Source organism: Janthinobacterium sp. BHSEK, from assembly GCF_056174685.1.
Genome location: NZ_JBWBYV010000010.1, coordinates 112720 through 167163, shown reverse-complemented (window position 1 = coordinate 167163; position 54444 = coordinate 112720). Strand labels below are relative to the sequence as shown.

56 protein-coding genes and 2 tRNA genes (2 of these 58 cut by a window edge) are annotated in these 54444 nt (G+C 63.9%); 24 read left to right on the top strand and 34 right to left on the bottom strand.

What is annotated here, in order from left to right; all coding sequences use genetic code 11:
* On the bottom strand, positions 1–760 hold the 5' portion of the coding sequence (locus AC0V2Y_RS04580) for a M20/M25/M40 family metallo-hydrolase (RefSeq protein ID WP_475413935.1). The gene continues 689 nt to the left of window position 1, outside the view; 760 of the gene's 1449 nt are visible here — the first part of the coding sequence; its start codon is at positions 758–760; the stop codon falls past the left edge of the window.
* A 173-nt stretch (positions 761–933) separates the two neighbouring features.
* Between AC0V2Y_RS04580 and AC0V2Y_RS04575 the strand changes: the two genes are divergently transcribed.
* The 3 genes from AC0V2Y_RS04575 (at position 934) to AC0V2Y_RS04565 (ending at position 3125) form a co-directional block, all read left to right on the top strand.
* Positions 934–1464 carry a GNAT family N-acetyltransferase gene (locus AC0V2Y_RS04575; RefSeq protein WP_475413936.1) on the top strand — a complete coding sequence of 177 codons (531 nt, stop codon included), beginning with the start codon at positions 934–936 and terminating at the stop codon, positions 1462–1464.
* A gap of 168 nt (positions 1465–1632) precedes the next feature.
* Positions 1633–2025 (top strand): glycine zipper 2TM domain-containing protein, encoded by a 393-nt coding sequence (locus AC0V2Y_RS04570; RefSeq protein ID WP_475413937.1) that lies wholly within the window; start codon positions 1633–1635, stop codon positions 2023–2025.
* 149 nt (positions 2026–2174) lie between these two features.
* A complete protein-coding gene (locus tag AC0V2Y_RS04565) occupies positions 2175–3125 on the top strand; it encodes a PP2C family protein-serine/threonine phosphatase (RefSeq protein WP_475413938.1) in 951 nt (316 codons plus the stop codon).
* Here the strand turns inward: AC0V2Y_RS04565 and AC0V2Y_RS04560 are convergent.
* Positions 3106–3525 carry a DUF2177 family protein gene (locus AC0V2Y_RS04560; RefSeq protein WP_475413939.1) on the bottom strand — a complete coding sequence of 140 codons (420 nt, stop codon included), beginning with the start codon at positions 3523–3525 and terminating at the stop codon, positions 3106–3108. The two genes, AC0V2Y_RS04565 and AC0V2Y_RS04560, sit on opposite strands and share 20 nt — an antisense overlap.
* 148 nt (positions 3526–3673) lie before the next feature.
* Between AC0V2Y_RS04560 and AC0V2Y_RS04555 the strand changes: the two genes are divergently transcribed.
* The 6 genes from AC0V2Y_RS04555 to AC0V2Y_RS04530 all read left to right on the top strand — a co-directional run bounded on the left by AC0V2Y_RS04555 (position 3674) and on the right by AC0V2Y_RS04530 (position 11542).
* Complete coding sequence (locus AC0V2Y_RS04555) at positions 3674–4525, top strand: class I SAM-dependent methyltransferase (RefSeq protein ID WP_475413940.1); 852 nt, start codon at positions 3674–3676, stop codon at positions 4523–4525.
* A gap of 226 nt (positions 4526–4751) precedes the next feature.
* Positions 4752–6350 carry an FHA domain-containing protein gene (locus AC0V2Y_RS04550; protein ID WP_475413941.1) on the top strand — a complete coding sequence of 533 codons (1599 nt, stop codon included), beginning with the start codon at positions 4752–4754 and terminating at the stop codon, positions 6348–6350.
* 399 nt (positions 6351–6749) lie between these two features.
* Positions 6750–7343 carry a metal-dependent hydrolase gene (locus AC0V2Y_RS04545; RefSeq protein ID WP_475413942.1) on the top strand — a complete coding sequence of 198 codons (594 nt, stop codon included), beginning with the start codon at positions 6750–6752 and terminating at the stop codon, positions 7341–7343.
* Positions 7344–7458: 115 nt separating this feature from the next.
* Positions 7459–7977, top strand: coding sequence for a sigma-70 family RNA polymerase sigma factor (locus AC0V2Y_RS04540; protein ID WP_475413943.1), 519 nt, complete (start codon positions 7459–7461; stop codon positions 7975–7977).
* Entirely contained in the window at positions 7977–8945 is a 969-nt protein-coding gene (locus AC0V2Y_RS04535; protein ID WP_475413944.1) for a FecR domain-containing protein, read from the top strand. The genes AC0V2Y_RS04540 and AC0V2Y_RS04535 overlap by 1 nt, the downstream gene beginning before the upstream one ends.
* Before the next feature lie 113 nt (positions 8946–9058).
* Positions 9059–11542, top strand: a complete 2484-nt coding sequence (locus tag AC0V2Y_RS04530; protein ID WP_475413945.1) for a TonB-dependent siderophore receptor — start codon at positions 9059–9061, stop codon at positions 11540–11542.
* Positions 11543–11549: 7 nt separating this feature from the next.
* On the opposite strand, the gene AC0V2Y_RS04525 is transcribed toward AC0V2Y_RS04530, so the two are convergent.
* The 4 genes from AC0V2Y_RS04525 to AC0V2Y_RS04510 all read right to left on the bottom strand — a co-directional run bounded on the left by AC0V2Y_RS04525 (position 11550) and on the right by AC0V2Y_RS04510 (position 17576).
* A complete protein-coding gene (locus tag AC0V2Y_RS04525) occupies positions 11550–12437 on the bottom strand; it encodes a pirin family protein (RefSeq protein ID WP_475413946.1) in 888 nt (295 codons plus the stop codon).
* A complete protein-coding gene (locus AC0V2Y_RS04520; protein ID WP_475413947.1) occupies positions 12434–12832 on the bottom strand; it encodes an OsmC family protein in 399 nt (132 codons plus the stop codon). The genes AC0V2Y_RS04525 and AC0V2Y_RS04520 overlap by 4 nt, the downstream gene beginning before the upstream one ends.
* A 78-nt stretch (positions 12833–12910) precedes the next feature.
* Positions 12911–15223: an SUMF1/EgtB/PvdO family nonheme iron enzyme gene (locus AC0V2Y_RS04515; protein WP_475413948.1), complete on the bottom strand. Its 2313-nt coding sequence runs from the start codon at positions 15221–15223 to the stop codon at positions 12911–12913.
* A 19-nt stretch (positions 15224–15242) separates the two neighbouring features.
* Positions 15243–17576: a coiled-coil domain-containing protein gene (locus tag AC0V2Y_RS04510; protein WP_475413949.1), complete on the bottom strand. Its 2334-nt coding sequence runs from the start codon at positions 17574–17576 to the stop codon at positions 15243–15245.
* A gap of 310 nt (positions 17577–17886) precedes the next feature.
* On the opposite strand from AC0V2Y_RS04510, the gene AC0V2Y_RS04505 reads away from it, so the two are divergent.
* From AC0V2Y_RS04505 to AC0V2Y_RS04495, 3 genes are all read left to right on the top strand, one after another.
* Positions 17887–18135, top strand: a complete 249-nt coding sequence (locus AC0V2Y_RS04505) for a hypothetical protein (protein ID WP_475413950.1) — start codon at positions 17887–17889, stop codon at positions 18133–18135.
* A 198-nt stretch (positions 18136–18333) separates the two neighbouring features.
* Positions 18334–19032 carry a YXWGXW repeat-containing protein gene (locus tag AC0V2Y_RS04500; protein ID WP_475413951.1) on the top strand — a complete coding sequence of 233 codons (699 nt, stop codon included), beginning with the start codon at positions 18334–18336 and terminating at the stop codon, positions 19030–19032.
* Between the two features lie 115 nt (positions 19033–19147).
* Positions 19148–20176, top strand: a complete 1029-nt coding sequence (locus AC0V2Y_RS04495) for a transporter (RefSeq protein ID WP_475413952.1) — start codon at positions 19148–19150, stop codon at positions 20174–20176.
* 62 nt (positions 20177–20238) lie between these two features.
* Here AC0V2Y_RS04495 and rnk read toward each other — a convergent pair whose 3' ends face one another.
* Together rnk and AC0V2Y_RS04485 are read right to left on the bottom strand one after the other, a co-directional pair.
* Positions 20239–20646 carry a nucleoside diphosphate kinase regulator gene (gene rnk, locus AC0V2Y_RS04490; protein ID WP_162835757.1) on the bottom strand — a complete coding sequence of 136 codons (408 nt, stop codon included), beginning with the start codon at positions 20644–20646 and terminating at the stop codon, positions 20239–20241.
* Positions 20647–20656: 10 nt separating this feature from the next.
* Positions 20657–20782 carry a hypothetical protein gene (locus AC0V2Y_RS04485; protein WP_326456981.1) on the bottom strand — a complete coding sequence of 42 codons (126 nt, stop codon included), beginning with the start codon at positions 20780–20782 and terminating at the stop codon, positions 20657–20659.
* A 48-nt stretch (positions 20783–20830) separates the two neighbouring features.
* Between AC0V2Y_RS04485 and AC0V2Y_RS04480 the strand changes: the two genes are divergently transcribed.
* Both AC0V2Y_RS04480 and AC0V2Y_RS04475 read left to right on the top strand, forming a co-directional pair.
* Positions 20831–20959 (top strand): hypothetical protein, encoded by a 129-nt coding sequence (locus tag AC0V2Y_RS04480; protein WP_475413953.1) that lies wholly within the window; start codon positions 20831–20833, stop codon positions 20957–20959.
* A gap of 277 nt (positions 20960–21236) precedes the next feature.
* Complete coding sequence (locus AC0V2Y_RS04475; RefSeq protein ID WP_475413954.1) at positions 21237–23129, top strand: putative bifunctional diguanylate cyclase/phosphodiesterase; 1893 nt, start codon at positions 21237–21239, stop codon at positions 23127–23129.
* 117 nt (positions 23130–23246) lie between these two features.
* On the opposite strand, the gene AC0V2Y_RS04470 is transcribed toward AC0V2Y_RS04475, so the two are convergent.
* On the bottom strand, positions 23247–24935 hold the full coding sequence (locus AC0V2Y_RS04470; RefSeq protein ID WP_475413955.1) for a peptide chain release factor 3: 1689 nt from the start codon (positions 24933–24935) through the stop codon (positions 23247–23249).
* 173 nt (positions 24936–25108) lie between these two features.
* Between AC0V2Y_RS04470 and AC0V2Y_RS04465 the strand changes: the two genes are divergently transcribed.
* Together AC0V2Y_RS04465 and AC0V2Y_RS04460 are read left to right on the top strand one after the other, a co-directional pair.
* Positions 25109–27166 (top strand): methyl-accepting chemotaxis protein, encoded by a 2058-nt coding sequence (locus tag AC0V2Y_RS04465; RefSeq protein ID WP_475413956.1) that lies wholly within the window; start codon positions 25109–25111, stop codon positions 27164–27166.
* Positions 27167–27392: 226 nt separating this feature from the next.
* Positions 27393–28202, top strand: a complete 810-nt coding sequence (locus AC0V2Y_RS04460; protein WP_034783188.1) for a Crp/Fnr family transcriptional regulator — start codon at positions 27393–27395, stop codon at positions 28200–28202.
* Between the two features lie 66 nt (positions 28203–28268).
* Here the strand turns inward: AC0V2Y_RS04460 and AC0V2Y_RS04455 are convergent, their stop codons facing one another.
* The 12 genes from AC0V2Y_RS04455 to AC0V2Y_RS04400 all read right to left on the bottom strand — a co-directional run bounded on the left by AC0V2Y_RS04455 (position 28269) and on the right by AC0V2Y_RS04400 (position 39033).
* The gene (locus AC0V2Y_RS04455; RefSeq protein ID WP_475413957.1) at positions 28269–29684 is read right to left on the bottom strand and encodes a sensor histidine kinase; all 1416 of its coding nucleotides are present in this window, start codon (positions 29682–29684) and stop codon (positions 28269–28271) included.
* 151 nt (positions 29685–29835) lie between these two features.
* Positions 29836–30468 carry a response regulator gene (locus AC0V2Y_RS04450; RefSeq protein ID WP_010399201.1) on the bottom strand — a complete coding sequence of 211 codons (633 nt, stop codon included), beginning with the start codon at positions 30466–30468 and terminating at the stop codon, positions 29836–29838.
* Positions 30469–30675: 207 nt separating this feature from the next.
* On the bottom strand, positions 30676–31083 hold the full coding sequence (locus AC0V2Y_RS04445; RefSeq protein WP_475413958.1) for a MerR family transcriptional regulator: 408 nt from the start codon (positions 31081–31083) through the stop codon (positions 30676–30678).
* A gap of 10 nt (positions 31084–31093) precedes the next feature.
* Entirely contained in the window at positions 31094–31441 is a 348-nt protein-coding gene (locus AC0V2Y_RS04440) for an integration host factor subunit alpha (RefSeq protein WP_010399205.1), read from the bottom strand.
* Positions 31442–31612: 171 nt separating this feature from the next.
* Complete coding sequence (pheT, locus tag AC0V2Y_RS04435) at positions 31613–34039, bottom strand: phenylalanine--tRNA ligase subunit beta (protein ID WP_475413959.1); 2427 nt, start codon at positions 34037–34039, stop codon at positions 31613–31615.
* A 78-nt stretch (positions 34040–34117) separates the two neighbouring features.
* A complete protein-coding gene (pheS, locus tag AC0V2Y_RS04430) occupies positions 34118–35134 on the bottom strand; it encodes a phenylalanine--tRNA ligase subunit alpha (RefSeq protein WP_475413960.1) in 1017 nt (338 codons plus the stop codon).
* Positions 35135–35283: 149 nt separating this feature from the next.
* Positions 35284–35643, bottom strand: a complete 360-nt coding sequence (gene rplT, locus AC0V2Y_RS04425) for a 50S ribosomal protein L20 (RefSeq protein ID WP_010399214.1) — start codon at positions 35641–35643, stop codon at positions 35284–35286.
* 26 nt (positions 35644–35669) lie between these two features.
* Positions 35670–35867 carry a 50S ribosomal protein L35 gene (gene rpmI, locus AC0V2Y_RS04420; RefSeq protein ID WP_038493025.1) on the bottom strand — a complete coding sequence of 66 codons (198 nt, stop codon included), beginning with the start codon at positions 35865–35867 and terminating at the stop codon, positions 35670–35672.
* A gap of 227 nt (positions 35868–36094) precedes the next feature.
* Positions 36095–36655 (bottom strand): translation initiation factor IF-3, encoded by a 561-nt coding sequence (infC, locus tag AC0V2Y_RS04415; RefSeq protein ID WP_205711303.1) that lies wholly within the window; start codon positions 36653–36655, stop codon positions 36095–36097.
* A 12-nt stretch (positions 36656–36667) separates the two neighbouring features.
* Positions 36668–38575, bottom strand: coding sequence for a threonine--tRNA ligase (gene thrS, locus AC0V2Y_RS04410; RefSeq protein WP_475413961.1), 1908 nt, complete (start codon positions 38573–38575; stop codon positions 36668–36670).
* A gap of 215 nt (positions 38576–38790) precedes the next feature.
* Positions 38791–38867: transfer RNA gene (locus AC0V2Y_RS04405), tRNA-Val, on the bottom strand.
* Positions 38868–38956: 89 nt separating this feature from the next.
* Positions 38957–39033 (bottom strand) — tRNA-Val (locus AC0V2Y_RS04400).
* A 148-nt stretch (positions 39034–39181) separates the two neighbouring features.
* Here AC0V2Y_RS04400 and AC0V2Y_RS04395 point away from each other — a divergent pair.
* A complete protein-coding gene (locus AC0V2Y_RS04395) occupies positions 39182–39646 on the top strand; it encodes a hypothetical protein (RefSeq protein WP_475413962.1) in 465 nt (154 codons plus the stop codon).
* A gap of 3 nt (positions 39647–39649) precedes the next feature.
* On the opposite strand, the gene AC0V2Y_RS04390 is transcribed toward AC0V2Y_RS04395, so the two are convergent.
* Entirely contained in the window at positions 39650–40762 is a 1113-nt protein-coding gene (locus AC0V2Y_RS04390) for an acyltransferase family protein (RefSeq protein WP_475413963.1), read from the bottom strand.
* Positions 40763–40900: 138 nt separating this feature from the next.
* On the opposite strand from AC0V2Y_RS04390, the gene AC0V2Y_RS04385 reads away from it, so the two are divergent.
* On the top strand, positions 40901–41863 hold the full coding sequence (locus tag AC0V2Y_RS04385) for a M14 family metallopeptidase (RefSeq protein WP_475413964.1): 963 nt from the start codon (positions 40901–40903) through the stop codon (positions 41861–41863).
* Here AC0V2Y_RS04385 and AC0V2Y_RS04380 read toward each other — a convergent pair whose 3' ends face one another.
* Entirely contained in the window at positions 41864–42193 is a 330-nt protein-coding gene (locus AC0V2Y_RS04380) for an SMR family transporter (protein WP_150131135.1), read from the bottom strand.
* A gap of 23 nt (positions 42194–42216) precedes the next feature.
* Positions 42217–42537 carry a quaternary ammonium compound efflux SMR transporter SugE gene (gene sugE, locus AC0V2Y_RS04375; protein WP_070217981.1) on the bottom strand — a complete coding sequence of 107 codons (321 nt, stop codon included), beginning with the start codon at positions 42535–42537 and terminating at the stop codon, positions 42217–42219.
* 196 nt (positions 42538–42733) lie between these two features.
* On the opposite strand from sugE, the gene AC0V2Y_RS04370 reads away from it, so the two are divergent.
* From AC0V2Y_RS04370 to AC0V2Y_RS04350, 5 genes are all read left to right on the top strand, one after another.
* Positions 42734–43093, top strand: coding sequence for a DUF1304 domain-containing protein (locus AC0V2Y_RS04370; RefSeq protein WP_475413965.1), 360 nt, complete (start codon positions 42734–42736; stop codon positions 43091–43093).
* Between the two features lie 164 nt (positions 43094–43257).
* Complete coding sequence (locus AC0V2Y_RS04365) at positions 43258–43833, top strand: hypothetical protein (RefSeq protein WP_475413966.1); 576 nt, start codon at positions 43258–43260, stop codon at positions 43831–43833.
* A gap of 68 nt (positions 43834–43901) precedes the next feature.
* Positions 43902–45074, top strand: a complete 1173-nt coding sequence (locus tag AC0V2Y_RS04360) for a helix-turn-helix transcriptional regulator (protein WP_475413967.1) — start codon at positions 43902–43904, stop codon at positions 45072–45074.
* Between the two features lie 138 nt (positions 45075–45212).
* Entirely contained in the window at positions 45213–45509 is a 297-nt protein-coding gene (locus AC0V2Y_RS04355; RefSeq protein ID WP_475413968.1) for an ArsR/SmtB family transcription factor, read from the top strand.
* A 52-nt stretch (positions 45510–45561) separates the two neighbouring features.
* Complete coding sequence (locus tag AC0V2Y_RS04350) at positions 45562–46626, top strand: alkene reductase (RefSeq protein WP_475413969.1); 1065 nt, start codon at positions 45562–45564, stop codon at positions 46624–46626.
* 113 nt (positions 46627–46739) lie between these two features.
* On the opposite strand, the gene AC0V2Y_RS04345 is transcribed toward AC0V2Y_RS04350, so the two are convergent.
* Complete coding sequence (locus tag AC0V2Y_RS04345; RefSeq protein WP_475413970.1) at positions 46740–46961, bottom strand: hypothetical protein; 222 nt, start codon at positions 46959–46961, stop codon at positions 46740–46742.
* Positions 46962–47211: 250 nt separating this feature from the next.
* Between AC0V2Y_RS04345 and AC0V2Y_RS04340 the strand changes: the two genes are divergently transcribed.
* The gene (locus tag AC0V2Y_RS04340; protein ID WP_475413971.1) at positions 47212–47823 is read left to right on the top strand and encodes a 1-acyl-sn-glycerol-3-phosphate acyltransferase; all 612 of its coding nucleotides are present in this window, start codon (positions 47212–47214) and stop codon (positions 47821–47823) included.
* Here the strand turns inward: AC0V2Y_RS04340 and AC0V2Y_RS04335 are convergent.
* The 9 genes from AC0V2Y_RS04335 to AC0V2Y_RS04295 all read right to left on the bottom strand — a co-directional run.
* Positions 47820–48380, bottom strand: a complete 561-nt coding sequence (locus AC0V2Y_RS04335) for a HupE/UreJ family protein (protein ID WP_475413972.1) — start codon at positions 48378–48380, stop codon at positions 47820–47822. The two genes, AC0V2Y_RS04340 and AC0V2Y_RS04335, sit on opposite strands and share 4 nt — an antisense overlap.
* Positions 48377–49015, bottom strand: coding sequence for an urease accessory protein UreG (ureG, locus tag AC0V2Y_RS04330; protein WP_475413973.1), 639 nt, complete (start codon positions 49013–49015; stop codon positions 48377–48379). The genes AC0V2Y_RS04335 and ureG overlap by 4 nt, the downstream gene beginning before the upstream one ends.
* Positions 49016–49037: 22 nt before the next feature.
* Entirely contained in the window at positions 49038–49718 is a 681-nt protein-coding gene (locus tag AC0V2Y_RS04325; RefSeq protein ID WP_475413974.1) for an urease accessory protein UreF, read from the bottom strand.
* Positions 49718–50242, bottom strand: coding sequence for an urease accessory protein UreE (ureE, locus tag AC0V2Y_RS04320; RefSeq protein WP_475413975.1), 525 nt, complete (start codon positions 50240–50242; stop codon positions 49718–49720). The genes AC0V2Y_RS04325 and ureE overlap by 1 nt, the downstream gene beginning before the upstream one ends.
* A gap of 13 nt (positions 50243–50255) precedes the next feature.
* Positions 50256–51956, bottom strand: coding sequence for an urease subunit alpha (gene ureC, locus AC0V2Y_RS04315; RefSeq protein ID WP_475413976.1), 1701 nt, complete (start codon positions 51954–51956; stop codon positions 50256–50258).
* A 1-nt stretch (position 51957) separates the two neighbouring features.
* Entirely contained in the window at positions 51958–52287 is a 330-nt protein-coding gene (locus tag AC0V2Y_RS04310; RefSeq protein WP_219306870.1) for an urease subunit beta, read from the bottom strand.
* Positions 52288–52310: 23 nt separating this feature from the next.
* Positions 52311–52613: an urease subunit gamma gene (locus tag AC0V2Y_RS04305; RefSeq protein ID WP_034751936.1), complete on the bottom strand. Its 303-nt coding sequence runs from the start codon at positions 52611–52613 to the stop codon at positions 52311–52313.
* 25 nt (positions 52614–52638) lie between these two features.
* Positions 52639–53481, bottom strand: a complete 843-nt coding sequence (locus AC0V2Y_RS04300; RefSeq protein ID WP_475413977.1) for an urease accessory protein UreD — start codon at positions 53479–53481, stop codon at positions 52639–52641.
* A 154-nt stretch (positions 53482–53635) separates the two neighbouring features.
* On the bottom strand, positions 53636–54444 hold the 3' end of the coding sequence (locus AC0V2Y_RS04295; protein WP_475413978.1) for an EAL domain-containing response regulator. It continues 1402 nt past the right edge of the window; only the last 809 of its 2211 coding nucleotides appear in the window; its start codon lies beyond the right edge, outside the window — the gene reads right to left on this strand; its stop codon occupies positions 53636–53638.

Sequence of the window (54444 nt, the reverse complement as noted above, 5' to 3'; positions counted from 1 at the left end):
GGCCGCGCGCGGCCAGGCGGCCGATCAGCAAGGCGTCTTCCACCGTGACGGCGGCGGCCGGAATGCGTTTATTCTCATCGAGGCCGGTGGCGCCCGCATGCGGGATGCGGAAGTTCGCGCCGCCCACCGAGCGCACCAGCGCGGCGGCCGCGCCCAGGTCGGCCGCCGCCTTCGGTCCGAGGAAGCGCGCGCGCGAACCCTCGCCATACGTGACGCCCGCCAGGCCCCGCTCGGCCATCTCCTGGTCGAACGGCGTGTCGATCAGCACGATGGCGCCCTTCACTTCCGGCGCGCGCGCCTTGAGTTCTTCCAGGCTCCTGACGATGATCACGGGCGCCGTCAGGCCGGCGGCCGCAGTGGCGCCGGAGCCGCCCAGGGCCGTGAGCACCACGCGCTGCGACACGCCCTGCGGACGGCCAGCGTAATCGACGATTTCCGCCGTTTCCACGCCGCGCACCCAGTGCGGCACTTTCACGGGCTGCAGGGTGACGGTGGCGCCCAGCTGGCGCATGGTGTCGGCCACCTGCCGCACGGCGGCCGCCGCGCCGGCGGAACCGGACAGGCGCGGGCCGATCAGGTCCGTCATGTCGGCCAGGCGGGCGTAGGCCCAGTCGCTGTGCAGCGCCGTGTCGCGCACCTGCGCCAGCGCTTGCGGCGTATTGCCCGGCGCGGCGGCAAAGGCGCCGGCGCTGGCGACGCAGCCCAGGGCGATGGATAAAACGCAACGGCGCAACGGCGCGCCAGTCAGGATGGTAGGCATGTGTTCAGTTCCAGTCAACGAGGTCGTAGCGGGTACGCCTTGGCCAAGGGGCAAGGCGCGGCGTTCTACGATAGCGTATTTATTCTGTCATTGCAGCAACTTTTGCGGGAGCGATTGCTTCTTTCCCCCGGAGTCGATTACCATCAGGATCGTGATCGCTACCGGATACCGCCATGCTCAAGGGAACACTCTGTACCGTCCGGCATTTGCAGGCCGCCGACCTGAATACCTATATTTCCCTCGTCAACGACCTGCCTTCGCGCGGCGAGTTTTTCTCGATGCAGTTCAAGTCGCCCGAGGCCATGCGGCGCGACTTCCTGCAATCGGGCTTCGTCACCGAGGACAGCGAATTGTTCCTCATCGAGGACAGGGCCCAGCACATCATCGGCACGATCACGCACTTCAAGAGCCGCACGCCCGCCTCGCGCGAGATCGGCTACCGCCTGTTCGACCGGCAGCGGGATGGGCGCGGCTACGTCAGCGAAGCGACGCGCCTGGTGGTCGACTACCTGTTCAATGCCTATCCCTACCACCGGCTGGAGCTGCTGATGGATCCGCTGAACATCGGCTCCGAGCGCATCGCGCAAAAGAACGGCTTTACCCAGGAAGGCTTGATGCGCCAGGCCTTCTTTATCAACGGCGTGATGCGCGATGTCAAAATGTACAGCCTGCTGCGGCCCGAATGGCAGGCGCGCCTGCGCTGACTTGTTACCGCCGGGGCGGGATTGTAATAAGTTGTATTAGACGTGGAACAAGCTTGCGGCAGCAGATATAGTCCAGTCCATGCAGATCATTGTGATCTCGCCGGAATGGAAGGAAATGCCATGTTGAACAAGAAACTCCTGGGTGCGGTAATGGTTGCGGCAGTGGCTGTGTCTTCGGCCGCAGTCGCCGGTGACCGCGACTTCAATACCGTTGCAGGCGCCGTTGTCGGGGCGGCCATTGGCAACAGCACCGGCGGGCGCAATGGCGCGATCGTCGGTGGCGTGCTGGGCGCCGCCGTCGGCAACAGCATCAGCACGAATGACCGCTATTACGACCGTGGCGGCTATCGCGGCGGCTACCGCGAAACCTATTATGCGCCTGCGCCGCAACCGGTGTACTACGCCCCTGCCCCGCAGCCCGTGTATTACGCGCCGCCTCCGCGCTACTATGGCCCGCCGGCGGTCGTCTACGTGCAACCGGGCCGCGGCTACTACCGCGGCCATGGCCGCCACGACTACTATGACCGTGGTCACGGCCACGGCTGGGGCCATCGCCGTTAAGCATCGCCCTGCCCCTGCACCATGCAAAACCTGCGCCAGCCTGCTGCCGCAGGTTTTTTTGCAAGATAGGCAAGGTATCGCCACTGCACATTATCGGCTAAGCTGTGTCCTATGATCAACATTCCTGGCCGCCTGGACCGCACCAACCGATGCATTTAATCAAAGACGCACTCGACTTCGGCCCCTGGCTCGACGCCGCCGCCGGCACCAGCGTGGGTGCCGGCCTCCTGCCACGCCGCGAGAACCAGGACAACTTCCTGCTGATCGATGCCAGCGGCCACGCCGTCTGCCTGTCGCGCCAGGCGCCGTTCCACTGCCAGGTGCCGGGCTGGCCGCGCGGCCACGTGCGCGCCGCCGTGCTCGACGGCATGGGCGGCCACGGCCTTGGGCGTGAAGCGGCGGAAGCGGCAGTGCAAGGCTTGCTGGCCGTACCTGCCTGCCTCGACACGGCCAGCCTGGCAGCCAAACTCGACGAGTTGCACACGCGCTTGCAGGACACCTTCGCCAGGACGGCGCCCGCCCAGGCGCGCCCGCCCGGCACCACCCTGACCTTGCTGGAAGTGCCGCCCGGCGAAGCGCCGCTGCTGTACCACGTGGGCGATTCGCGCCTGTATGAAATTGCCGACGGGAAGGCCAGCATCCTCACCGTCGACCACGTGCCGGCCACCGTGTACGCCATGCGCGGCGCGCTCGACGAGACGCGCTGGCGCGCCGCCGTGCACGGCGAGCACCATCCGCAAATCTCGCAGGCCTTTATTTTAGGCAACGCCATCAGCGACAGCCTGCAGCTCGACAAGCCGCTGCGCGGCCTCGATGCGGCCGCCTTGCCGCCCTTCCTGGCCCACCTGGGCGACCGCCGCGTGCTGCGCGTGCGCCCCGGCGCCCACTATCTGCTGGCCAGCGACGGTTTCTGGGCCTGCGACGATCCGCTGGCCCTCACGGCCCGCTGGCCCGCCTTGTGTGCCGGCAAGACCGCGGCACAGGCCGTCCGCGCCCTGTTCGACGACTTTCTCTCCCACCCGCCAAAAGGCTTGCATAGCGACAACATTACCGTGGTGGCGTTGCGCTTCGATGCGGAGTTCACCGCCGCAGCCGGCTAGCGGCCAGGTAGCCGGCCGTGGCCGACACGGCCGACAAGGCGGCGCCCCAGGCCATGTCGATCGCCGTCAAGGCCAGCGGCCAGCCGCGCAAGGTCGCATAGTTACTCAAATCATAGGTGCCGTAGGCCAGCAGTCCCAGCAGCGCGCCCAGCGCCGCCGCCGTGCGCCCGCGGCGCGCGCGCAATCCCGGCAGGATGGCAAAGACCAGCAGCCCCGCCACGTACAGCAGGTAAAACAGCACGGCCGGCGCCCAGCGGGGCGTGTCCGCCAATAGCGGGCCCAGCGCCGCGGCGTACACGGGGCGCATCAGCACGGCCAGCCACAGGGCGTCGATGGCCAGAAATACGCACAAGGCGGCGCCATAGGCAATGGCAAGCTGGAACGGGCGTTGGACAGGCATGGTCGTCTTTCGGCGTCAGGCAGTTGGGGAACAGTTGCGCCAGCATAATGCAAAACGTCGCCACGCTCACGACGGCCCGCATGAAAGGAACCACCGCCGCGGCGCGCGGTCTGACGAAAGGACCTCGCCAACGTCACAGGAGCATGCCATGAGCAACACCATCGCTACACCGCAGGCCGGCACCGCCGGCGCGCCCGACTATGCCGCCATCAAGCAGCGCCAGCAAGCAGGCTGGGCCAGCGGCGACTTCGCCGTCATCGGCGTGACCCTGCAGCCGGTCGGCGAGTCGCTGGCCGAGGCCGCCGACATCCGCGCCAACGAAGACGTCATCGACATCGCCGCCGGCAACGGCAACGCCACCTTGGCGGCGGCGCGCCGCTTTGCCCGGGTCGTGTCCACCGATTATGTGCCGGCGCTGCTGGACAAGGGCCGCGCGCGCGCCGGGGCGGAAGGGCTGGCCGTGACCTTCCGCGTGGCCGATGCCGAAGCCCTGCCCTTCGCCGATGCCAGCTTCGACGCGGCCCTGTCGACCTTTGGCGTCATGTTCACGCCCGACCACCGGCGCGCGGCCAGCGAAATGCTGCGCGTGCTGCGTCCCGGCGGACGCATCGGCATGGCCAACTGGACCCCGGACGGCTTTATCGGCCAACTCTTCAAGACCATCGGCAAATATGTGCCGCCCCCGGCGGGCGTCGTGTCGCCGGCCCGCTGGGGCGAGGAAGCGTATGTGCGCGACCTGTTCGGCCAGGCGGCAGAGCAGGTGCACAGCCAGCGCAAGGTCTTCAATTTCCGTTATGCCTCCGCTCACCACTGGGTGCAGGTCTTCCGCGATTATTACGGCCCCGTCCACAAGGCCTTTGCCACGCTGGACGCGGGTGGCGCCGAGGCGCTGGAGCAGGATCTGTTCGCCCTGCTCGAACGGCTGAATACGGCGGGCGCCCACTCGCTGGTGGTGCCGGGCGAGTATCTGGAAGTCATCGTCAGCAAACGGCGCAGCTGAACGCAGCGGGACTGGCGATATCAAAATAACATATCCGAAAAGACATAAAATGTGTTTTTGAGCAATAGTTTCCATGGCGTGCATGACAAGGTGTGACCAGGGACATGAATTTGGGCAAAAAGAGCGCATTCGGCGCCGCGAAAGTTGCCAAGCAGCGGCAAAAGCGCGTAAGCTCTCATGTATAACAGAGGGCAAAATGTCCCCGCTCGATTCGAGTCAGAATGTCATGAAAAAATGCAGCAACCCGGAGCACCCGCACTGTACGTTCTGGGTCTTGCCTGGGGAAACAGTCTGCGCGGGCAACCATCCGCAAGCGACGACTGCTCCCAGCAGCTACGACCTGTTGACCGCACTGCGCAGCGCCCGTTCCGAGCCATCGGCAACGGCGCTTCCGCACGCCCGTGCGCATGATGCTGCGATGCGCGACGCGGTGATACGCGATGCCGCTCAAGCGGTGAGCAGCCCTGTGCCAGCCCCGGCCGGCCTGGCGGCATTTCCCCCAGTGCCAGTTGCACAGCCGGCCACTGCGCCGGCCTACCAGCCGATACAGGCCCACCTGCACATCAGCGGCTTCGATCCCCGCGCGGCAGGCGGACGGCAAACCCTGAAAATGGAGTTGCGCGGCATGAGCGCCACCTGCGCGCCGCAGCTGACCTTGCGCCTGCGCTCGGACCTGATCCCGCGCGGCTTTGTCCAGCATGATTTCGTGCGCGCCACGCGCGGCGACTGGCGTCCCGTATTCGTCGAGTTTTCCTCGCGCAACAAGGAACACGGGCAATACCAGATCGAGGTGGAAGTGCACAGCCACGTCGATGGCGCCGTGGCGCAGAAATGGGTGTGCACCTTCGTCATCCTCGTGCCGCGCCGCGACGCCACCCTGACGGAAATCCACCAGATCTTCCTGAGCACGCACAAGAACGTGCGCGTGATGGCCGACGATGCCTCGATCGCCCGCGTGACGGGCGGCGACGGCTGCAACCTCGACGTCACCGCGCGCAATGCCGGCATCGCCCACGTGGATTTGTCAGCCCCGCAAGGCAAGATCGACATGGGTTTTACCACCATCGCCTGGGACGAGGAGCTGATCGAAGTCGACCTGCCCGCCGCCAGCCACTGCCATCCGCACCCGAGCCAGGCCGCTTGCCTCGTCAATGCGGCGCCGGAAGCGGGCGAGCAGCGCCAGATCCGCCTGTTCGCGCTGGAAGAATGCATGCTGGGGCGTTTCGAGCTGGTGGACCCGGAAGCCGATGTGCTGCTCAGCCATTTCAGCCCCGACGGCCAGGACAACAATGGCTTGACGCGCCGCCTGTCGGGCCGCCACGCCATCATCCGGCGCAGCCAGCAAGGCTTTGAAATCGAGGACGTGTCGCGCTACGGCATGCTGCTCGACGGCGTCTGGCCGGGCAAGCACAAACCCGTCGCCCTGCGCCTGGGCATGCGCATTGAATTGTCCGCCAGCATCAAGGGCATCGTCGTGCTCAGCGTCACGGCCATCCTCGCGCATGGCGTGATCCTGCACCGCATCGACCACGGCGCCCGCGCCGAGTGTTTTTACCTGCTGCTGCCCGACACCGAACCCACGCCGGCCAGCCACCTGGCCACGCCGCAGGCCAGCTGCCTTCCCGTGCTGTTCCACCGCAACGGCGGTTTCTGGCACCTGGACGCGGCCAGCGGCAAGGAAACCGCGCTGGCCCCCGCCACCGCCCTCGACAAGCTGAGCGGCTTTGCGCGGCACAACCGCTTCGCCAGCGAACCGTATCCGGAATGCTGGATCATCCGCACCGAAGGCGCGGCCCTTTGCGATAGCACCATGCAAACTGCGTAGTAACACTGTTGTAAATCTGCAGTTATCCGCAAGGCTTTAGCGTGGTATCAGTACGAGAAAAATCATCGACAACCCCAGAATAAACACCGCTTCCAGCGTAAACACGATGGCGGGAATCTGCAATTCGCGCGGGATTTTCATGGCGAGACCTCTTCAAAACGTGGTACTGCTTTCAGCATAGCGCGCCCTGCGCCAAATACATTATCAGCTGCACAACACACTTGGCCGGCCGGCATCAGGCGCCGAGTCCGCCATCACGTCCATTCCGACACACAATTTAACACTTTAATAGCAGATATTGCGCAAATAGCCCCCAGCGATGCCCTTGCGTACTGTATATTCATCCAGTTAATATTTCCCGTACTTCACAAAGCGCCCGCACGGCGTTTTACATTTCCTATGGCTTCCAACAAAGCGCACCATGCGACCGGTTGGGCTGCCGGCGTGATCGCCGCGGCCCTGGTCGCGCACGCTGGCGCCGGCGGCCCCTATCAAGTGCTGAGCATGCTCGCCTTTGTCATGGGGGCGCTGGGCGGCACGGCGCCGGACTGGCTGGAAGTGGCCTGGTGGGCGCGCACGCACCGGCTGTGGATCACGCACCGCACGTGGACCCACTGGGGCCTGGCGTGGATCGCCCTGCTCGTCTACACATATCTGCAATTGCCGCACCACCTGTGGGCGCCGCCCCTGTTCGGCTTTGCCGCGGGCGGCATCATGCATCTGCTGGCCGACTGGCCCAATCCGCTGGGCGTGCCGTGGATTTTCCGCCGCCACTCGCTGCGCTGGTGGAAAAGCGGGCGTCACGACATCATCGTCATCATCGCCGCCTGGCTGGCCGCCACCGTCGTGGCCGACCACGTGTTTTTCGACGGCATCCACTGGCAGCGCAGCGTGCTGGCGTTCGAGGGCCTGCTGCACTGGTCCGCCACGGCCCTGCAGCAAGCCTGGGCGGATCTGCAACAGTGGCAGGAGCGCTGGCGCCTTGGTGGCTGACGCCGATTGACGCCGCCCGCATGGCAATGTGATAATGAGTATCATTCTCAAACAGCCCAGCCAGCCGGCACCCCGCGTTCCGTCAGCCCAGCCCATCCCTTGCCTGGAGAACGCAGTGAGTACCGTCCGTCCCACCCATGCCAGCCACCTGAACACTCTGTACAGCGAACACCACGGCTGGCTGTATGGCTGGCTGCGCGGCAAGCTGGGCAACCGCGCCGAGGCGGCCGACCTGGCGCAGGACACTTTTTTACGCCTGCTGGGCAAGCGCGAGGTGACACCGCTGGCGCCCCTGCGCGAGCCGCGCGGCTACCTGGCGACCATCGCGCGCGGCTTGCTGATCGACCGCTACCGGCGCCAGGCGCTGGAACAGGCCTACCTGGAAGCGCTGGTCCAACAAGCCGAGCCGATATCGATGTGCGCCGAAACGCATGCCATCATCATCGAAACCCTGCTCGCCATCGACCGCCTGCTCGACCGCCTGGGCGCGCGCACGCGGGCCATCTTCCTGCTGGCGCAAATCGAAGAACTGAGCTATGTGGACATCAGCCGGCGCCTGGGCGTGTCCCTGCCCACCGTGAAAAAGCACCTGGTGCGCGCCTACACGGAATGCCTGATGCTGGCGGCCGGCTGATGTTTTCCCCTTTCCCCCCGCAGTCGGCCCCAATCGCCCGCAAGGTGCTGGCCGCCGCCGCCCACTGGCATGTGGAACTCCAGTGCGGCAGCGCCGACCCGGCCGCCCTGCGGGCATGGCGCGACGCCAGCGCCGAGCATGAACGGGCCTGGGAACTGCTGCAGCGCATGGACGGCCAGCTGGCCACGATACCGCCGGCGCTGGCAATTCCCGCCCTGCAGGCGGCGCAGCAGCGCCGGCGCAGCGCCGCGAAAGTGCTGGCCATGCTGCTGGCGGCCGGCGGCGGCATCGTGCTGGGCCAGGCGGGCCTGCAGTCCGCCCCCTGGCAAGCGTGGACGGCGTCCTTGCGCACGGCGCCGGGCCAGCGCCGCCACGTGGCGCTGGCCGATGGCGGGCATATGGAAATGAACACGGACAGCGCCGTCGACGTCGACTACAGCGCCGCGCGCCGCCGCATCCGCCTGCACCATGGCGAAATCATGATCACGACGGCGCCCGATGCGCGCCCCTTCCTCGTCGACACGCCGCACGGCGTGATCCGCGCGCTGGGCACGCGCTTCGGCGTGCGCTGCGATGCGGACGGCAGCGTCGTCAGCGTCTTCGAGCATGCCGTGGAAGTACGCTGCGCGGCGCGCCCGGACGCCGTGCGCCGCCTGGAAGCGGGCCAGCAGCTGCGCTTTGGCGACACTGGCCCGGATGATGCGCAGGCCACGCAAGCGCACCAGGACAGCTGGCTGCGCGGCATGCTGGTGGCCGCCGACTGGCCCCTGCAACGGCTGGTCACGGAACTGGCGCGCTACCGGCGCGGGCGCCTGGCCTGCGACGCCGGCGTGGCGCGGCGCCCCGTCACGGGCACCTACCGGCTCGACGATATCGACGCCGTGCTGGAAAGCCTGTGCGCCTCGCACGGGCTGCAAGTGACCTACTTCACGCGCTACTGGGCCACGGTATCGGCCCGGTCAACGTAATTATTTTCAGTTTTTTTGCCTCAGGGGTTGGTGTTTCGGCGCGCTGCTTCGGCTTGACAGGTAAGTAGCCGATTCATCCACCATTGACCATACCCTGAGCAGAAAGACCGAGCATGCAGCCGACCATCCCCGTCCTCCATCCCGCCGCGCGCGCCATCCGCCTGGCCGTCCTCGCCATGGCGTGCGCCGCCCCCGCCGCCTTCACCGCCGCGCCCGCGCTGGCGCAAGGCCAGGCCGCCGCGGCAAGCGCTGCGCCGCAAGCCTACGCCATCGCGGCCGGCCCGCTGGCCACCGCCCTGAACGACTTCGCCGTCGCCGCCGGCGTCAGCCTGTCGACCGATCCCGCGCAGACGCGCGGCTTGCGCTCGCCCGGCGTGCGCGGCAGCCACAATGTGGCGCAGGGCTTTGTCCAGGTGCTGGCCGGCAGCGGCCTGGAAGCGGTGCAGCTGCCGAACGGCGCCTACGTGCTGCGCCAGGCGGCACCCTCCTCCGCGCCGGCGGCCGGCACGGAAAAGACCATGGCCCCCGTGGTGGTGAACGCCAGCATGGAGCGCGACCCCGTCAGTGAACACAGCAACTCGTATGCGGCGCGCGCCGTCACGGTCGGCAAGGGCGTGCAGACCCTGCGCGAGATTCCGCTATCGGTCAGCGTCGTCACGCGGCAGAAGATGGATGACCAGAACCTCAACACCATCGACGCCGTGCTGGCCAATACCACCGGCATCACCATGTACGACAGCCCCATGGGGGGGCGCTATGTGTATTCGCGCGGCTTCATGGTCGACACTTACCAGTTCGATGGCGTCAACCGCGCCATGTACTACCCGCAGGCGAACAGCTTCACCAGCAATACGGCCATGCTCGATCGCGTGGAGATCGTGCGCGGCGCCACGGGCCTGCTGCAGGGCACGGGCTCGCCCGGCGCCGCCATCAACATGGTGCGCAAGCGCCCGCTGGCGGAAAAGCAGGTGCAGCTGGCGCTCGGCGCGGGCCGCTGGAACGACGTGCGCGGCGAAGTCGACGTCACCGGCCCCTTGAACGAATCGGGCAGCATCCGCGGCCGCGCCGTGGCCGCGATTGAGCAGCGCGATTATTTCTATGACGTGGCCGACAGCCGCACGGACGTGCTGTACGGCGTGCTGGAATTCGACCTGGCGCCGGGCAGCAAGCTGACGACGGGCGCCAGCTACGAGAAGCTGCACTCGACGCCCTTCTTTTCCGGCATGCCCCGCTACCTCGATGGCAGCGACCCGAAACTGCCCCGCGAGACCTTCCTCGGCGCCGACTGGAACCGCTGGGCTAGCCGCCAGACGGCCGTCTTCGCCGAATTCGAGCACCGCTTCGACGCCGACTGGTCGCTGAAAGCCAGCGCCAACTACACGCGCGAGCGGCATGACGTGAAATACATGTTCAGCCAGGGGGCGATCAATCCCGCCACCCTGGCCGGCATGATGATGTACGGCGGCGTGTTCGACTACGGCAGCACCAACAAGGGTATCGACCTGTCGCTCGACGGCAAATTCAACGCCTTTGGCCGCCGCCACGGCTTCAGCGCCGGCATCAGCACCAACCGCCTGGAAAGCGACAGCGATTTCAGCCTGGCGCTGCTGCAGCAAGCAAACAATCCGCTGCAGCCGAATCACGGCGTGGCCGAGCCGAGCGACGCCTGGTTCCGCGAACACAGCTACCGGGGCGATCCCAGCGTAACAAAAATGACGCAGACGGGCGCCTACGGCGTGGCCCGCTTCAGCGTCAGCGATCCGCTCACCGTGGTGGCGGGCGCCCGCGTGTCGAACTACAAATGGAGCAGCGTGTACCGCGACACGGGCGAGGTGTACATCGATCCCTACCGCGAAAACGGCGTCGTCACGCCATATGGCGGCGTGATCTACGCATTCGACAAGCGCTGGTCCGGCTACGCCAGCGTCTCCGACATCTTCCAGCCGCAAAACCAGCGCACGGCCGAAGGCGCCCTGCTCGATCCGCTCAAGGGGCGCAACCTGGAAGTGGGCGTCAAGGGTGAACTGTTCGACGGCAAGGTGAACACCTCGCTGGCGCTGTTCCGCATCGAGCAGCGCAACCGCGCCGAGCTCGACCTGGCCAATACCTGCTCGTCCGGCACGGAGTGCTATTTCTCGACGGGCAAGGTGCGCAGCGAAGGCGTCGATGCGGAAATCAGCGGCGAAGCGGCGCCGGGCTGGCAGCTGTTCGCCGGCTACACGCTGAACAATTTCAAATACCTGGAGCAGACGTCGAACGCGGGCGTGATGTTCGCCAGCACCTACTCGCCGCGCCACATGCTGCGCGCGTGGAGCGACTACCGCCTGCCCGGCGCCTTGCAGCAGTGGAGCGTGGGCGGCGGCGTGAACTTCCAGACGGAGAGCTCGCGCATCACGCGCGACGTGAGCGTGGCGCAGGGCGCGTATGCCTTGTGGAGCGCGCGCGCCGCCTGGCAGATCGACCGCAACTGGACGGCGTCGCTGTCCGTGACGAACTTGCTCGACAAACGCTACTACCAGACGGTGGGCGCGCCGGCCTGGGGCAATTTCTACGGCGAGCCGCGCAAGGCGCAACTGACCTTGCGCGCGCGTTTCTAAGCGGGACTCAGGTCGCCGGGCGCAGGGGCGCCTTCGGCAGCGGGATGAATTCCGTCTCGCCCGGCACCTGCCCCATGCGCTGGGCGCTCCAGTCGTCGGCCGCCTGCGACAGGCGCTCCTTGCTCGACGAGACGAAATTCCAGAACAGGTAGCGGTGGCCGTCCAGCGGCTCGCCGCCGATGACGACGAACTGCACCGGGCCGCCGCCTGCCGATACCACGGGCACGGCACCTGCCTCCAGCAAGGCCATGGTGTGCGGCAGCAGCGCCACGCCGTCGAGCAGCACCTCCCCGCTGACCGGATAGATCGCCGCTTCCGGCGGCAATCCTTCCAGCCGCAGCTCGCGCCCCGCCTGCAGCGCCACGTCCAGGTACAGCGTCTGCATGTAGGTGCGCACGGGCGAGGTCTGGCCGAAGGCCGTGCCGATCAGGACTTTCACGACGGCGCCATCGAGCGTCACGACGGGAATGTCGGCCTGCGGCGTGTGCGTGAAACTCGGCGCATCCTCTTCGTGCGCCTTCGGCAGCGCGGCCCACAGCTGCAAGCCGTGCGTGCGGTGCGGCTGGCCGGCCAGATCCTGCGGCGTGCGTTCCGAATGCACGATGCCGCGCCCGGCCGTCATCCAGTTGATGGCGCCCGGTTCGATGCGCTGGCAGGAACCGATGCTGTCGCGGTGGTCGATCGCGCCCTCGAACAGATAGGTAACGGTGGCCAGGCCGATATGCGGATGGGGGCGCACGTCGTGGTTGGCGTCGGGCGCCACGTCGATGGGGCCGAAATGGTCGAAGAAGATGAAGGGACCGACGGCCTGTTTCTGGCTTGACGGCAGCAGGCGCCGCACGACGAAGCCGCCGCCCAGGTCCTTTTCGTGGCTTTTCAGGATGGCCGCGCTCATGCCAGCACCGTCGTGATTTCCGTGGTGACGGCCGTCATCAGCTTGTGGATCGGGCATTTGCCGGCCACGGCCAGCAATTCCTGGCGCTGCGCATCCGTCAGCTCGCCCGTCAGGTGCAGGGTGGCGGCCAGGCGGTACACGCCCTTGCGCTCCTCGCTGGCATCGCGCTCGGTCGACACTTCCACGTGCTCCAGCGGGATGCCCTTGTGTTTGGCGTACCAGACGACGGTGAGCGCCTTGCAGGCCGACAGGGCCGCGTCGTACAGGTCGTGCGGCGACGGGCCGGCGTCGTCGCCGCCCTCCTCCACCGAGGCGTCGGCGGAAATGATGTGATCGCGCACGTGCACGATGTGGCGCATGGCTTGCGACTGGTCGCGGATGGCTTTGATGGTCATGGCGTTCCTTGATGCGTTTGGAAAGCCACAATTTACACCGTTTGCCCGCTTGGCGCAGCCCGCTCCCTGCCAACTTGCCTAATCGAGCGTGCGCGCCACCCGGAATCCCACGATGTCATTCGACAGCACGGTGGAAAAGCCGTTGCGCAGGGCCGAGCGCAGGTAGCGCGGGTGGTACAGCCAGGAGCCGCCGCGCAGGATGCGCCGGCTGCTGTCGCTGCCCTCTTCCCATGCGCTGCCATCGACGGGCGCGCCCTCGTAATTGTCGTGCACCACGTCCTGCACCCATTCCCACACATTGCCATGCATGTCGAACAGGCCCCAGGAATTCGGCGCGAACGTGCCCAGCGGGCTGGTGCCGCCCCGGTACACGCCGCGCGGGCCGCCGTTGTACACATACAGGCCGTCATAGTTGGCTTGCTCGGTGCTGATCGTGTCGCCCACATTGAACGCCGTGCGCGTGCCGGCGCGGCACGCGTATTCCCATTCCGCTTCGCTGGGCAGGCGGTACTTGCGCCCGGTACGTTCACTGAGCCAGGCCAGGTACAGTTGCGCGTCATTCCAGCTCACGCCCACCACCGGGTGCTGGTCGTTCTGCACGAAGCCGGGATTGTCCCAGTCCGTCTCGGAACCGCCCGCCCAGCCGGTCGCCTTGACGAAGGCGCGCCATTCGCCCACGCTGACAGGGTGGCGCGCCAGCGCGAACGGGCGCTCGATGCCGACCCAGTGCTGCGGCCTCTCGCGCTCGAGCCAGGCCTGTTGCGAGCCGGCCTGGATGGCGGCCTTGTGCTCCGTCTCGTGCGCGCCCATCTGGAAGCGGCCGCTGGGAATGAGCACCAGTTCCGGCCCCTGTCCCGCGCCATCGAGAAAATCGTCGCGCAAGACGCCTTCCGCATTGGCCACCGGTTGCGCATGTTCGGGTTCCGATTCCGATTCCGGCGCCGGCGCGGGGACAGCGGCGGCGGCGGCGCGGCTGGCCTCTTCGCGGCGCGCCCGTTCCTGCTCGGCGCGGTAGGCCGCCTCCGCCTTGGCGACGATGGCCTTGCGCTGCAATTCCTGGTGTTCCTGCAGGGCGGTGGCGGCATCGGCTTCGCGGCGCGCGCGCAGCTGGCCGCGCAGCGCCTCCTTGCGCAGCTTGCGCGCCTCTTCCGCTTCGAAATGGCGCTGCGCCTCCTGCTCGCGGCGCAGTTTGTCCAGTCGCTGCTTTTCCAGCGCGGCGGCCTGGATTTCTGCCTTGCGGCGCTGGTCCAGTTCTTCCTGGCGTATCCGGGCCTGCTTGATCTCTTCCTCGCGGGCCTGTTCGGCGGCCAGCGCCGCCTCCTTTTTCTGCTGCGCCGCGCGCGCCTGCTGCTGGCGCGCCTGCTCCGCCAGTTCTTCGGGCGACGGCCCAGCCGCGCGTTCCAGGTTTTCCAGCAAGGCTTGCACGGATTGCGGACGCAGTTCCGGCGTCAGCGAAAATCCGTTCTGCAGCACTTGCCATTGTTGCGCGTTGAGCGCTTGCGGCGTTGATGGCAGATGGCTGGCGCTGCGCGTGTCGTCGAACGGCATGCGCCCTTCGAGCATCTGATAGATCATCACGGCCACCGCATACACGTCCAGGCGCGGGCTGGGCTGGCGCTGGTTGGCGCCGGCCTCGGGCGCCCGGTAGCCGTGCGTGCCCGCGTTCGGCATGTCCAGCGCCAGGCTGCTGTCCGCATTGCGCACGCGCGTAGCGATGCCGTAATCGAGCAGCTTGACGTCGCCCTTCGCCGTCAGGAAGACGTTGCCCGGCTTGAGATCGCGGTGCACCAGCTTGTGCTTTTCCCACGCATACGACAGGGCCTCGGCCACCGGCTGCAGCAGTTGCTGCACGGTGGACAGGGGCAGCGCGCCCTCGCGCGCCAGATAGTGCTCGAGGTCTTCGCCATCGAGGCATTCCATGATGATGAAATAGCTGGCCGTGGCCGGGTCCTGCGCCCACTCGTAGACGCGCACGATGTTTTCATGCGCGAGCTTGCGCGCCTGGGTCGCTTCCTCGATCAGCAGCTTGGCATGCGTGGCGCTTTGCGTCAGCTGCGGCGGCAAGATCTTCAGCGCCACCATTTCGCTGCTGCCCAGCTCCGCGTGCGTGGCCAGGTCGGTGGCTTGCCACACCTGCCCCATGCCGCCCGTGCCGATCAGCCGTTCGAGCCGGTAGCGGCGGTTTTGCGGACCGATTTCCTGGCCCGTCATGAAGCCCAGCTCCGTGCCCTGGCGCACGGGCAGCGGCGCGGCCACGGGAGCGGTGCCGGGCGGCGCGTACTCGGCGTCGAGGATGGCGTTCTTGCGGCGTTCAAATTCCTGCTCGCTGAGCAGCCCGTCGTCGTGGAGGGCGCGCAGTTCCCGCAGTTTGTCTCGTGCTTTTTGCATCATCTGGGGTGAAACGCTTCCATCAAGGCTGCAGGGCGACGCCGCAGGCGGCGCAGAATTTATCTTCGGGATGGCCCGCGCGCTGCGCATGGCCGTTCTTGCAGCGGGCCGGCGCCGATGCTGGCGCGGCGCAGGCCGAGGCCGCACCCGGCTGCAGCGCCTGCGCCACGGCCACGCCCAGCTGCGCCTGTGCCGACAGGCCGTGCGCATGCGCCGCATTCTGCAGGTTGATCAGGTCCAGCTGCTGGCGCCGTTCGCGCTCCGCCTGGCCTTCCAGGTAGCTGCGTTCCTGCGCCACGCTGTCCTGCGCCATGCGCAGCGCGTCCAGCGGCGCGACGCTGTTTTCGGCCGCCGCCAGCGCCGCCAGCGCGTGGATCTGCTCGGCGCTCATGCCCGCCTGCAGCTGCACCTTGAGCACTTGCGCCAGCGCGGCCGCATTCTGCCCGGCGGCCATGGCCACCTTGCCCGTGTCGCTCAGGGAGCCGATTTTCTCGATGCGGTCGATGTCGATGCGCGCCAGTTCGGCCGCATGCGCCTGCTGCGCCAGCAGGGCTTCATATTCTCCCTTCCAGCGCGCGTAATCGCTTTCGCGCTGCTGCGCCATGGCCAGCAAGTCGCGCTGCCATTGCGCTTCCTGTTCCAGCTGGCGCAGCTGCTGGCGCTGTTCCTCGATGGCCAGCGCGTCGAGCTGCGCCAGCTGCGTTTGCTGCTGCAGCTGGCGCGCGTGCACGCCGTCGGCCTCGATGGTACGCAGCAGCTTTTCCTGCTGCGCGATGGCGTCCTCGCGCGCGCCGCCGCGCCGCAGCGCTGCCACCTTTTCCGCGATTTCCGCCGCCTGCACCTGGGCCGCCTCGTCCTTGTGCGCCTCGGCGCGCAGCAGTTCGCGCTGACGCGCCAGCTGCATCTGGTCTTCCCACTCCTGCACCCGCTCGGCCTCGCGCTTGCGCGCCGCGTTGGCCAGCATCAGGCCCTGCCAGGCCGCCTGGTGCTGCTCCGCCTCCAGCTGCGCCTCGCGCTGGGCCGCATCCGCCTCCGCCTGGCGCAGGCGCGCCAGCTGGGTGCGGCGGCCCGTCTCGTCGTCGATCAGCAGCGCGCTTTCAATCTGCTGCGCGATCGACTGCAAGTGGACTTGATGCGTAAAGCGCTGCTGCGCCAGCTGGATCTGCTCGCGCCCGTGCAGCTGCGACAATTCCAGCTCGCTGCGCATCTTGATGGCGGCCAGCGCCCGCACGTGTTCCCAGTTGGCCGCTTCATCGGCCCGTTGCGCGCCCTTCTGCGCCAGTTCCTGTTCCAGCTCGCCCAGCGCCAGCGCGGCGCCGTGATCGAGCGCCTGGCGCCGCGACTTCGCTTCCAGGATGCGGCCATACAGGTCGATCTGGCGTCCGCGCAGCGCTTGCAGGCGCTCCGCCTCCTGGTGGCCCAGCTCCGCCTTTTCCAGCGTCGCGTCCTGCCGCAGTTCGGCGCGGCGGTGCGCATGGCGCGCCGCCAGTTCCTCGCGGCGGATGCGCTGCCATTCTTCCTCGTCATACAGCTGGTCGAGCTGCTTCATGCGCTCAAGGCTGTGCTGCTCCAGTTCCTGCGCCGGCAAGCCGCCCAGCCACAGGGTGCCAATGCTGGCGCCGGCGTCTCCATCGCGCCTGTCGTGCCGCAAGCTGAGCGTTTCCACGCGCGCCACGGCCAGGCCGGACGGCGCCAGGCGCTGCGTCAGGGCCGATTGCAGGCGTTCGTTCAGTTCGGGCCGCAGGTCGGCATTCGCGTCCATCTCGCGCAGCGCGCGGCTGCCGATGAATTCCAGCGCAATCTGGCGCACGGACGGCAGCAGCAAGGCATGCAGGTGGGCGCGCGTGACAGCGCCCGGCGCGCGCATGAACTGGCGCGCGAACGCATCGGGCTGGCCCAGCGCGATGTCCACGCGCAGCGAGGCGGCGATGTTCAGCAGTTCCGTGCTGGCCAGGCCGGGCAGGTCGAATTCCAGGCTAACGGCGTCGGCGCGCGCGATCAGCACCTCGGCCGGACGCGCCGGCAGCAGCGCGGGCAGGCGCGCAAAGAAGGCGGCGCTGTCGTAGTCGCCGACCGGTATCAAGGTGAAAGCGTCCGATTGCACGATCCAGGCGCGCGACTCGGCCGGCACCTGCAGGCGCCGCGCCGCGCTGCCGAACAGCGAGGACAGCTCGCGCACGCCGAAGAACAGGGCCAGTTGCCCATCAGCAAGATGCCATTGATTGGCATGCAGCACCGCGTCGCTGTTGGGAGCGCCCAGCGACAAGCCGCATTGCGCGCAATAGCCGGCGGCAGCGCCGTTCTTGTGCTCGCAGCGCGGGCAGCGGGCGCCGCCAAAACCAAACAATTGGAACATGTGTGACTCCTGATGAGAATGATTGCGTGCGCTGGCTGCCGTAGCGATTCTAGCAGGAGCGCCGGCGGCGCACGCTACACCGCGCAGTATCGAATAATGCCATGTGGCAATTGCATTCATATGCCCGGATACAGGGCTATTTAGCCCTCAATTCCAGCCGTCGGCTGGTCGGCCGCCCCCGTCGGCATTTCAGCGCCGTTTTTTTGCAGGCCATCCCGCCAAAACCACGGCTGGTCGCATGCGCATGGCGGGCGGGCGCGCGCTTGGCTACAGTGCAGACATACCCACCCGCCACCCGAAAGGAACGATCATGAACACGCAAAAAAACGCCCTGAAAAACATGGAAGCCATCTTTACCGTCGCCGTCGCCATCGCCTGCGGCGCCAGCTACGTCAGCTTCATGCAGCCATCGGCAGCCAGGAGCGCCGACGTGGCGCAGACGAACGCCATCCCCGTCGTGGTGGTCAGCGCCAAGCGCCTGACGGAGCAGGAAAAGAAGATCTCGCTGATCGAGGAACGCCAAGCCTTGCTGGGCAACGCCACCGCCAGCACCCTGTGAGCCACGCATGATGACTCCACGCCGCCTGGCGCCAGTTTGAACACGACCGCGCCAGGCCGCCATTTGCATCTCATTGTATCCGCCACGGATACACGGACACACAGCATTGTGTCAATTGTAATAAGTTGAATCAAAGGCGAAAAACCGCCAGCAAGCGCCTATAGTCCATTTCACGCAATCACCGAAATGGAGCACACCATGAAACCCATCACACTCTACGCAGCAGCCATGCTTGCCATCAGCGCCGCGGCTTTTTTGCCCGCGCAGGCCATGGCACAGAATCAGCTCGGCGTCAGCATTGTCGTCGGCAACGCCCCGCCTCCGCCACGGTTTGAAAGCGTGCCGGCGCCGCGCGCCGGCTATGTCTGGGCGCCCGGCTACTGGAACTGGGATGGCCAGCGCCATGTCTGGAACAATGGCGAATGGCTGCGCGAACGGGGCGGCAACCAGTACCGCCGCGCCGCCTGGATACAGGAGAACAACCGCTGGCGCCTGGACCGTGGCGGCTGGGTCGCCGCGCAGGTGCAGCCCGTGCGCTATGACGAAATCCGCATCGCCCCGCCGCCGCCGCGCCGCGAAGCCATCCCGCGCGCGCGCCACGGCTACATCTGGGCGCCCGGCCACTGGGAATGGCGCAGCCAGCGCTACGCCTGGACGCCGGGCGTGTGGATCGCCGAACGCCCCGGCTATGTGTATGCGCCGCCCGCCTGGAACCAGCGCGATGGCCGCTGGCAGATGGAGCAAGGCCGCTGGTCGCCACGGGGCCCGAACGGCGACCGCGACCGCGACGGCATCCCCAACCGCTATGACCGCGACAATGGCAACCGCCACGACCGCGATGGTGACGGCGTACCGAACCGCGACGACCGCCGTCCCGATAATCCGCGCCGCGATTAATACGCATCCGTAGTCCCGACAAGGCCACCCATCGCGGTGGCCTTGTCATTTTCCGGACACATCCGTGTATTAACATCGCGCGACGATCAATCACACTGCGCGAGAAAGATTCACGATGGCGATGGAAACTGCCGGTTTTACCTACGGCTCGGACACCTCGGGCCTGGTCTGGGGCTTCCTGTTTGGCCGCGCGGCGCAGCCGCTGGCGCTCGACTCGACGGCCGCATTGGCCTGGCTGGCCGATGGCGCGGCCCGCCCGGCGCAGGAATTCGTCTGGCTGCATTTTAATTTGTCGCATGCGGCCAGCGAAAAATGGCTGATGACGCACACGCAGCTGGCCGACGAATTCTATGAAACCCTGCACCAGGGTTCCCGTTCGACGCGCATCGAGCAGGCGGAAAATACCCTGATCGCCGTGGTCAACGATGTGGTGCACAATTTCTCGTTCGAAGCGTCCGACATTTCCACCATGTGGGCCAGCGTGGCGCAAAACCTCGTCATCACGGCGCGCCGCGCGCCGCTGCAGTCGATCGAGCGGCTGCGCCAGGCCGTCATCAAGAACCACGAACCGATCCGCTCGTCGGTGGAACTGCTGATCCACCTGCTGCGCGACCAGGCCGACGTGCTGGTCAACATCGTGCGCGACGCCGTGGCGCGGGTCGACGATATCGAGGATCACTTGCTGGCCGGGCGGCTGGTGCCGAAACGCGAAGACCTGGGCGCCATGCGGCGCGTGCTGGTGCGGCTGCAGCGGCTGCTGGCGCCGGAACCGGCCGCCCTGTTCCGCCTGCTGCAGCGTCCGCCCGCATGGGTATCGGAGCTGGACAGCCTGGAATTGCGCCAGTCGACGGAGGAATTTTCGGTGGTGCTCAGCGATATGTTCTCGCTACAGGAACGCATCAAACTGCTGCAGGAAGAGATTGCCGCCAGCGTCAACGAGGAAAACAGCCGCAGCCTGTTCGTGCTGACCATCGTCACCGTGCTGGCCTTGCCGATCAATATCATCGCCGGCATGCTGGGCATGAATGTGGGGGGAATTCCGCTGGCCCAGCACCCGCAGGGCTTCTGGATCATCGTCGCCATCATCGTCACGTTTACCGTGGTGGCGGGATGGCTGGTGGTGCGCGTGCAACGCAATAGTTGATTACTGGCAACACGACCTGGCAGGCGAACGGCAGGCGCCGTCCGCCATCACTGCATCAATGCCTAGCGGTGGTACTCGCCGGCCCGTTCAGGCTGGTAGACGATTTCCTCGATCTTGACCTTCACCACGCCGCCGGGCATGGGCCAGGCGATGCTGTCGCCGACGGACAGGCCCAGCAGCGCACTGCCGACGGGCGCCAGCACGGAAATGCGGTCGGCCTGGCCTTCCACATCCTTCGGATACACGAGCGTCAGGCAGAATTCCTCCTTGTTTTCCACCGTGAAGCGCACGGTGGAATTCATCGTCACGACGGTCGGGGGAATCTCTTGCGGCTCGAGCACCTCGGCGCGGCCCAGCTCATCGAGCAAGGCGGCCTTGTCCGGCGACAAATTATTACCCAAGGCATACAACAACGCTTCCAGTCGTTCCAGGTCTTGTGACGACAAAATAATTTTTGGTTTTTTTTCCAAGATATCCTCACTATTCATCATTAGGGCGACGTCCGGTTTTGCTGGCGGCAGCTTGCTTGGCCGCGGCAGACAAAACAAACAGCATCAGAACGTCCATCATCAGCGGATTATGGACGAACTCGCGGAGCAAGGCCATAGCGTTCTCGCATTCTTCATTAAAATTTATTAAAATCAATGACTTGCAATGGCCGATACGGTCAAAAAGTTAATCCGTGCCGGGATGGACGCAGGCATTGAAGTTATTCTTGATGGCATTTTGTTTGCCGCCAGCATGTTTTTAGAGAAAAAAACCGGCGGGCAAAAAAAGGATTAAAATTCAATTTGAATTATTATTAGAAAGACACGCCCCGCCTTTTCCGCCTGTCTTGTCGTCTTGCCCGCTGCCAACGGCGTGCTGCATGGATACTAAATTGCCGCGTACCCTGTACTTTCACGCTGCAAAATGACAATATGTCGGCCTTAGCAACACTTAGCAACACGTTGAGAGTTCCGGCTCACTTCGGTTTTCATCAGACTGGAACGTAAAGTATGGCAGGGCGAGGCGGGATCACACGGGGCGGCGGCAAGCGGGGCCGGCAGGAGAATGCGTCATGATGGCGCCCCTGATGCTGCCTTCCGCGCAGCTGCGCGGCGACCGGATAGCCCGGCTGAACTTGCTGGCCGCGGCAGCCATGCTGGCCATGGCCAGCCTGCTGCTGATCCTTTTCCAGTTGTTTTCCCTCCAGGCATCTTTCCAGCGCAGCCTGCACATCCAGGCCGACATGCTGGCGCCCGCCGCCACCCAGGCCATGCGCCAGGACAATCGTCTTGCCGCGCAACAACTCCTCGCTCCCCTCGCCGCCGCCCCGCATATCCGGCAAGCACTGCTCTACACCCCCTATGGCACGCCGTTTGCCCGCTACGCGCGCAGCGGCGCCGATGCCGTGCCCACGGCGCCGCGCAACGGCCTGCACATCGATTACCTGGACGGCAGCGCCGCCATCCTGAAGGCCTTGCCCGGCGGCGGCGCGCTGTACCTGCGCGCCAGCCTGGCGCCGCTGTACGCCAGCCTGGCGCAATTTGCCGCCTTTACCCTGCTCGTCTGCCTGTGCGCATTCGGCCTGACGTTCCTGATGGTGCGCCGCACGCGCACCGCCGCCCAGCATGCGGAAAACCATCTGCACTACCTGGCCCACGTCGACTCCGTCACGCAGCTGCCGAACCGCCATGAATTCAACGACGCCCTGGCCTACGCGCTGGCGCGCGCCGACCGCCAGGACAGCAGCGTGGGCCTGCTGCTGCTGGACCTGGACAATTTCAAGATCGTCAACGATACGCTGGGCCACCATTGCGGCGACCAGCTGCTCAAGCTCGTCGCCGGGCGCCTGGTGGGCATCCTGCGCGGCACCGACATCATCTGCCGCATCGGCGGCGACGAATTCGTCGTCATCGTCGAACCGGCCGACGACGCCTCGGAAATGGCCAGCGTGGCGCGCAAGATCCTCGCCGTGCTGGCCCCGCCATTCGACCTCGAAGGCCACCAGCTGTATGTCAGCGCCAGCATCGGCGTGAGCCTGTACCCGTTCGACGCGCAGGACGTGGCCACCCTGACGCGCAATGCCGATACGGCCATGTACCACGCCAAGCACCAGGGTAAGAACCGCTACGCCGTGTTCAAGGCCGAAATGGAATTGCGCGCCCAGCGCCGCCTGCGCATGGAAGCGAACCTGCGCCGCGCGCTGCAAAATGAAGAACTGTATCTGCACTACCAGCCGCAGATCGACTTGCGCAGCGGGCGCATCGTCGGCGTGGAAGCGCTGGTACGCTGGAACTGCCGCGAAATGGGCCAGCTGAGCCCCGCCGAATTCATCCCCGTGGCCGAGGAAAGCGGCATCATCGTCGACCTGGGACGCTGGGTGCTGCAAAGCGCCTGCCGCCAGGCGGCCCTCTGGTGCAAGGCGGGGCTGCTCGATTCGCTCGAGCACGTGGCCGTCAACCTGTCGGCCTGCCAGGCGCGCGACCCGGGCCTGATGGACGATATCCGCGCCATCCTGCACGAAACGCAGCTGCCGCATGGCTTGCTGGAGCTGGAAATCACGGAAGGGGTCTTGATGGACAATATCCACGCCAACGTGGAACTGATGCGGCGCCTGCAGGAAACGGGCATCCATTTGTCCGTCGACGATTTCGGCACCGGCTATTCGTCGATGTCCTACCTGAAGCGCCTGCCGATCGACCAATTGAAGATTGACCGCAGCTTCGTGCACGACCTGCCGGGCGAGGGCGAAGCCATCGTCACGGCCATCATCGCCATGGCGCACAGCCTGCACCTGAAGGTGGTGGCCGAAGGGGTGGAGACCTTGCAGCAGGTGGAGTTTTTGAGAACGGCGGGCTGCGACAACGTGCAGGGCTACTTCTTCGCGCGCCCGATGACGGCGGCGCAGTTGACGGCATTGCTGCTGGAGCGGCGCGACTGGAGCACGCGCACGATTTTGCCGGCTTGAGTTGCTGCCAACGATGGTGTCGGATTACGGCCGTTGGCCTAATCCGACCTACGCCATGAACAGGTAGGTCGGCGTAGGTCGGGTTAGCGCGAAGCGCGTAACCCGACACCACCCACATCAGGCCAATTTCGCCGAATGCTCGCGCGTCGCGTGGAACGTCAGCTTCGGCCAGCGCTCTTCCGTCAGGCGCAGGTTGACGCCCGACGTGGCCAAATAGGCCATGTTGCCGGCCGCATCGTAGGCCACGTTGTGGCCCAGCGCGTTCTCGAAATCCTGCAGGACGCGCTTGTCGTCGCAGCTGACCCAGCGCGCGCTGCTGATGCTGGTGCCTTCGAACACGGCGTCGACGCCATATTCGTTGAGCAAACGGCTGGCCACCACTTCGAACTGCAGCACGCCGACGGCGCCCAGTACCAGTTCGCCGCCCTGCACGGGCTTGAAGACCTGTACCGCACCCTCTTCGCCCAGCTGCTGCAAACCCTTGTGCAACTGCTTGATTTTCAAGGGATTACGGATGCGCACGGAGCGGAAGAAGTCGGGCGCGAAGTATGGAATGCCCGTAAAGGTCAGCATCTCGCCTTCGGAAAAACTGTCGCCGATCTGCATGTTGCCATGGTTCGGCAAGCCGATGATGTCGCCCGCGTACGCTTCTTCCACCTGTTCGCGCGACGATGCCATGAAGGTCACCACGTTCGACACCTTGATCTCGCGCCCCAGGCGCAAGTGCTTGACCTTCATGCCGCGCTCGAAACGCCCCGAGCACACGCGCAAAAAGGCGATGCGGTCGCGGTGCGCCGGGTCCATGTTCGCCTGGATCTTGAAGACGAACCCCGTAAATGGCTGCTCGGACGGCGCCACCGACCGCACGGTCGCGTCGCGCTCGCGCGGCGCCGGCGCCCAGTCGACCAGCGCGGACAGGATCTCGCGCACGCCGAAGTTGTTGATGGCCGAACCGAAGAACACGGGCGTCTGCACGCCGGAGAGGAATTCTTCCAGGTTGAACGGGTTCGACGCGCCGTGCACCAATTCGACTTCCATGCGCAATTGATCCATCTCAAGCGGGAACATCTCCTGCAGGCGCGGATTGTCGATGCCCTTGATGATTTCGAAGGCGCCGTCGGCCTTCTCTTCACCGGCCTTGAACAGCATGATCTCGTCGTTCAGCAGGTGGTACACGCCGCGGAAGTTCTTGCCCATGCCGATAGGCCAGGTGACGGGCGCGCACTGGATCTTCAGCACCGATTCGAGTTCGTCGAGCAGGTCCAGCGGATCGCGCGTCTCGCGGTCCATCTTGTTCATGAACGTGACGATGGGCGTATTGCGCATGCGGCAGACGGCCAGCAGCTTGATCGTCTGCGCTTCCACGCCCTTGGCCGCATCGATCACCATCAGCGCCGAATCGACGGCCGTCAGCACGCGGTAGGTATCTTCCGAGAAGTCCTGGTGGCCCGGGGTGTCGAGCAGGTTGACGACGTGGTCGCGGAATTCGAACTGCATCACCGAGGAGGCGACGGAAATGCCGCGCTGCTTCTCGATCTCCATCCAGTCCGACGTCGCGTGGCGGCCCGATTTACGGGCCTTGACGGTGCCGGCCATCTGGATCGCGCCCGAGAACAGCAGCAGTTTTTCCGTCAAGGTGGTCTTACCCGCATCCGGGTGGGAAATGATGCCGAAGGTGCGGCGGCGCTGCACTTCGCGCGCGATCACGGCCGGCGCCTTGCTGCTGACCGACGCTGCGGCGTTGTCCGCGCTGTCGGTGGAATCGGGGGTGTTGATGTCGTTCTCGTTGGCCATATTGGTGACCATAATATGGCCCTCGCAAAAAACCCTCGATTTTACAGAAGGATCGGCCTTCCGTGTGAACTGCTTCACTCTGGCGAACGGCAAAATCGGCTGACCGGGGCGCAGTTCATCAAGGGGTCACAATCCGCAGGCAACATTGCACTGCAGAAATGTTGTCACCCTACCCTGGAAACCCGATGAAAATGCTCCTCACCCCCGCCATCCGACTCATGCAGCGCTTGCGCCTGCTGCCCAAATTCATGCTTGTCTGCCTGGTCTTCCTGCTGCCGCTGGCGCTGGCGACCACCCTGCTGATCTCGGAACTGGGCAAGTCGCTGGCCCAGGCGCAGGATGCGCAGCGGGGCGTGGCCTATGTGCGCCAGCTGCAGGAAGGCACGCGCCTGCTGCAGCAGCGGCGCGGCCTCGAGCACTTGCGCCTGAGCGGCAAGGCGGGCATGGACAACACGGCCGTCAATGCGCGCATCACGGCCGCGCTGGCGGCCCTGGCGCGCCTGCCGGCGGGCGCGGGCCTGCCCCAGGCGGCCGAATTGACGAAGCAGTGGCAAGCCTTGCTGGGCCGCCAGGCGGGCCTCGCGGCGCGCGACAGCTACGCGGCGCACACGGCGCTGCTGCGCCAGGCGGCCAAGCTGGGCCAGCTGGTAGCCGACCGCTCGCACCTGAGCCTGGACCCGGACGCGGGCGCCAACCACCTGAGCGCCGTCTTCACCGCCACCCTGCCCGACCTGGCCGAGAGCCTGTCCGACATCGGCGGGCGCGGTGCCGCCTACATCGACACGGGCCTGTTCGAAGCGAACGAAGACCAGCTCGTCAACGCCAACGCCCTGATCGCGCGCCACGAACTGGAACGCCTGCCGGCCCGCTACGACGAAATCCTCGCCGCCAAGCCGGCATTGCGCGCCAGCCTGCAGCCGGCCCTGAAAGCCGTGCCGGCCGCGCTCGCCTTCCTCGAACGCACGAAGAATGAAGTGACGAATTCCTACGACCAGACGTCGGGCGCGCAATTCCAGGCGGCCGGCATGCAGGCGATCGACGCCCTGCACGCGCTGTCCGGTGCCTCCGCCACGGCCCTGGACAGCCTGCTGGCGCAGCGCATCGCCCGCGACGAGGCGCGCCGCGGCCTGATCCTGGCCGCCATGCTGCTGGTGCTGCTGGCCGCCGCCTACCTGTGCGCGGGCTTTTATGCCGCCTTCGCGCGCGACGTGACGCAGTTGCGCGTGGCCGTCGGCGCGGCGGCGGCGGGCGACCTGTCGCAGCGCATCACCTCGCAGGCGCACGACGAAATCGGCGACCTGGTGCGCGACTTCGGCGCCATGACGCACGGCCTGGCCACGCTGGTGCAGGAAATCCGCGGCGGCGCGGCCGTCATCGCGGCGGCCGGCGCCGATATCGCCCAGGGCAACGCGGCCCTGTCCGGCCACACGGCCACGCAAGCGGACGCGCTGGGGGCCACCGTGGACTCGATGCGCGAACTGACGGCCACCGTGGGCCGCAACGAAGCCCACGTAGGACAGGGACGCACGCTGGTGGCGACGGCGGCCGACGTGGCCCTGCGCGGCGGCCAGACCGTGGGCGCCGTGGTCGAGACCATGGCCTCGATCAAGGCCAGTTCGCACAAGATCGTCGACATCATCGGCGTCATCAACGGCATCGCCTTCCAGACGAATATCCTGGCCCTGAACGCGGCCGTGGAAGCGGCGCGCGCGGGCGAGCAAGGGCGCGGCTTTGCCGTCGTGGCCGCCGAGGTGCGCAGCCTGGCGCAGCGCTCGAACGAGGCGGCGCTGGAAATCAAGCGCCTGATCGGCGATTCCGTCGCCACCGTCGATGCGGGTGGCGACCTGGTCAATGCCGCCGGCAGCACCATGCGGCAAGTCGTCGATGCCGTGCAGCAAGTTGCCGTGGTGATCGGACGCATCAGCAGCGCCGGTGCCGAGCAGAATGGCGAGATCGCCCGCATCAACCAGGCGCTGGCGCAGATCGACGACATGACGCGCCAGAACGCGGGTCTGGTCGACGAGGCGCGCGCCGGTTCGCAGCGCCTGCACCAGGAAGGCGAGGCGCTGACGCAGGCCGTGAGCCGCTTCCGACTGGGGGAACACGAGGTGCCAGGCCCGCGCCAGGCACCCGCCGCGACCGTGCGCGACGGCTTGCCCAGCGTGCGTCCGGCCGGCCTGTGGAGCGCCAACAAGCCGCGCGTCATATCACAAAATCGCGCAGAACGGCGCAAGGCTAGCTAGTCAAAAGTGTGCGCGTAGGACAAGGACTACAATTTCGCCTCAAAAGAGACTACAAAGTGGCGACTGCTAATCTTATGTTCGCCACTTACATAAGCTTTTAAAGTAGCTACATCGCGATCTGCACCGCGCGGTCGAAAGAAACACCGTTACCACATGAGTACGGCAGCTTTTTTTGACCGGCAACGCGGCAGTCGCACTCCGATGTAAAAAGCCTGTGAGGAATACTATGAGCCATACTCAACTTATCGCCCCGGTCCAGAAGAACCAGCTGCTGCCGCGCGCCATGCCGGCGGCCGGACGGGAAATCAAGCTTGCGTCGCGGGTTAGCCTCAGCAGTGCACAACAGAATGAATTGCTGGCCGCCCTGCCGCGCGCCGCGCTCGAATCGCTGTTCGAAGACCTGGAACTGGTGGAACTGCCTTTCGGCAAGGAACTGTATGCCTACGGTAACAACCTGGAATACAGCTACTTCCCCACCACCGCCATCATTTCCTTGCTGTACGTGATGGAAGACGGCGCCACGACGGAAATCGCCGTGGTCGGCCATGAAGGCGTGGCTGGTGCCTCGCTGCTGGCAGGCGAACGCGCCATGTGCACGGCCGTCGTGCAAAGCGCCGGTTACGGCTACCGCCTGAAAACGCAAAGCTTGCGCGATGCCTTCAATCAAGGCGGCGCCCTGCCCCAGCTGCTGATGCGCTACACCAACGCCCTGTTTGCGCAGATGGCGCAGAACGCCGTCGGCGGCCGCCACAGCTCGATCGAGCAAAAGCTGTGCCGCTGGCTGCTGGACCGCCTGGACCGTTCGCCATCGAACGAATTGAAGGTGACGCAGGAGCTGATCTCCATCATGCTGGGCGTGCGCCGCGAAAGCATCACGGCCGCCGCCGGCAAGCTGCAGGAAGAAGGCTTGATCCACTATCGCCGCGGCAATATCACGGTGCTGGACCGCGCCGGCCTGGAATGCTATGCGGGCGAGTGCTACAAGGTCGCCAAGACGGAATACGACCGTTTGCTGCGCGACGTATCACGCTGCTGATCTGACAGGCTGGATAAAAAAATGGCCGGGCTGCATGCCCGGCCATTTTTTTGCATTCAGAAACACTCACACGCTGGCGTCTTCGTCGATCTCTTCCGGCTCCGGCGTCAGCGGCAAGGGAATCACGGCTTCCACGCACGTCCCCTTGCCTTCCGGCCCCTGGCGCACGGTGAGGGTGCCGCCCAGCAACAAGGCACGTTCGCGCATGCCCAGCAAGCCGTGCGACATGGGTTTTTGCAGCGCATCTTCCGTGATGCCGATGCCGTCGTCGATCACGCGCAGCACCAGGCCGTGCTCGTTGCGCTTCAATGTCACGCTGACCATGCCGGCGCGCGCATATTTGAGGATATTCGTCAGCGATTCCTGCACGATGCGGAACAGGGCGATCGTCAGGGTCGCTTCGCGGTTGTCGATATTGATGGCCACATCCGTTTCGCAGCGAACCGAGCTCATGCGCGCAAAATCCTCGCAATAGCTTTCGATGGCGGCGCACAGGCCCAGGTTGTCCAGCAGGCTGGGGCGCAGATCTTCGACGATGCGGCGCTTCAGTTCCACCGTTTCCAGCAAGGTCGCCTTAGCGCGGCGCAATTGCGCGGCCAGGTCAGGCTGTGTATGCGCCAGTTGCTGCGTGACGGCCCCCAGGTCCATGCTGATCGAGGTCAGGTTGGCGCCCAGCTCATCGTGCAGCTCGCGCGCCAGGCGCGCCTTTTCCACTTCATTGACACTGATCAAATGGCGCGACAGCACGGATAACTGCTCCGTGCGCTTGCTGACCGTCGATTCCAGGGTGTCGTTGGCATTTTGCAATGCATACTCGACGGCCGCGCGGTTCTGGAAGCTGCGCCGCACCAGCTGGTAAAACATGATCAGCACGAGGATGGCCAGGGCATTGATGCCGATGCCGAGCAGCACGGCTTTCTGGTACTCATGATAAAAGGCGGCGCTGCCGGACGACAGCGCCTCATTCTGCTCGCGCGTCATGATCACCACCTGCAGGCGGATCTCGTCCATGGTGGCGCGGTCGTCGGTCACGCGGGAAATGTTGACGATCTCGGCCAGCCCGCCCTGCTTGTAGACGTCGATCGACTGTTGCAGCATCGACATCTTGCGACGGATCAAGCTCTTTAATTGGCCCAGGTTCTTCAGTTGGGTGGGACTGCCTGCGAGCAAGGTCTGCAGCTCGTTGAATTCGTTTTCGATTTCGGTGGTGGCGGTCTTCGACGGCCCCAGATAGGTTTCCGAGCCGGAAATGAAATAGCCGCGCAAGCTGCTTTCCGCATCGAGCACGAGCACGTTCAAATACTGCAGGCGGTCCGCCACGCGGGCGCTCTGGCTGAGCAAGGCGTTCGTGCCCTTCAGCGACTGCAGGTTATGATAGAGACTGAAACCATTGAGTACAAGCAGCAAGGCGCAAGTCACGCACAGGATCGTCTTGTACAGGGGCAGGCGGTGATTCGGGGCCGGTTCAGCGGTGAAATACATCCTGATGTGCATCCTTAGCAAGGTTCGGCGCGGGAGAGAGCGCCGGCGCCGGCCAATTATAGTCCTCGCCACAAACTGCTGCACTGCACAACATCAAGTCGTGCCCGGCTAGCTGGCTGAGCGATCATGCTGCCATGATCGCACCGCAGCGCTAGTCAAGCAAATTGTTTTTCATTGCGTAATAGGTCAAGTCGCTGTTCGATTGCAAGCCCATTTTTTCCATGATGCGCGTACGGTAGGTGCTCACCGTCTTGATGCTCAGCGACAAGGCCACGCCGATATCGGACACGGTGGCGCCGCGCGCCAGGCGCAGGAAGACCTGGAACTCGCGGTCCGACAATTCCGTATGCAAGGCCGCATTCGTGTCGCGGTCGAACGACTGCGCCAGCAACTCGCCCACGGTGGAGCTGACATAGCGGCGCCCCTGGAATACGGTGCGCACGGCCGTCATCAGCTCATCGGCTTCGCATTCCTTGTTCAGATAGCCATTCGCGCCCATCTTGAACAGGTTCAGCGCGTATTGCTGCGCGGGATAGCCGCTGAGGATCAGCACGGGCAATTCCGGCTGGCCCTGGCGGATCGTGCGCAAGGTATCGATGCCGCTCTGGTCGGGCATGGCTATATCGAGCAGCAATACATCGCAAATTTCGCGGCGGGCGATATCGAGCGCTTCGCGCCCCGTACCGGCTTCCGCCACCACACTGAAATCGTCTGACGACGAAAAAATCTGTTTGAATCCAGCTCGTACTATTTGGTGATCATCACAAATGGCAACGCGTATCATTGTTTCCCCTTAAATTTTCCTGGCCTGGGAAAGACTACCGGAACCTGAACGCTGCTCCGGCCTAGCGTCACTAACAAAAACGCAACATTAACATTATATTCAAAATATGGCGCACCGTACGGTAGCGGCAGCGCCAAGGCGGAGCCGGAGCGCCCATGCAGTATAGTCAAGCGGTACCGGACAACCCCACCTATATTGGTACAAATCTTATTTTAGCAAGTTTAAAATCGCCATTAATTCATTGCGTATCCACGCGCGGTCCAGCGGCGCTTCCTGCGGCACGACGGGCATGGCCGGCAGCACAGGCAGCTCATCAAGAATGGCATGCGATGCGCCACGGCTATCGAGCTTGTTGCGCGCGCCGCTGATGGTAAAACCCTGCTCATACAGCAATTCGCGGATGCGGCGTATCAACAGCACCTCATGGTGCTGATAATAACGGCGGTTGCCACGTCGTTTGACCGGCTTGAGCTGGGAAAACTCCTGCTCCCAGTAGCGCAGCACGTGCGGTTTGACGCCGCACAACTCGCTCACCTCGCCGATCGTGAAATAGCGTTTCGCCGGAATGGGCGGCAAGGGGGCGATCAACTCGGTTTTACTGATGCGCTCGTTCATCGCCACTCACTCAGGCAGCACGTGCCAGCGGACTGGTCTCTTCGACCATGCTTTTCAGCTTCTGGCTCGCATGAAAGGTCACGACGCGGCGCGCCGTGATGGGAATCTCTTCACCCGTCTTCGGATTGCGGCCCGGCCGTTGCGGCTTGTCGCGCAACTGGAAATTGCCGAAACCGGACAATTTGACGGCCTCGCCGCGCTCGAGCGCATTGCGGATTTCATCGAAAAAGGTCTCGACCATATCCTTCGCTTCGCGCTTGTTCAGGCCCACTTGCTCGAACAACAGTTCGGCCAGTTCCGCCTTGGTCAAGGTGGGTAAATCTTTTTCCGCTTCCTGGCGCACTTTGGCAACCAGCATGGCCCGATGCAAATCGGCGGCCAGTGCGGATTGCAGTACGGCGGAATCAACGTCGCTGTTATTAATTTTCCTGCCCTGCCTTTTCTGTGCGCCCGAGCCCGCCACATGGCAAGCTCGTCTACGGTTGACGACGGAAAGGCCGTCACGCAAAAAGTGACGGCCAGTCCGGAATTACGAACGCAGTTTCGCGTCGTGGCCCTGCTTGGCGGCATCGATCAGGACAGCCATCAGGCCATCGACGACATCGTCTTGCAGGGTGTTTTGAGTATCTTGCAAGCTAATCCGGAAAGCAAGGCTTTTTTCATCCGTTTCCAGCCCTTTTCCACGATATTCATCAAATAAAACAATGGCTTGCACGATACGCGCCGCCGGGCTTGCCTTGACGGCGGCGTGGAAACTGTCGAGCAGATCCTGCACGGCCACCGATTGCTTGACGACCACGGCCAGGTCGCGGCTGGCGCCAGGGAATTTCGAGATTTCCTGGTACACGGGCACGACGCGTTGCGTCAGGGCAGCGGCATCGACTTCGAACAGCACGGGCGCCAGCGGCAGGTCGTACTTTTGCATCCAGCGCGGGTGCAATTCGCCGATGAAACCGATGACCTTGCCGTCGAGTTCCACATTGGCCGAACGGCCCGGATGCAGGGCTGGATGTTCCGCCTTGGTGAAACGCAAGACCAGCGGCGCGAACAGCGCTTCCAGGTCCGCCTTTACGTCGAAGAAGTCGACCGTGCGGGACGGCTGGCCCCACTGCTCGTCTGCCACCGCGCCGTAGGCCATGGCCGCCACGCGCTTGGGCTGGGCGTAGCCGGCCACCGACAAGGGGCCGTTTTGCACGCTGTCGTCGCGCTGGTAGATGGCGCCCACTTCGAAGATGCGCACGCGGTTCGTCTTGCGGTTCAGGTTATAGCGCACGTTGGCGATCAGGCTGCCGATCAGCGAGGAACGCATCACGCTCATCTGGCTGGCGATCGGGTTCTGCAATTTGATCGGATGCGTATTGCCCGAGAAATCGCGCTCCCATGCCGTGTCGACAAAGCTCATGTTAACCACTTCCTGGAAGCCCAGGTCGGCCAGCTCATGACGTACCGCAAACAAGGAGCGGGTATTTTCCGGTGCAATCTGCATCACGTTCGCGGCCACGGGCGGCAGGGTCGGGATGTTTTCAAAGCCGTACACGCGCGCCACTTCCTCGATCAGGTCTTCCTCGATCTCGATGTCGAAACGGTAGCTGGGCGAGGTCACGGAAAACACGCCGTCGGCCAGGGTGAACGGCAGCGCCAGGCGCGTGAAGATGTCGGCGATCAGCGCATCGGTCAGCGGCACGCCGATGACTTTTTGCGCGCGCGCCGTGCGCATGGTCACGGGCTGGCGCTGCGGCAGGTTCACCACATGGTCATCGACGGGGCCGACGGTGGTGGCCGGCGTGCCGCAGATTTCCACGATCAGGGCCGTGATGCGCTCGATATGCTCGACGGTGGTGGCAAAATCGACGCCGCGCTCGAAACGGTGCGCCGCATCGGTCGAGAAATTCAAACGGCGGGCGCGGCCCTGGATGGCATTCGGCCACCAGAATGCCGCTTCCAGGTAGATGCTGTCCGTATCGTCCGATACCGAGCTGGCGTCGCCGCCCATGATGCCGGCCAGCGATTCGATTTCCTGCTCATCGGCAATGACGCCGAGCCACTCGTCGACGGCGATGGTGTTGCCGTTCAACAGCTTGACGGATTCGCCCGCCTTGCCCCAACGCACGTCGAGGCTGCCGTGGATCTTCGCCAGGTCGAACACGTGGCTGGGACGGCCCAGTTCCAGCATGACATAGTTGGAAATGTCGACCAGGGCCGACAACGGACGCTGGCCGCTGCGCTCGAGGCGCTGCTTCATCCAGTCCGGCGTGGCGGCGCGGGCGTTCAGGCCGCGGATGACGCGGCCCGTGAAACGGCCGCACAGGTCCGGCGCGCTGACTTTCACGGACAAGACTTCGTCGCTGGAAACCGGCACGGCGCGGAACTGCGGCGCATTCAGCGGTACGCCCGTGAGTGCCGACACTTCGCGCGCCACGCCCAGCACGGACAGGCAGTCCGCCTTGTTCGGCGTCAACTTGATGGTGAATTTCAAGTCGTTCAAGGCAAAGTAATCGCGGAAATTCTGGCCGATCGGCGCGTCGTCCGGCAATTCCATCAAGCCGGCGTTTTCTTCCGACAATTTCAATTCGCGCGCGGAGCACAGCATGCCTTGCGACTCGACGCCGCGCAGCTGGCCCACCTTGATTTCAAACGGCTTGCCATCGGCGCCGGGGGGCAGCACGGCGCCCGCCATCGCGCAGACGACTTTCAAGCCCGGGCGCACGTTGGGCGCGCCGCAGACGATGTTGAGCATGGTGCCCGTGCCGACGTCGACCTGGCACACGTTCAGGCGGTCCGCGTTCGGATGTTTTTCCATCTCCAGGACCAAACCTACCACCACGTTCGAGAAAGGCGGGGCGACGGGATCGACGTCCTCGACTTCGAGACCGGACATGGTCAGCAGATGGGCCAGTTCGTCCGAAGTCATCTTCGGATCGACCATGGTACGGAGCCAGTTTTCGGAAAATTGCATAATCAAGCCTTCAAAGGGTCAAAGCTCACAGCGCGAGCGCACGGGCGCTCAAGCGCCATGAATCAAACGGAACAACGCTTAGTTGAATTGCTTCAAGAAACGCAAGTCGCCTTCATAGAACAGACGCAGGTCATTGATGCCATAGCGCAGCATCGTCAAGCGTTCCAGGCCGGAGCCGAAAGCGAAACCGATGAATTTCTCGGGATCGAGGCCGAAGTTCTTCACCACGGTCGGATGCACCTGGCCGGCGCCCGACACTTCCAGCCAGCGGCCCTTCAAAGGACCGGAGCCGAAGGCGATGTCGATCTCGGCCGACGGTTCCGTGAACGGGAAGTACGACGGGCGGAAGCGCACCTGCAGGTCGTCCGTTTCGAAGAAGGCCTTGACGAAGTTCAGGTACACGCCCTTCAGGTCGGCAAAGCTGATGTCTTCGGCGATCCACAGGCCTTCGACCTGGTGGAACATCGGCGAATGAGTGGCGTCGCTGTCGACGCGGTAGGTGCGGCCCGGCGCGATGACCTTGATCGGCGGCGTATGCGTGCGCGCATAGCGCACCTGCATCGGGCTTGTGTGCGTGCGCAGCAGCAAGGGCTTGCCATCGGTGTCGTTGCCATCGATGTAGAACGTATCTTGCATGGAACGGGCTGGATGGTTTTCCGGGCTGTTGAGCGCCGTGAAGTTGGTCCAGTCGTTTTCGATTTCGGGGCCGTCGGCCACGTCGAAGCCGATCGAGCGGAAGATTTCCTCGACCCGCTCCCACGTGCGCATCACGGGATGGATGCCGCCTGGCATGCGGCCACGGCCCGGCAGGGTCACGTCGATCGCTTCGGCGTTCAGACGGCCTTGCATCTGGGCATCGGCCAGCGCATCACGGCGCGCCGTCAGCGCGTCTTCGATCTGCACTTTGACGGTATTGATCAGGGCGCCCTGCGCCTTGCGCGCGTCCGGGTCCAGCTTGCCCAGGCCCTTCATCATTTCGGTAATCTGGCCAGTCTTGCCCAGGTAGCGGGCTTTGGCGTTTTCAAGTGCGGCAGCGTCTGCGGCGGCGATAAAGTCAGCCTGGGCCGAGACGACGAGTTCTTCTAGGGAGTTCATGCGGCTTTTCCTGTTTTGGAAATCAATCCTGGATTTAGTAATCTAGAACCCAACAATCAAAAACGGAAACGGGGCACAAGGTGGTTGTACACCCCTGCCCCGCTCTTTATAACGTCACCCTGGGGGTAACGTTGTGCAATGACCGATGCTTACGCAGCGATTTTTGCTTTCACTGCGTTGACAATCGCAGCGAATGCTGGCTTGTCCATCACAGCCATATCGGCCAGGACTTTACGGTCCAGTTCGATATTTGCTTTTTTCAAGCCGTTCATGAATACGCTGTACGTTACGCCATGCTCACGGGAAGCGGCGTTGATACGGGCGATCCACAGGCGGCGGAAAACGCGCTTCTTGTTGCGGCGATCGCGGTAAGCGTATTGGCCAGCGCGCATAACTGCTTGCTTGGCAACACGGTATACACGGCTGCGGCGACCACGGTAGCCTTTAGCTTGAACAAGAATCTTCTTATGACGGGCACGAGCTGTAACCCCACGTTTTACTCTAGGCATAGTAACTCCTTAAATTGAGTGTGAGATTAAGCAGTCGGCATCATGCGCATGACGGATGTGACATCCGATGCGTTGATGTTACGGGTACCGCGCAACTGACGTTTGTTTTTGGTGGTTTTCTTGGTCAGGATGTGGCGTTTGAACGCGTGACCCGACTTGACTGTTCCACCTGGACGCACGCGAAAACGTTTTTTCGCGGAGCTTTTGGTCTTCATTTTAGGCATAGCAATCTGTCCTCTTACGGACAGCTCCATTTATAACAGGATTGCAGGTGGCAACACGACGCTGCGCTTAGATGCCTGCTTTCACATGTTGTGCAGCGGATGCGAGTCCGCTACAGTTCACGCGGCCCGCACATTGCTGAGCGGGCCGCGCAAATTCTGCCTGGAATCTGGTGTCGCACCAATGCTGGCGCAAACCACGTCGATCCACAGTAAAACGCTATTGTAGCTTACTTCTTCTTCTTAGGCGAAAGAACCATGATCATTTGGCGGCCTTCCATCTTCGGGAACTGCTCGACCTGGCCGTACGGCTCCAGATCGGCTTTCAGACGTTCCAGCATGCGGAAGCCAATATCCTGGTGCGCCATCTCACGACCGCGGAAACGCAAAGTGATCTTGGTTTTATCGCCGTCTTCAAGGAACTTGATGAGATTACGCAACTTGATATTGTAGTCACCATCATCAGTCCCCGGACGGAATTTGACTTCCTTCACGAGGATGATCTTTTGCTTCAATTTGGCTTCGTGAGCTTTCTTTTGCTCCGAATACTTAAATTTGCCGTAGTCCATCAAACGGCATACCGGTGGCTGCGCGGTAGGCGCAATTTCCACCAGGTCGACGTTTGCCTCTTCCGCCAGGCGGAAGGCTTCAGCCAAACTTACGATACCGAGTGGCTCGTTATCGACCCCGCTTAAACGCATTTCAGGGGCAGTGATTTCGCCATTGATGCGATGTGACTTGTCAGTAGCTATTGTAATTTCCTTTAAAAATCTTGTAAGACGGTCGTGCAGCGAGTTTCCTCGTCAGGCCTTGGTGTCGACTTCATGTTTGAGTCGCTCAATCAGGGCATCGACGGACATGACGCCCAGATCGACATTGCCCCGCGCCCGCACGGCCACTGTATTCGCATCCCGCTCTTTGTCGCCAATTACTAAGATGTAAGGCAATTTTTGTACGGAATGTTCACGTATTTTATAGGTAATCTTCTCGTTACGCAAATCAGCCTGTACACGCAGCCCCGCTTTGCGCAGTTTTGTTGTTACTTCTTGTACATAATCAGCTTGAGCGTCGGAAATATTCAACACCGACACCTGCACCGGCGACAGCCACAACGGCATGGCACCCGCATAGTGTTCGATCAGGATGCCGATGAAACGTTCCAGCGAACCCACGATCGCGCGGTGCAGCATGATCGGCACCTGGCGCGTGTTGTCCACGGCCACGTATTCGGCACCCAGGCGGCCCGGCATCGACGGGTCGATCTGCACGGTGCCCACTTGCCATGCGCGGCCCAGACTATCCTTCAAGTGGTATTCGATCTTCGGACCATAGAACGCGCCCTCGCCCGGCAATTCCGTCCATTCCACGCCGCAGGCGCGCAGAGCCGAACGCAGGGATTCCTCGGCGAAATCCCACGATTCTTCCGTGCCGATGCGGTTATCGGGACGCAAGGCCAGTTTCACGTCGATATTCGTGAAGCCGAACGCCGTGTACACATCCATGGCCTGCTGGTGGAAGGCCATCACTTCGCCGGCGATCTGCTCTTCCAGGCAGAAGATGTGGCCGTCATCCTGCGTAAATCCGCGCACGCGCATCATGCCGTGCAAGGCGCCCGACGGTTCGTTGCGATGGCATTGGCCGAATTCGCCGTAGCGCAATGGCAAGTCGCGGTAGCTGCGCATGCCATTGTTGAAAATCTGGATATGACCAGGGCAATTCATCGGCTTCAGCGCATAGGCGCGGTTTTCCGATTCCGTGATGAACATGTTTTCACGGTAATTATCCCAGTGACCGGTCTTTTCCCACAGGCCACGGTCGAGGATTTGCGGCGCCTTGACTTCCTGGTAGCCGTTGACCTGGTACACATTGCGCATGTATTGTTCGACCTGCTGCCAGATCGACCAGCCTTTCGGGTGCCAGAAGATCAGGCCTGGCGCTTCTTCCTGGAAATGGAAGAAATCGAGCTGCTTGCCCAACTTGCGGTGATCGCGCTTTTCCGCCTCTTCCAGGTTGTGCAGATACAATTCCTGGTCCTCCTTCTTGGCCCAGGCCGTGCCATAGATACGCTGCAGCATCTCGTTTTTCGAGTCACCGCGCCAGTAGGCGCCGGCCAGCTTCATCAGTTTGAAGACTTTCAGCTTGCCCGTCGATGGCACGTGGGGGCCGCGGCACAAGTCCGTGAACTTGCCTTCGGAATACAGCGACACTTCCTGGTCGGCCGGGATGGAGCCGATCAGTTCAGCCTTGTAGGCTTCGCCGATGCCCTTGAAGTAGTCGATGGCTTCGTCGCGCGCGACAACCTTGCGCGTGACTTGCTCATCCTTCTTGGCCAGTTCCGCCATTTTCTTTTCGATCGCAACCAGATCTTCCGGCGTGAACGGCCGCTTGTAGGCGAAGTCATAATAAAAGCCGTTGTCGATCACGGGGCCGATGGTCACTTGCGCGTCCGGGAACAATTCCTTGACGGCATATGCCAGCAAGTGGGCCGTCGAGTGGCGGATCACTTCCAGGCCGTCGGCATCCTTGTCCGTGACGATCGCCAGTTCCGCGTCTTGCTCGATCAGATAGGAGGTATCGACCAGCTTGCCGTCGACCTTGCCCGCCAGGGCAGCCTTGGCCAGGCCGGTACCAATATTGGCCGCAACCTGGGCCACGGTGACCGGGCCGTCGAATTGACGGGCGGAACCATCGGGAAGTCGGATTGTAAGCATATTGATCTCCATATCGGCGCTGGCGCCAGGTAAAACTGCAATGAATGGTGTGGACTGAAAAACTGAAAGGAAAACGCAGACGCAAAAAAACGCGGACTAGCCGCGTTTTTCACTTTTTTGAGACAAAGGAAACCCGTTCGACTAGCGTCACTCCCAAAGCTTGGTAGTAGTTCGCGGTGTCATAACCGGTTTTACCTTTCTCTCTAACTGCATTCTGGTGGGCGGTGAGGAATTCGAATCCCCGACCCCTTGGATGTCGACCAAGTATTCTAACCAGCTGAACTAACCGCCCGTAAAACTTTTGTTGATCATTGTATTTCAAATGACCGCTTGCGGCTTGCGCCAGCTTAAAACTCTTTAAAACCACTTACTGCTAAATTCTGGTGGGCGGTGAGGAATTCGAATCCCCGACCCCTTGGATGTCGACCAAGTATTCTAACCAGCTGAACTAACCGCCCCGAAGACCAGCATTATAGAGAGGCTTTCCCAGAATGACAAGGGCTGTTTTACAGGAAACTTTAATCTGTTTTTCATCCGCTTCCCGGGCGTCAGCCCCTTTTATATAGAGTCGGCCCGGTGCATGCGGAATGCCGCTAGAATCGCGGCATGAACTCCACCCTATTCGCCTGGCTGAAAACCCTGAGCCGCATCTGCGGTTTTGAAACGGCCGACTCCTTCCCGCCCAATCACCCCTACGCGCGCACGCGCTGGGAAGCCGCGTATTTCGATATCGCCTCCGACGTCAAACCCGACGAGATCGAACGGCGCCTCTGCGCGGCCATTGCCAACACGCCGAGCGTCTTCGCCTACATCACCAATCCCACACCGCGCATGCAGCGCGCGCTGCTGAACGTGATCCACGACCGGCTGCGGCGCCAGCCCGGCGCGGGCGCCACGGACCTTGTCTTGTTATTGATCAATGCCTATGCCAGTCCCCACATCGCGGAAGCCGTGCCCGGCCTGCGCACCCTGATCCACAACACGGAACACGAAGACACGAATCTGCGCGTGCATGCCATCCTGGAATTGCTGGTCGGCACGCCACGGGGACTCGACGTGATCGACATGTAATCATCACGCGTGATTGGCGGGAACGTAGCGCGCCCGCAAGCGCATGAACGGCGTTTCCACCACTCTATACAAGAGCCAGCCCGTAAAGATACTGACGGCGATACTGATCAGTATCGCCACGAGGCCGTCCGGCCCATACCCCATCTCCTGCAACAGTGGGCGCAGCAGGATGCATAGTTGCTTGTGCAACAGATAAATCGCATACGACCACAGGGCCAGGCTGGCCGCACCCGGCACGCGCAATTTATATAATGCGCTGCCGGGACTGAGCGCGGCGATCAGCAGCAAGCTGAAACTGACGGCCAGGGCCGGATAGCCGAACACGGTCACCGCATAGCCATAGTGATCGGTGAGAAACACATAAAACATCAGCGCCGTGCCCGCGATTCCCGCCAGCAAGGTGCGGTTGCCGTAGGAGGTCAGGCGCGCCCAGGCACCAGGGTGGTAATTCTTCATCAGCGCCAAGGCCACGCCCGCCACCAGTTCGTCGAAGCGGCACCACGACGCGTAATAAATATACTTGTAATAGCCAAGGCCGCCGCGCGGTACTTGCACGTATTCATCCCACAGGTAGGCGCGCACCAGCATGCCGACGATCAAGCTGGCGGCCACGGCCAGCCAGGCCCACAGCAGCGACTTGCGGCAGGCGGCGATCATCAGCGCCACGGCCGGCAACAGCACGTAGAACTGCTCTTCCACGCACAGCGACCACGCATGGGAAAACGCCGTGCCCGGCGTCAGATTGATGTTTTGCGTAAACGTCAGGAATTTCCACAGCGGCAATAGCGCGCTATCGCCGCGAAACGCGGGCCACACATAATACAAAGCCAGCACGACATAAAAATTGGGCAAGGTGCGCAGGAAACGCCGCGCATAGAAGCGGGACAGTGAAAAGCCGTGCGCGCTGCGCAAGGCCGCGAAGATCTGGTTGCCGATCAGGTAGCCGCTGAGGGCAAAGAACAGGTCCACGCCTACCCAGCCGATTTCGCCCCAGAAACCGAACGCCCCGCCCTCGCTGACGAACAGCAAATAATGGTTCATGAAGACGAGCACGATGGCCAGCGCGCGCAAGGTGTCGAGGCCATACAGGCGGGAAGGATGGAACGTACTGGACATGGAATCGGCAAGGGAAAACAACGGTGGCGCCGATCATGCCACGCCAGAGTGCGCCATGGCCACATTTTTGCAGGCGTGCACGGCGAATCCCGCTAAAATATGCCGACCCCGCTTTCCCTTCCCGCAACAGCATAGGATATGTCCAGCATGAGCAGCGCACTCCACTTCAAGTCCATCAACTACACGGGCCAGGGCAGCGGCCCGCGCCTGATCGTCACGGGCGCCGTGCACGGCAATGAAACCTGCGGTACCAAGGGTATTCAACGCGTGATGGCTGAACTCGACAGCGGCGCCCTCTCCATCGTGGCCGGCAGCGTCACCTTCGTGCCCATCACCAACCCGCTGGCTTACGCCAAGGGCGTGCGCAGCGGCGACCGCAACCTGAACCGCAACCTGTTTCCGAACGACAATCCACAGGATTTCGAAGACCGCATCGCCAACTGGCTATGCCCCTTGCTGGGCCAGCACGACGTGCTGCTCGACTTGCACTCGTTCAATGCCGACAGCCAGCCCTTCGTCATGGTGGGGCCGCGCAACAACGACGGTCCGCTGCAACCGTTTCAACATGAAGACAAAGAACGCGCGCTGGCGCGCCGCCTGGGCGTGCGCCGCTTCGTCGACGGCTGGCTGCATGCCTACGGTCAGGGCGTGCAGCGCCGCCTAGGCAATAGCGACCAGGTGGGCCTGGTCTTGCGCTATGGCGTGGGCACGACGGAATACATGCGCTCGACGGGCGGCTATGCCCTGACCCTGGAATGCGGCCAGCACGCGGACCCGGCCGCGCCGGATGTGGCCTACCGCGCCATCATGAACACGCTCGCCTTCCTCGGCTTCATCGACGCGCCGCCACCGGAACCGATCGCCGATGCCGACATGGAAGCGCTGAACATGGTCGTCGTGCACGACAAGCTGCATGCAAGTGACCGCTTCATCAAGACCTGGTCCAGCTTTGACAAGGTCAAACAGGGCGAGCAGATCGGCGTGCGCGCGGACGGCACGCCCGTGACGGCCGAATTCGACGCCTATATCCTCTTCCCGGACGTCAACGCGCAAGCCAATGCCGAGTGGTATTACCTGGCGCGGGTGGCCAGCAGCTTCTGATCAATGTCCCACTGATTTGGAGAAGAGATTAATCACCAGCACGCCGGCAATGATCAGCCCCAGGCCGATCAGGGCCGGCGTATCGAGGCTTTGCTTGAACCAGAACCAGCCCACGGCGGAAATGAGCACGATGCCCACGCCCGACCAGATCGCATACACGATGCCGGTAGGAATGACCTTCAGGGTCAGGGACAGGCACCAGAAGGCGATGCTGTAGCCGACCACGGTGATGACGCTGGGCCACAAGCGGCTGAAGCCGTCGGACGCCTTCAAGGCGCTGGTGGCGATGACTTCGGCGATGATGGCGATGGCCAGGTAGAAATACGTCATGGCGAGACTCATGCTGGCATCCTTTATTGCGGGCTGAGCAATTTCAAGCCCAGGATGCCGGAGACGATCAGGGCGATGCAGGCGATGCGCGCGGCGCTGGCCGGTTCGCCCAGCACCATGATGCCGAAGATGGCCGTGCCCACGGTGCCGATGCCCGTCCAGATGGCGTACGCCGTGCCCAGCGGCAAGGTGCGCAAGGCCAGGCCCAGCATCACCACACTGCCCAGCATGGACACCGCCGTCAAGACGGAGGGCACGAGGCGGGTAAAACCGGCACTGTACTTGAGGCCGATGGCCCAGCCGATTTCCAGCAAACCCGCCAATACCAGAATGATCCACGCCATACTTTTCTCCCGAGGCGGCAGGGTCGTCCCCGCCATGCAGCCCCCACATCGAGCGGGGTCGTCCCCACAGGAGCAAAAGGAAAAGTATACCATTGGGTGAAAAGTCTTGCCGCAAGCACATTTTTTCTGGTGCTGTTGCCAAAAAACATGCGTCTGGCAGCATAATTGCCGCATCCATTCACTCTCGGGAACAACGATGCTGCTACTGGCCCAAATCCTTACCGCCCTCATCCTGCTGCTGCACGTCTACATCGTGCTGCTGGAAACCGTGCTGTTCGATGCGCGCGGACGCAAGGTCTTTGGCCTGAGCAAGGAAAAGGCGGAGATCGTGCGCCCCGCCATGTCGAACCAGGGCTGCTACAACGGCTTTCTTGTCGCCGCGCTGGCGCTGGGCTTTTTTCACCCGGACGCGGCCATCGCCCATGCATTCACCGTCTTCGGCCTGGCCTGCATCGCCGTGGCCGGCGTGTGGGGCGCAGCCACCGTCATGGCGCGTATCCTCTACCTGCAAACCGTGCCGGCCGTCATCGCCTTGCTGCTGTTCCACTTCGCCTGATCCCTGCCAAGGCGGCCAGCCGGCCGCCCTACCCCACTCCGTGCCGCCCGCGCATACCCCAAATGGGTGATGTTTCCAAGAAACACGCCCGATACAATTCCTTGTAGCAATAAAAAAGATACCACCAGACACATGGTGGCAAGTCACAGTCCACAGGGGAAATCATGCAAGCACATCCAACCACCTTTGCCGTCACTTTGCTCGGCTGCCTCATGCTGTCCGCCTGCGGTGGCGGCGGCAGCGACGACAGCGGCTCGGGCAGCGGCTCCACCAGTGCCAGCGGCGGCACCTCGTCAAGCTGCCTGTACAGCAATCTGATCAGCGATACAGAACGCAAGCAGGCCAGCGCCTGTGGCATCCAGGTATCGGGCAACTACGCCCAGGCGGACTCGGGATACGATAGCCTCGTTGCCGCCTGCAAACAGGGAGACAAAGCCAAGGCGGATGCCTATTACAGTGGCACCTACCAGCACATGGTCGACTATGCGCGCGCCGTGAGCAAGGAACTCGGTTGCGGGCAAAACAACGGCGCCACCTTGCCCAACAACACCACGGCCAGCAACTACAATTTCTGTGTCAAAAGCACCACCGTCAATGGTAAGCTCAGCTATGAAGGCGCTTGCTATGGCCCCGTCAAATCCGGCGAAGGCGGCTGCGGCAGCGGCTATAACTATATCAGCCAGTACGCCAGCCTCAGCACGTGCACCTCCGGCGGCAAAAGCTGGCTGGAATCGCGTTAAGGAAGCCGGGCGGCCATAGCAAAGGCCGCCCGCGATCTTGTCCATCGCTTGCCGCATGAGGATCGCCAATGACGCCATCGCTCGCCGTCGCCAGCCAGGCACTGATTACCCTGATCTATGAAGCGGCCACGCGGCATGGCGCTTGGTCGCAATTCCTCGCCGCCCTTGCGCAACAACTGAAATCGCACGCGGGTTTGATCTGGGCCAATGATTTCAGCAACCGCTCGGTCGACGTGCAGCTGCCGGGCAGCGGCCTGGCCGCCACGTATGGCTTCGAATCGGAGGCCATGGCCAGCTTTGCCAGCTACTACGGCGCGCGCAATGTGTGGCTGGAAGACGCCACCCTGCACCGCGAGGGCGCCGTCGTCACCGGCTCCATGCTGTTTCCCGACCATTGCCTGAAGAAAACCGAGTACTGGACGGACTGGCTGCGCCCGCAAGACATCTTCTATACGGCGGCGGCCATCGTCGAATTGCGCGCCGAGCGCTCCACCAACGTCACCGTGGTACGCCGCGAACAGGCGGGCGTCTACGAGGCGGGCGAGCTGGCGCTGATCCGCAGCCTGATGCCGCACCTGCAGACGGCCTTTGCCCTGCAGCGCAAACTGCGCCGGCTGGAAGTGCTGTCCCAGAGTTCCACCCAGGTGCTGGAATTGCTGCCGTTCGGCGTACTGTTGCTCGACGCCACCTCACAATTGCTGTACGCCAACGAGCGGGCGCTGGCCATGACGGCGTCAACGCGCTTGCTGCAGCTGCGCGAGGGAGCGCCCCTGTATTGCCCGCGCGAAGCGGACAACGGCGCGCTGCGGCGCATGCTGCACGAGGCGGCCCAAACGGGCACGACAGCGGCAGGCGGCCCCGGCGGCGTGCTCAACCTGAACGGCTTGACGGGAGAACAGCTGCGCCTGCGCGTCACGCCCCTGCCCTCCTGGCACAGCCCGTTCGGCTCGGCCAGCGCCATCGCCGTCTTCCTCAGCGACAGCAGCGACCTGATCACCTCCCTGGCGGCGACCCTGCGTAATTTCTATGGCATGACCGTGGCCGAGGCGCGCCTGACGGAAGCGCTCGTCAACGGCTACTCCCTGCAGGAATACGCCGAACGCCAACGCATCTCCATCCACACGGCGCGCACTCAAATCAAGAGCGCCACCGCCAAGGCCGGCGCCCAGCGCCAGGTGGACCTGGTGCGCATCGTGCTGACGGGCCCGGCCGTGCTGCAGCGCAATCCCCTTCCCGCCTGAGCTTTCAAAAACGCGCGCCGCCGGCACGCTTTTCATTTATATCGTAAGATACGTATATCGCAATATAACGATATTAAAATTGAACAATCACGATATATACATCGCTGAAAAGCGAATTGTGTATTGAGGAGAAACAACATGGATATCGACGCCATCCACAAGGCGCTGGCCAATCCCGTGCGCCGGCAGATTTTGCAATGGCTGAAGGAACCCGAACAGTATTTCCAGGAACAGGACCACCCGCTGCACCTGGGCGTGTGCGCCGGCCTGATCGACCGCCGCCTGAACCTGTCGCAATCGACGGTGTCGGCGCACCTGGCCAGCCTGCAGAAGGCGGGCCTGATTTCGGCCACCAAGGTGGGCCAATGGAGTTTCTTCAGCCGCAACGAAACCACCATCGCGGCCTTTCTCGACCACATGCAACAAGGTTTGTAAGCATCCCCATCTCAACGCCGCCCGACCGGCCCCCCACAAGGAAATGACAATCATGACAACCCTATTCGCCCCCATCACCATCGGCAGCCTGCAACTGAAAAACCGCATCATCATGGCGCCGCTGACGCGTTCGCGCGCCGGCAATCCGGGCCGCGTGCCCAACGCCCTGATGGCCGAGTACTACGCGCAGCGCGCTTCGGCCGGCATGATCATCTCGGAAGCGACGGCCGTCACGCCGCAGGGCGTGGGCTACGCGGACACGCCCGGTATCTGGTCCGACGAGCAGGTGGAAGGCTGGAAACACATCACCCGCGCAGTGCATGAGGCGGGTGGCAAGATCGTGCTGCAACTGTGGCATGTGGGCCGCATTTCCGCGCCCCTGTTCCTGAATGGCGATTTGCCCGTGGCACCCAGCGCCGTCAAGCCGGCCGGCCACGTCAGCCTGGTGCGCCCGCAACAGGAATTCGTCACGCCGCGCGCGCTGGACGCGAAAGAAATCCCCGGCATCGTGGCGGCCTACCGCCTGGGCGCCGAAAATGCAAAGAAAGCGGGCTTCGACGGCGTGGAAATCCATGGCGCCAATGGGTATCTGCTCGACCAGTTCCTGCAAGACAGTACCAACTTGCGCACCGATAACTACGGCGGTTCGATTGAAAACCGCGCCCGATTGATGCTGGAAGTGACGGACGCCTGCATAGCCGTGTGGGGCGCGGACAAGGTCGGCATGCACCTGGCGCCGCGCCGCGACGCGCACGACATGGGCGATTCCGACCCGCGCGCCACCTTCGGCTATGTGGCGCGCGAACTGGGCAAACGGGGCATCGCCTTCATCTGCGCCCGCGAAGCGCTCGGTGACGACCGCCTGGGCCCCTATTTGAAGCAGGAATTTGGCGGCGTGTACATTGCCAACGAGAAAATGGACAAGGCGGCGGTCGAAGCCTTGCTGGCCAAGGGCGAAGCCGATGCCGTGGCCTTCGGCCTGTGGTTCATCGCCAACCCCGACCTGCCCATCCGCCTGCACAGCGACGCGCCATTGAATCCGCTGAACCCGGACACCCTGTATGCACCGGACGCCGCCGGCTACACGGACTACCCGGCGCTGGCCGCACAAGCCTGAACGGCCCCCTGAGCACGAGCGGCACTGCGCCGCCCCCCCCTTGGCGGCGGGCGCAACGATACCAACGCACTGACCGCGTGACGATCGCGGCGCCCGCCGTTTTTACCTGCCCTTCAGCGCCATCGGCGCCGTGCCGGCCGGGCCGGGCGGCGCGCCTGCACGCTGCTGAAGACGCGGCGTATTACTTCGGCCGGCACCGCGTGCTCGCGCAAATAGGCGGTCGCCACCGTTCGCCCCAGGGCATGATGAAACGCCACGCCACGCTCAACGAGCTCGGCCATCACTGTGTCCGTTCGAACATGCTCCCCATGTACATCGTCGATACTGTTTTTCATGCCATGGCTCCATAGCGGGTGGATCAACCTTGCATCAAGTTTTGACCACATACCGTGCATTTAGTGCCCGGCACAGGAAGCAAGCATGGTTAAAATGGCAGTGTAAACGACCCCGACACCGCATGGATAGCGGCCTTCGCTGCTTGTCGCCACCGCCAGCCCCGTATAGAATGCCTGCGCAGAATTTTTGCTTCACGGAAAATGGCCACCAGCGCCATCCCATTAAGAACAGTGTCACTGAAGGGTATCAATGGACGATTTATTTGTACAAGCGGGCGACTTGCCGACCTGGCACCAGCGCTGCGCGCTGCGCGTGCTGCACCTGTTCGGCTGGCGCATGCGCTTCCGCCCCTTGCCGGGGCCGCGCGGCATCGCCGTCGTCTACCCGCACACGTCGAACTGGGATTTCATGGTGGGCCTGTTCGGAAAATGGGCGCTTTCGCTGCCGTTCCGCTGGCTGGCCAAGGATTCGCTGTTCCGCGGCCCCATGGGCAAGGTGCTGCGCTACCTGGGCGGCGAACCAGTCGACCGCAGCACCACCAGCGGCACGATCCAGCGCCAGGCCGAGCGCATGCTGGCCGCCGACTGGTACTGGCTGGCCATCACGCCGGAAGCGACGCGCAGCTACCGTCCGAACTGGAAAAGCGGCTTCTATCACCTGGCCGTCGCCGCCAAGGTGCCGCTGTTGCTGGTCTACATCGACTACCCGAACAAGGTGCTGGGCGTCGTCGACCACTTATACTTGACGGGCGACAAGGATGCCGACATGGCGGCGATTGCCGCCGTGTATGCGGGCCACCAGGGCTTGCATCCGGAAAAAGCCGCGCCCATCGTTCTGTCCGACAAGCGCCCCGCCCCTTAATTCATTCCCATCAGCACCACGCCGGCGGCCGTCAAGGCCACGCCGGCCAGGCGCAGCACGCGCTCGGCCAGCACCTGGCCGGTGAAACGTCCCGCACACAGCAGCATGGCCGAGGCCAGCATGAAACCCCACGCGGCCGAGGCGGACGGCAATTCCTGTCCATGCGCATTGCCATGCGCCAGCGCAAACATGGCCACCAATCCCAAGCCTAGCCAGTTCGGCAAGGCCAGCGCCAGCGCGATGGCCAGTCCCACCAGCGCCACCGTCGCGGCGATGCCCGTTTCCAGCCCGGGCACCGTCAAGCCCGCCATGCCGGCCAGCGCGCCGAACAGCATCATGCCGAGGAAAGTGGCGGGCTGGCCCCAGCCGCGGCGCTGCTGGCCGCCCCAGAGACCCACGCCCAGCATGGCCAGCAAATGGTCGATGCCCGTGAACGGATGGGCGAAGCCGGCCAGGAAGCCCACGCTGTCGCCATGACCGGGGTGGGCCATGGCGGGCACGGCCAGCAGGCACAGTGCCGCGACGGCGGCCGTTTTTGTCATCAGTGTTGCGCTCATTGCAGCTCCTTGCCGGGTTGATCGAGCAAACCTTGCTCGCGGATAAAATCGATCACGGCCTGCACGCCGTCGCCGCTGCGCAGGTTGGTGAACACGAAGGGCCGCTCGCCGCGCATGCGCCTGGCGTCCTGCGCCATGATGTCGAGGTTGGCGCCCACGTACGGCGCCAGGTCCGTCTTGTTGATGATCAACAAGTCGGAGCGCGTGATGCCGGGGCCGCCCTTGCGCGGGATTTTTTCGCCGCCGGCCACATCGATCACGTAGATCGTCAGGTCCGACAGTTCCGGGCTGAAGGTGGCAGCCAGATTGTCCCCGCCCGATTCGACCAGGATCAGGTCGAGATCGGGAAAATCGGCCTGCATGCGCGCGATCGCTTCCAGGTTGATCGACGCATCTTCGCGGATCGCCGTGTGCGGACAGCCGCCCGTCTCCACGCCCATCAGGCGTTCGGCCGGCAAGGCATCGGCGCGCAACAGGATTTCCATGTCTTCCTTGGTGTAGATGTCGTTCGTGATGACGGCCATGTCGTAGCGCTCGCGCATGCCCTTGCACAGCATTTCGCACAGGGCCGTCTTGCCCGAGCCAACGGGGCCGCCGATGCCCACGCGCAGGGGATTGGAGGTAATCGATGTCATGTTTGCTCTCTCGTTGAATAGTTCAGGAACGGTACAGGCGGCTGTACTGCACTTCGTGCCGCATCGACAGCAGCGACAGGCCCGGCGCCCAGTTGCCCATCTCGTCGTCTTGCAAGGTTTGCGCCGTCAGGGCCGTCGCTTCCAGGTCCGGCCGCAGCGACAGCAGCAGGCGCTGGCCCGCCACCTGCCCCAGCGGCACGGATTTCACGCAGACGAGCACCTGGTTTTCCGCCCAGGCGAACAGCATGGCCAGCAGCGCCTCTTCACGCGGGATGGCCAGTGCCGCCACGGCGCAGGCATACGCGGTGGGCAGGGCCACTTCCGGCTCGCCCTGCAGCATGTCGATCAGCACGCCGTCGGCCACGCCCAGCTCGGCCAGCAATTTGGTCAGCGAGTATCCCATCTGGATGGTTTCGGCGCGAAATTCCGCCGTGTCGCGCGAAGCGATGAAACGCTCGCTCCAGCGCTGCACGGCGCCCAGGTCCTGCGCTGCAAACGCCTGCATCAAGCGCCAGCACAAAGGCGCCTCCCAGCGCGCCACCACCTGCGCCAGATGTTGCGCGATCCATGCGCGCGCCATGGCCGCATCCGTCACCAGGCCCGATTCCAGCGCCGCTTCCAGCCCCTGCGAATAGCTGTAGGCGCCGATCGGCAAGGCCGGGCTGGCGAACTGCAGCAGATGCAGCAGGGCCGACGCCTGCATCAGGCGGCGCCCGGTGCATCGCCGGGACGGTGGATTTTCTGCCGCAGCGGCACGGGTGCCAGCAAATGCTGGCCGTGGCCGTCGTGGTGGCCATGGCCGCCGCCGTAGGCGCCCGCTTCCGGCTCGAACGGCGCGTCTTCCTCTGTCACGGTCGCCTGCAAGCCTTCGAGCATCTCCCTCAACACCACGTCCTTACGGATGCGCAAAAAGCCGTCGCCCACCTGCGCCTGCGTGTGACGGTTCCCCAGGTGAAAAGCGCAACGCAGCAGAGTGTGCGCATCCGCGCAGCGCACCAGGTAGGTCGGTTCGCGCGCGGCGACGATCTGCACCACCTGCCCGCCCGGCCCCGTCATGCGCTCGCCGTCGCGCAGCACCGTGCCGCGCACGGTGAACACGGCCACGTCGTCGCCATTCGACAACACGGCGCGCAGACGGCATTTTTCGCGCTGGTCGTAGGGCAGCACCAGTTGGGCAAACGGCGCGCGGTCATCGTCGGGACCTAATTTGGTATGCAAAGTGAGCATGCTTGTCTCCCGCTTAAAATAGAAAATAACGCTGCGCCATGGGCAGCACGGCCGCCGCCTCGCACACGAGCAGCTGGCCGTCGGCGCGCACGGCATAGGTTTCCGGGTCCACTTCCATGTGCGGCGTGGCGCCGTTGTGGATCATGTCGGCCTTGCGCAAGCCGCGCATGTTTTTCACGGCGATGACGGATTTATTGAGTTTGAGCTGATGCCCGATATCGAGCTCGTAGGCCGCCTGCGAGACGAACGTAAACGACTTTTTCAGGCCGCCGCCGAAGGCGCCGAACATCATGCGGTAATGCACGGGCTGCGGCGTGGGAATCGAGGCGTTCGGGTCGCCCATCTGCGCGGCCGCGATCATGCCCCCCTTGAGTATCATCGACGGCTTGACGCCGAAAAAGGCCGGCTTCCACAGCACGATATCGGCGATCTTGCCCGCCTCGATGGAACCCACCACGTGCGATATCCCGTGCGTGATGGCCGGGTTGATCGTGTACTTGGCGATGTAGCGCTTGGCGCGGAAGTTGTCGCTGCGCGCCGTGTCGGGCGCCAGCGCGCCCCGCTGCACCTTCATCTTGTGCGCCGTCTGCCAGGTGCGCATGATCACTTCGCCCACGCGGCCCATGGCTTGCGAGTCGGACGACATCATCGAGATGGCGCCGATATCGTGCAGGATGTCTTCGGCGGCGATGGTTTCGCGGCGGATGCGCGACTCGGCAAAGGCCACGTCTTCGGCAATGGCCGGGTCCAGGTGGTGGCATACCATCAGCATGTCCAGGTGCTCGTCGAGCGTGTTGACGGTAAACGGGCGCGTCGGGTTGGTCGACGAGGGCAGCACATTGGACTGGCCCACGGCGGCGATGATGTCGGGCGCATGGCCGCCGCCCGCCCCTTCCGTGTGGAAGGTGTGGATGGTGCGGTCCTTGAAGGCAGCCAGGGTGTGTTCGAGGAAGCCCCCTTCGTTGAGGGTATCGCTGTGCAGCGCCACCTGGATATCCATGCGGTCGGCCACGGACAGGCAATTGTCGATGGCGGCCGGCGTGCTGCCCCAGTCCTCGTGCAGTTTCAGGCCGATGGCGCCCGCGCGCACCTGTTCTTCCAGGGGCAGCGGCAAACTGACGTTGCCTTTGCCCATGAAGCCCAGGTTCATCGGGAAGGCGTCGGCCGCCGCCAGCATGGCGTGCAAGTGCCACGGTCCCGGCGTGCAGGTGGTGGCGGCCGTGCCCACGGCCGGCCCCGTGCCGCCGCCCAGCATGGTGGTCACGCCGCTCATCAGCGCTTCCTCGATCTGCTGCGGGCAGATGAAGTGGATATGCGTGTCGACGCCGCCGGCCGTGACGATCATGCCTTCGCCGGCGATGATCTCGGTGGCGCCGCCGATGGCGAGCGTGACGCCGGGCTGGATGTCCGGGTTGCCCGCCTTGCCGATGCCGAAGATCAGGCCGTTTTTCAGGCCGATGTCCGCCTTCACGATGCCCCAGTGGTCGAGGATGACGGCATTCGTGATGACGGTGTCCATCACCTCGGCCGCACAACGCTGCGACTGGCCCATGCCGTCGCGGATGACTTTACCGCCGCCGAATTTCACTTCTTCGCCGTAGATCGCGTAATCATGCTCGATCTCGATGAACAGTGCCGTGTCGGCCAGGCGGATGCGGTCGCCCTTGGTGGGGCCGAACATCTCGGCATACGCGCTGCGGGGAATGCTGGCCATCTCAATCCTTTCCCGGTGGTGTGTCTTGCAGTTCGCCCATCACTGCGCCATTGAAGCCGAACACCTTGCGCTCGCCCGCCAGCGCCACCAGTTCCACCGTACGCTGCTGGCCCGGCTCGAAGCGCACGGCCGTGCCGGCCGTGATGTTCAGGCGCATGCCGTAGGCGCGCCAGCGCTCGAAGGCCAGCGCCGGGTTGACTTCAAAAAAGTGGAAGTGCGAGCCGACCTGGATGGGCCGGTCGCCGCGGTTGGCCACCACCACGGTGGCCGTGGCGCGCCCCGCGTTCAAGCTGATTTCGCCTTCTTCCAACTGGTATTCGCCTGGGGTCATGAGGGGCTCCTTCGCAAAAAAAACTACGGTATCGGGTGGTGCACGGTCACCAGCTTGCTGCCATCGGGGAAAGTCGCTTCCACCTGGATGTCGGGGATCATCTCGGCGATGCCGTCCATGACGTCCGCGCGCGAAAGTATCTTCGTGCCGTCCGACATCAGCTGCGCCACCGACTTGCCGTCGCGCGCCCCTTCCATGATGGCGGCGCTGATCAGGGCCACCGCTTCCGGATAATTGAGCTTCAAGCCGCGCGCCAGGCGCCGTTCGGCCAGCAGCGCGGCCGTAAAAATGAGCAGCTTGTCTTTTTCGCGGGGAGTCAGGTCCATGGTTTTCCTTGTGCTTCTTTCCTGTTCAAGTGTTCCAGATGCGGGGCACGACGGCGTCGCGCCCCAGCATGGCGGGGCGCAGCAACTGCCAGGCGGCCAGCATGATGCGGCGCGCCGCCTCGCTGTCGCCACACAGCAGGCGCACCGCCACCAGCGATTTCATCTGCGTGGCGCCAAATGCGGCGCCTTCCGGCACGGCGATCCCGCGCACGGCCGCCAGTACGGCGGAAGAAACGGGCGTGCCGACGGCGATCAGGGTGGCGCATACCGTGTGTCCGCCCAGGCCGAGGGGGCTGGCCATCAGCGCGCCGCGGGCGGCCAGCACGCCCTGCTCCCACCACAGCAGCTTGCCGCCGCGGCGGATCCGCACCTGCTGGCTGATGCTGCCCGTGTTAAAAATTTCCCCCGCGGCGCTGCGGCCCAGGCAGACGATGTCGCAGCCGATGTAGCCGGCGTCCGGCGCCAGCTCCACTTCATGGAGCTGGCGCACGCAGGCCTGGTCGAAGAAAATGCTTTCCTGCGGCAGCCACTCGATGGCGGCGCCGCGGCCCGCGCGCAGCACGATGTGCTGGCCCGAGACGTGGCCATTCGCGCGGTACCATTTGGCGGCGCCCGGCGACGTGAGCAAGGCGTGCGCGCCCTCGCCCGCCGTGACGTCGACGGCCAGCTGGTCGCCGCCCACCACGCCGCCGGGCGGATGGATGATGATGGCGTGGCAGACGCCATCGCCTTCCGGGTACAGGGGCTTTTGCACGCGCAGGGGGCCGCTGTGCGTGCGCTCGACGAGGCGGCTGACGCCATCGTGCAGCGCAAAGCCCAGGCGCAGATGCGCCTGCCAGGCGCCGTGCGCGCTGGCTGGTGTAGGCATGACTGGATGGCTGCTGTCTGGCATGCGGGGCAATCGCGTAAATAAGCGATTACCTAAGCAGGATATGTGCCAGCGTCAGGGGAAGGAAAAGTGAGAATCACGCACCGCGCTGCAGCGGACGCACCGGCATGGTGCATCGGCCGCACCGCGGCGCTTAGGCCTGGGCCATGGCCAGGGTGCGCCGTTCGCGCAGCAAGGCCGTAAACGACGCGGCGCCCAGGGGACGGCTGAAATAATAGCCCTGCATTTCATCGCAGCCGTGTTCCGTCAAGAAGTCGACCTGCTCGCGCGTCTCCACGCCCTCGGCGATGACGCGCATGTCGAGGTTGTGCGCCAGCGAGATGACGGAGCGGGCGATGGCCGCGTCGCTGCTGCTGGTGGTGACGTCGTCGACGAAGGATTTGTCGATCTTCAGCACGTCGATGGGGAAGCGCTTCAGGTAGCCGAGGCTGGAATAGCCGGTGCCGAAGTCGTCGAGCGAAATGCCCACGCCGATATCCTTCAGGCGCGTCAGGGCCGCCACGGCCTTGTCCGGGTCGCCCATCACCGTGCTTTCCGTGATCTCGATCCCCAGGCAGGCGGGCGCGATGCCGTATTTGCGCAAGGTCGCCTCGACGAAAGGCACCGTGCGGTCCTGCGCGAACTGCTTGCCGGACAGGTTGACGGCCACCTTGATGCTGCCCAGGCCCGCATCGTGCCACACGCGGATCTGCGCGCAGACGCTTTCGAGCACCCACTCGCCGATGGCCGTGATGGAACCATACTCCTCGGCCAGCGCGATGAACAGGCCGGGCGGCACCTTGCCCAGCACAGGGTTATTCCAGCGCAACAACGCTTCCGCGCCCAGCATGGCGCCCGTGCGCAAGCACATCTGCGGCTGGTAATGCACTTCGAATTCATCGCGGCCGATGGCGCCGCGCAGCTGCTGCTGCATGGCCAGGCGGGCGCGGATATCGCTGCCCA

Excerpts from the sequence above, each read along its gene's own strand:
- AC0V2Y_RS04575 (WP_475413936.1), top strand. The coding sequence starts at position 934 with ATGCTCAAGGGAACACTCTGTACCGTCCGGCATTTGCAGGCCGCCGAC.
- AC0V2Y_RS04565 (WP_475413938.1), top strand. The coding sequence starts at position 2,175 with ATGCATTTAATCAAAGACGCACTCGACTTCGGCCCCTGGCTCGACGCC.
- AC0V2Y_RS04560 (WP_475413939.1), bottom strand. The coding sequence starts at position 3,525 with ATGCCTGTCCAACGCCCGTTCCAGCTTGCCATTGCCTATGGCGCCGCC.
- AC0V2Y_RS04555 (WP_475413940.1), top strand. The coding sequence starts at position 3,674 with ATGAGCAACACCATCGCTACACCGCAGGCCGGCACCGCCGGCGCGCCC.
- AC0V2Y_RS04550 (WP_475413941.1), top strand. The coding sequence starts at position 4,752 with ATGAAAAAATGCAGCAACCCGGAGCACCCGCACTGTACGTTCTGGGTC.
- AC0V2Y_RS04545 (WP_475413942.1), top strand. The coding sequence starts at position 6,750 with ATGGCTTCCAACAAAGCGCACCATGCGACCGGTTGGGCTGCCGGCGTG.
- AC0V2Y_RS04535 (WP_475413944.1), top strand. The coding sequence starts at position 7,977 with ATGTTTTCCCCTTTCCCCCCGCAGTCGGCCCCAATCGCCCGCAAGGTG.
- AC0V2Y_RS04530 (WP_475413945.1), top strand. The coding sequence starts at position 9,059 with ATGCAGCCGACCATCCCCGTCCTCCATCCCGCCGCGCGCGCCATCCGC.
- AC0V2Y_RS04525 (WP_475413946.1), bottom strand. The coding sequence starts at position 12,437 with ATGAGCGCGGCCATCCTGAAAAGCCACGAAAAGGACCTGGGCGGCGGC.
- AC0V2Y_RS04520 (WP_475413947.1), bottom strand. The coding sequence starts at position 12,832 with ATGACCATCAAAGCCATCCGCGACCAGTCGCAAGCCATGCGCCACATC.
- AC0V2Y_RS04515 (WP_475413948.1), bottom strand. The coding sequence starts at position 15,223 with ATGATGCAAAAAGCACGAGACAAACTGCGGGAACTGCGCGCCCTCCAC.
- AC0V2Y_RS04510 (WP_475413949.1), bottom strand. The coding sequence starts at position 17,576 with ATGTTCCAATTGTTTGGTTTTGGCGGCGCCCGCTGCCCGCGCTGCGAG.
- AC0V2Y_RS04505 (WP_475413950.1), top strand. The coding sequence starts at position 17,887 with ATGAACACGCAAAAAAACGCCCTGAAAAACATGGAAGCCATCTTTACC.
- AC0V2Y_RS04500 (WP_475413951.1), top strand. The coding sequence starts at position 18,334 with ATGAAACCCATCACACTCTACGCAGCAGCCATGCTTGCCATCAGCGCC.
- AC0V2Y_RS04495 (WP_475413952.1), top strand. The coding sequence starts at position 19,148 with ATGGCGATGGAAACTGCCGGTTTTACCTACGGCTCGGACACCTCGGGC.
- AC0V2Y_RS04485 (WP_326456981.1), bottom strand. The coding sequence starts at position 20,782 with ATGGCCTTGCTCCGCGAGTTCGTCCATAATCCGCTGATGATGGACGTT.
- AC0V2Y_RS04480 (WP_475413953.1), top strand. The coding sequence starts at position 20,831 with ATGGCCGATACGGTCAAAAAGTTAATCCGTGCCGGGATGGACGCAGGC.
- AC0V2Y_RS04475 (WP_475413954.1), top strand. The coding sequence starts at position 21,237 with ATGATGGCGCCCCTGATGCTGCCTTCCGCGCAGCTGCGCGGCGACCGG.
- AC0V2Y_RS04470 (WP_475413955.1), bottom strand. The coding sequence starts at position 24,935 with ATGGTCACCAATATGGCCAACGAGAACGACATCAACACCCCCGATTCC.
- AC0V2Y_RS04465 (WP_475413956.1), top strand. The coding sequence starts at position 25,109 with ATGAAAATGCTCCTCACCCCCGCCATCCGACTCATGCAGCGCTTGCGC.
- AC0V2Y_RS04460 (WP_034783188.1), top strand. The coding sequence starts at position 27,393 with ATGAGCCATACTCAACTTATCGCCCCGGTCCAGAAGAACCAGCTGCTG.
- AC0V2Y_RS04455 (WP_475413957.1), bottom strand. The coding sequence starts at position 29,684 with ATGTATTTCACCGCTGAACCGGCCCCGAATCACCGCCTGCCCCTGTAC.
- AC0V2Y_RS04450 (WP_010399201.1), bottom strand. The coding sequence starts at position 30,468 with ATGATACGCGTTGCCATTTGTGATGATCACCAAATAGTACGAGCTGGA.
- AC0V2Y_RS04445 (WP_475413958.1), bottom strand. The coding sequence starts at position 31,083 with ATGAACGAGCGCATCAGTAAAACCGAGTTGATCGCCCCCTTGCCGCCC.
- AC0V2Y_RS04440 (WP_010399205.1), bottom strand. The coding sequence starts at position 31,441 with ATGCTGGTTGCCAAAGTGCGCCAGGAAGCGGAAAAAGATTTACCCACC.
- pheT (WP_475413959.1), bottom strand. The coding sequence starts at position 34,039 with ATGCAATTTTCCGAAAACTGGCTCCGTACCATGGTCGATCCGAAGATG.
- pheS (WP_475413960.1), bottom strand. The coding sequence starts at position 35,134 with ATGAACTCCCTAGAAGAACTCGTCGTCTCGGCCCAGGCTGACTTTATC.
- rplT (WP_010399214.1), bottom strand. The coding sequence starts at position 35,643 with ATGCCTAGAGTAAAACGTGGGGTTACAGCTCGTGCCCGTCATAAGAAG.
- rpmI (WP_038493025.1), bottom strand. The coding sequence starts at position 35,867 with ATGCCTAAAATGAAGACCAAAAGCTCCGCGAAAAAACGTTTTCGCGTG.
- thrS (WP_475413961.1), bottom strand. The coding sequence starts at position 38,575 with ATGCTTACAATCCGACTTCCCGATGGTTCCGCCCGTCAATTCGACGGC.
- AC0V2Y_RS04395 (WP_475413962.1), top strand. The coding sequence starts at position 39,182 with ATGAACTCCACCCTATTCGCCTGGCTGAAAACCCTGAGCCGCATCTGC.
- AC0V2Y_RS04390 (WP_475413963.1), bottom strand. The coding sequence starts at position 40,762 with ATGTCCAGTACGTTCCATCCTTCCCGCCTGTATGGCCTCGACACCTTG.
- AC0V2Y_RS04385 (WP_475413964.1), top strand. The coding sequence starts at position 40,901 with ATGTCCAGCATGAGCAGCGCACTCCACTTCAAGTCCATCAACTACACG.
- AC0V2Y_RS04380 (WP_150131135.1), bottom strand. The coding sequence starts at position 42,193 with ATGACGTATTTCTACCTGGCCATCGCCATCATCGCCGAAGTCATCGCC.
- sugE (WP_070217981.1), bottom strand. The coding sequence starts at position 42,537 with ATGGCGTGGATCATTCTGGTATTGGCGGGTTTGCTGGAAATCGGCTGG.
- AC0V2Y_RS04370 (WP_475413965.1), top strand. The coding sequence starts at position 42,734 with ATGCTGCTACTGGCCCAAATCCTTACCGCCCTCATCCTGCTGCTGCAC.
- AC0V2Y_RS04365 (WP_475413966.1), top strand. The coding sequence starts at position 43,258 with ATGCAAGCACATCCAACCACCTTTGCCGTCACTTTGCTCGGCTGCCTC.
- AC0V2Y_RS04360 (WP_475413967.1), top strand. The coding sequence starts at position 43,902 with ATGACGCCATCGCTCGCCGTCGCCAGCCAGGCACTGATTACCCTGATC.
- AC0V2Y_RS04355 (WP_475413968.1), top strand. The coding sequence starts at position 45,213 with ATGGATATCGACGCCATCCACAAGGCGCTGGCCAATCCCGTGCGCCGG.
- AC0V2Y_RS04350 (WP_475413969.1), top strand. The coding sequence starts at position 45,562 with ATGACAACCCTATTCGCCCCCATCACCATCGGCAGCCTGCAACTGAAA.
- AC0V2Y_RS04345 (WP_475413970.1), bottom strand. The coding sequence starts at position 46,961 with ATGAAAAACAGTATCGACGATGTACATGGGGAGCATGTTCGAACGGAC.
- AC0V2Y_RS04340 (WP_475413971.1), top strand. The coding sequence starts at position 47,212 with ATGGACGATTTATTTGTACAAGCGGGCGACTTGCCGACCTGGCACCAG.
- AC0V2Y_RS04335 (WP_475413972.1), bottom strand. The coding sequence starts at position 48,380 with ATGAGCGCAACACTGATGACAAAAACGGCCGCCGTCGCGGCACTGTGC.
- ureG (WP_475413973.1), bottom strand. The coding sequence starts at position 49,015 with ATGACATCGATTACCTCCAATCCCCTGCGCGTGGGCATCGGCGGCCCC.
- AC0V2Y_RS04325 (WP_475413974.1), bottom strand. The coding sequence starts at position 49,718 with ATGCAGGCGTCGGCCCTGCTGCATCTGCTGCAGTTCGCCAGCCCGGCC.
- ureE (WP_475413975.1), bottom strand. The coding sequence starts at position 50,242 with ATGCTCACTTTGCATACCAAATTAGGTCCCGACGATGACCGCGCGCCG.
- ureC (WP_475413976.1), bottom strand. The coding sequence starts at position 51,956 with ATGGCCAGCATTCCCCGCAGCGCGTATGCCGAGATGTTCGGCCCCACC.
- AC0V2Y_RS04310 (WP_219306870.1), bottom strand. The coding sequence starts at position 52,287 with ATGACCCCAGGCGAATACCAGTTGGAAGAAGGCGAAATCAGCTTGAAC.
- AC0V2Y_RS04305 (WP_034751936.1), bottom strand. The coding sequence starts at position 52,613 with ATGGACCTGACTCCCCGCGAAAAAGACAAGCTGCTCATTTTTACGGCC.
- AC0V2Y_RS04300 (WP_475413977.1), bottom strand. The coding sequence starts at position 53,481 with ATGCCTACACCAGCCAGCGCGCACGGCGCCTGGCAGGCGCATCTGCGC.